Below are 55,216 nucleotides of genomic sequence, written 5' to 3'. Positions count from 1 at the left end.
CCCCCCCCCCCCCCCCCCCCCCCCCCCCCCCCCCCCCCCCCCCCCCCCCCCCCCCCCCCCCCCCCCCCCCCCCCCCCCCGCGTCGGTGCGGCGGATGCCGCCCTCCAGCGTCCGGATCACGTGCGCCGGCACGCTGTGCGGCGGCAGCATGCCCTGCTGGGCGGCCTCCGCCCCCGTGTAGACCATCGCCCACAGCGTGTTCATGATCCACTCCGGCGGCACCGTCGGGTCGAACTCCCCTTCCGCCTGCCCGCGTTTGATGAGATCGAGTACCAGGCGCTCGGACCGGTCGTCGTACTCCGGCAGTTCCTCGACCAGGTTCATGTCCCCGAAGGCGAACAGCAGCCGGTCGCCCGTGGCCACCACCGCCGTCACCAGCCGCCGCATCGCGTCCACGACCGGGCCGTCGTCGACCGCCGCGCCCAGCACGGCCTGTTCGATCTTTTCGAGGGAGTCGAGCACCGCGGCCCGGACCAGCTCGTCGCGATCCGCGAAGTACCGGTGCAGGGTGCTGCGTCCCACTTCGGCGGCCTGCGCGATCTCGGCCAGGGTGGCCGAACGGTCGCGCGCGAGGACCGAGCCGGCGGCGCTGACGATCGCGCGGCGCGTGCGGCCGCGGGTGCCGGACTCGGATGACGTCGTGCTCACGCTCCGCAACATAGCAGCCAGAATCCGAAAAGGGACTTGCATATCCAAAAATGGGACTCTACTGTCTCAAAAAGTTGCACTGATGTATCACCGAGAGGGCGGCCGTGCCGAATCTGCGCATCCTCTGGTCCTTCGTCCGACCCCACCGGCGCACGCTGCTGCTCGGGCTGGTCCTCGGGTTCTTCGTCACCGCGACCACCCTCGCGAGCCCGATGGCCACCAAGTGGGTCCTCGACGCCCTCGCCGACTCCCGCTCGATCGCCCCCGCTGTCGCGGTGCTCGCCGTGCTGCTGGTGGTCGGCTCGGCGGTCCAGGCCTTCCAGTGGATCATGCTCGGGCGCATGGGCGAGTACGTCGTCCGCGACGCCCGCGTGTCGATGGTCCGACGCCTGCTCCGCCTGCGCCTCGGCGAACTCGGCGGCCGCTCCGGCGGCGAGCTGGTCACGCGCGTCACGTCCGACACCGTGCTGATCCGCGAGGCCGCCGCGTCCAGCCTGACCCGGCTGGTCAACGGCGCGGTCGGCCTGATCGGCGCGCTCGCGCTGATGGCCTTCCTGGACTGGGTGCTGTTCGCCGTCACCGTGGGCAGCCTGGCCGTCGTCGCCGTGATCGTCGCGGTGCTGATGCCGCGCATGGCCAAGGCCGAGGCCGCCGCCCAGGAGTCGGTCGGACGCCTCGGCGCGGCGCTCGACGGCGCGCTCCGCGCCATCCGCACCGTCAAGTCCGCCCGCGCCGAGGAACGCGAATCGCTCCGCATCGAGGCCGAGGCGGAGGACTCCGCACGGCACAGCATCCGCGCCGTCCGCATCGCAGCCGTCGTCTGGACCGTCACGATGGCCGGCGTCGAGCTCGCGATCCTGCTCATCCTGGCGATCGGCGCCTACCGCGTCGACTCCGGCGCGCTCCCGGTGTCCAGCCTGATCGCCTTTCTGCTGTACGCCTTCCAGCTCCTCGAACCGGCCACCGAACTCGCCAACGTGGTCACGCAGTTGCAGTCCGGCATCGCCGCCGCGTCACGCATCGCGCAACTCGACGAGCTCGAACTGGAAGGCCCGGACCCGCGCGCCGCGACGGCCGCCCCGACCCAGGTCTACGCGCACGCCGACACCACCGCCGCCATCGCCTTCCACGACGTGACCGCCCGTTACGCGCCCGACGCCGAACCCGCCCTCGACGGGGTCTCGTTCGACATCCCGCGTGTCGGTCACACCGCCATCGTCGGCCCCTCCGGCGCGGGCAAGACCACGGTCTTCTCCCTCATGCTCGAATTCCTGCACCCCGAGGAAGGACACCTCAGCCTCGACGGCCGCCCCGCACACCTGTGGCCGCTGCACGAGTCGCGGCGGCGCATCGCGTACGTCGAACAGGACACTCCGCTCCTCCCCGGCACGCTCGCCGACAACCTCCGCTACCTGCGCCCCACCGCCACGGAGGACGAACTCTGGGACGCACTGCGGGCGGTGCGCCTGGACGAACGCGCCAAGGCGTTCCCCGACGGCCTCGACACCGTCCTCGCCGACACCACCGTCTCCGGCGGGGAACGCCAACGCATCGCCCTCGCCCGGGCGTTCGTCGCCGACCCGGAGATCCTGCTGCTGGACGAGGCGACCGCGCAGCTCGACGGCCTGACCGAGGCGGCCGTCCAGTCCTTCGTCCGCGAACGGGCACGTCACGCCGCGGTCGTCACCATCGCGCACCGGCTGTCCACCGTGGTCGAGGCGCACCGCATCGTGGTCCTGGAGCAGGGCCGCCTGCGCGCCATCGGGACCCATCACGAACTCCTCGACACGGACACCCTCTACCGCGACATGGTCACCGCCCTCCGCGTCACCACGGCCATCGGCGACGTCTCCCGGCCGCGGTGCCATGCCGTCGCGAAGTCGACCGCGGCGGCCAGGGGTACGACCGTCGCCCGGGCCGACCCCACGTAGCCCGTCCGCGGCGGCCCGACCGAAGTCTCGGACGCGGCACAGTAGTCGGTACCGATGTCCGCGAACCGACGGTCGTCCAGCACCAGATCGCTGTGGCTCCACCAGGAGCCGCGCCGCTCTGGGCCGCCGCCCGTCACGCAGCGGTAGATCCGCCGGCGGCGGCCCGGCAGGCGGTACTCGGCCAAGTGGAAGGCCACGCACGCGGAGAACCCGGTGCCGAGCAGCACGATCTTGGCCCCCGGCGTCTCGTACAGCCGCCCGAGCGGGGAGCGTTCGCCGAAGCGACAGGTCGGGTCGTGGTGCCGGGTGATCTCCGCGGCACGGTGGCCGAGGGCAGCGAACGACCCCATCGGGTGCGCGCTGCGCCGGCTGCCGGGCGACCGGCGCACCACCTCGGCCAAAACCCCGACTTCGAGGGATGCGGGAGTCGTCGCCGCGTCGAAACCGGGCAACGTGGCACGGTACGAGGCCACCTCGTCCGCGCTCATCCCCGCGGTCGCCTTCCGGTAGGCGTCCGACGAGTCGGACGTCTCCGGGGTGAACGCCGGTACGACGACGGTCCCTTGCTCATGGCCGACCGTGGTGCGCAGCGCGTCCAGTACGCCCGCGGCTCCGTCGCGCACCGCCCCCACGCGGCGCAGCGAACTGTGCACCAGGACCGTGTCGCCTTCCACGAGCCCCAGCGCGCGCAACTGATCGGTGATCCGGGCGACTTCATGCATGGGGCAGGCCGATCGCGTCGGAGGCGGTCATGGTGCTCCCTTGTGAGGAATGCGGCCACGCACGGTTGTACGTCGGTGACGCCACGGTAGAACGGAACACGCATGACGACCCGGCACTCCGGCGAACTGCCGCGCGAAATGGCCGGCGTGCGACGTACGGGGACACAACCGACGTGCCCGAGAGCCGAGAGCCGAGACCCGCTGAACCGCGACCGACTGAACCGAGACCCGCGATCCTGGGCCCCGAGATCACCAAGACACCGAGACGCCGAGAGCCCACGGCCCCGAGAGCCCGCGACCCGGCGACCCGGTGAAAGGTCAGCGCGTCCCGGTCACCAACGTCGACGCGAACGGAATCAACACGCTCTGGTCCGCCCCCACATAGGGATTGAGCAGATCCGCCAACATGTCGGCGTACGCCGCCGGAGCGGTCGGTCCCGCGTCCGCGACGGCCCGGCCCCACGGGAGCGCCGCGAGTTGCAGCGGCGCGAAGGAGTCGAGCCGCGGCAGGCGTACCTCCGCCGTCACGTCCCGCGACTCCAGGCCGCTGAACCCGGCGCGGCGCACCGCCGACACCAGCACCCGCGCCGGGCAGGCGAACGCCGCGTCGAACGAACGCGCGGCCTCCGCACCGGCGATCGCCTCGATGGCCAGGCGCTGCGCGACGAAGAACGGTGAACCCTCAAGCGAAGCCCAGACCGTGGCGCCGAACCGCCCGCCCCGCCGGGTGACGCGCGCGGCCTCCGCGAGGGCCGCGTCCAGGTCGGCGAAGAACTGCGCGCTCTGCTGGCAGAGCACCACGTCGAACTCCCCGTCCTCGAACGGCAGAGCCTCGGCGGAGGCTTGCGACCACCCCACCTCCGGGGCCTGTTCGGCGGCGACGGCCAGCATGCCGGAGTTCAGGTCGACGCCCTCGACCCGCCCGTCCGCGCCGACCCGGCGGGCGGCCTCGCGCGCCGCGAACCCGGTGCCGCAGCCGACATCCAACACCGCCTCACCGGGCGCGAGCCGCACCGCGTCGACCAGGGCGCCGACGAACGGCGCCATGATCGGCGACACATGGCGCTCGTACCGCACCGGTGCGTCGCCGACCACCTGAAACCCGGATTCGCCGTCCATGGACCGCACCCTACGCCCGTGCGCCGCGTCAGCGGGCGACTTCGTCCGCCAGGTACTGCTCCCACGTGCGGACGCCGTCGGCGTGCCGCGGCGTGGTCAGGTACCCGGCGCGGAAGGCGGCGCCGGCCTTGCCGGGGATGCGCACCTTGAGGACGTACCGCCGCTTGCCCGCGGCCGCCAGCCACGTACGGGCGAGCTCGGGTGCGTCGTAGACCTTGGGCCCGCCGATTTCGGCCGCCTGCCCGGCCGGCGCCGCCTGGGCCAGCTCGACCAGGCGCTCCGCCACCTCGCCCGGGTCGACCGGCTGGCACGCGGTCTTCGACGGCATCAGGACCACCGGCAGCTTCGACAGCACGCGCAGCGCCTTGTTCAGCAGGTCGGGGAACTGCGTGGCCCGCAGGTTGGTCCACGGGATGCCGGACTCCCGGAGCAGGCGTTCCCCCTCCAGCTTGATCTTGTAGTAGAAGTACGGGATCCGGTCGACGCCGACGATCGAGATGTTGACGATGTGCCCGACGCCCGCCCGCTTCGCCGCGTCCAGCAGGTGGCGCCAGCCGGGGATGTCGTTCTTGGGACGCCTCGTGTCGGACGCGCAGTGGATCACCGTGCCGACGCCGTCCAGCGCCGCGTCCAGGCCCTCGCCCGTGCCGAGGTCGCCGGTCACCCACTGGACGCCCGGGTCCTCGGGGAGCGTCGTCCTGCGGGTCATCGCGCGCACCGGCAGGCCCAGGGCCCGCAGCCGGTCCAGCACCTCGCGGCCGAGCACACCCGTCGCACCGGTCACCAGGATCACGTTCGCAGTCATCGGTCTCAGTACTCCTCGCGTCGAGGCCGCCGCACCCCGCGGCCGCCCTCGTCAGCTAGGAACCGGACGGCGGCGCGTTCTGTGACAGCTCCCGGGACTGCATTTCCAGGAGTTTCAGCTTGTCCGGATTCCGCACCATGTGCAGCTCGGAGATGCCGTCCGCGCCGAACGCGAACGTCGCGGCCGTCGACAGTTCCCCGGACTCCCACGCCAGCAGCGCGATGTCCCCGTTGACCTCGACGAACGCGAACGTCATGTCCGCCCCGAAGCGCTGCATCAGCCCGAGCAGGAAGCGTGCCACCTTGTCCCGGCCGGTCACCGGGCGCATTCCCGCCGACACCTTGCCGCCGCCGTCCGACCACGCCGTCACGTCGTGCGCGAGCAGCGCCTCCAACTGGTCGAGCGCCCCCTCGGCCGCGGCGGCCAGAAACCGCGTCAGCAGGTCGGTGCGCACTGCCGCGGACGCCTCGAAGCGCGGCCGCCCGTCCGCCAGACGCTGCTTCGCACGCCGGTACGTCTGCCGCGCGTTGGCCTCCGACCAGTCCAGCACCTCGGCGATCTCGCGGTGCGAGTACTCGAACGCGTCGCGCAGTACCACGACCGCCCGCTCCGGCGGCGACAACCGCTCCAGCATCACGAGCATCGCCATCGACACCGCGTCCCGCTGCTCGGCCGTCTCCAGCGGCCCGAGCGCCCCCGCGTCGGTGCGCACCGGTTCGGGCAGCCACGGCCCGACGTACTCCTCGCGCCGCACGCGGGCCGAGGTCAGCCGGTTCAGGCACAGATTGGTGAGCACTTTGGCGAGCCACGCCCCGGGCGCCTCGACGCGCTCCCGGTCCGCGCCGTGCCAGCGCAGGTACGCGTCCTGTACCGCGTCCTCGGCCTCCGACGCCGACCCCAGCATCCGGTACGCGATCCCGAACAACCGCCCCCGCTCCGCCTCGAACGCGGACACCGGGTCCACCACGACATCACCACTCACCAGGCCACCGTACCGACCCGCCTGCCCGGGCTCGGCGCCACATGCGCCTGGAGCCACACGCACCTGAAGCCACCCGCGCTGGAGCAACGCACCACGGCGCCGTCGGCCCGCTCGCCTCGCGCCCTCGGAGCCCTCACCTCGCCCGCCCCGCCGCGCGCCCGGCTCACCCGCTCCCGAAAACGCCGAGGGCGGCACCGTCGCAAAACGGTGCCGCCCTCGAAGCCCGCGAAGTCAGAGCCAGTGCAGCCGGAGCCGCCGAAGTCAGAGCCCGCCAAGCCAGAGCCCGCGCAGTCAAAGCCGCCGAAGTCAGAGCCCGCGAAGCCAGAGCCCGCGCAGTCAAAGCCGCCGAAGTCAGAGCCCGCGAAGACAGACCCTCAGACGTTGAACCCCAGCGCCCGAAGCTGCTCGCGGCCGTCGTCGGTGATCTTGTCCGGGCCCCACGGCGGCATCCAGACCCAGTTGATGCGCAGATCGCTCACCAGATTCTCGGTCGCCGTCTTCGCCTGGTCCTCGATGACGTCCGTCAACGGGCAGGCCGCCGACGTCAGGGTCATGTCGACGGTCGCGATGTTCGCGTCGTCGACGGTGACCCCGTAGACCAGGCCGAGGTCGACGACGTTGATCCCGAGCTCGGGGTCGACCACGTCGTAGAGCGCCTCGGTGACCTCGTCGGCGCTTGCGGGGCTCATCTTGGTGTCGCTCACTTCTGACCCTCCATCACCTGAGTGGTCGCGTCGCGCCAGGCCATCCAGCCGAGCAGCGCGCATTTCACGCGCGCCGGGAACTTCGAGACGCCGGCGAACGCCACCGCGTCCTCCAGCACCTCCTCGTCCGGCTCCGCCTGGCCCTTCGACTGCATAAGGTGCAGGAACTCCTCCTGCACCTTGAGGGCGTCCGCGACCGTCCGGCCGATGACGAGGTCGGTCATGACCGACGCGCTGGCCTGGCTGATCGAACAGCCCTGGCCCTCGTATGACACGTCGACCACCTTGGCGTCCTCGCCGGTGCCCTCCAGCTTGACCCGCAGCGTCACCTCGTCGCCGCACGTCGGGTTGACGTGGTGCACCTCGGTGTCGAACGGGTCCCGCAACCCTTTGTGATGCGGGTTGCGGTAGTGGTCCAGGATGATCTCCTGGTACATCGAGTCGAGTTTCATCGCCGGGTTCGCTCCCTGCCCACGCTTCTCACGGCCACGCTTCGTACGCAGTCAGCACGTTCAGCCGAAAAACCGGCGTACGTGTTCCAGGCCCGCCACCAGGGCGTCGACCTCGGCCGGTGTCGAGTAGAGGTAGAACGACGCGCGCGTGGTCGCCGGGACCCCGTAGCGCAGGCACACCGGCCGCGCGCAGTGGTGGCCGACCCGGACCGCGATGCCCTGCTCGTCCAGCACCTGGCCCACGTCGTGCGGGTGCAGGTCGCCGAACTGGAAGGAGATCGCCGCACCGCGCATCTCCGCGGTCCTCGGGCCGATGATCTCCAGCCCCTCGACCGCGGTGAGCGCGTCGATCGCGTACGACGTCAGCGCGTGCTCGTGCGCCGCGATGTTCTCCATACCGAGCGCGTTCAGGTAGTCGATCGCAGCACCGAGCCCGACCGCCTGCGCGATCGGCGGGGTGCCGGCCTCGAACTTGTGCGGCGCGGGCGCGTACGTCGACGCGCTCATCGTCACGGTCTCGATCATCTCGCCGCCGCCCAGGAACGGCGGCAGCTCCTCCAGCAGCCCGAGCCGCCCCCACAGCACGCCGATGCCGGTCGGGGCCAGCATCTTGTGCCCGGTGAAGGCGACGAAGTCCGCCTCCAGCGCCTGCACGTCCAGCGGTACGTGCGGCGCCGCCTGCGACGCGTCCACGACCACCAGCGCGCCGACGTCGTGCGCACGGCGCACGATCGCGTCCAGCGGGTTGACCGTGCCGAGGATGTTGGACGTGTGCACCACCGAGACGACCTTGGTGTTCTCGGTGATGACGCGCTCGATGTCCGACAGGTCCAGGCGCCCGTCGTCGGTCAGGCCGAACCACTTGAGCGTCGCGCCGGTGCGTTGGCACAGGAGCTGCCACGGCACGATGTTCGAGTGGTGCTCCATCTCGGTGATGACGACCTCGGCGCCCGGGCCGACGCGGAACGGCTCGTCCGCCCAGGTCAGCATGTTCGCCACGAGGTTCAGCGCCTCGGAGGAGTTCTTGGTGAAGACGACCTCGTCGCGCGACGGCGCGTTGACGAACGCGGCGACCTTGTCGCGCGCGCCCTCGTACAGCGCCGTGGCCTCCTCGGCGAGCACGTGGACGCCGCGGTGCACGTTTGCGTTGTGCAGCTCGTAGTAGGCGTTCAGCGCGTCGAGGACCTGCTTGGGCTTCTGCGAGGTCGCCGCGTTGTCCAGGTAGACCAGCGGCTTGTCGCCGTGCAGCACGCGCGACAGGACCGGGAAGTCCTTGCGGATGGTCTCGGTGTCCAGGAGCCCCTGAAGGGTCGTTGTCATGCCGTCTCCTTGACTCCGGTGTACGCCTCGTAGCCCTCCGCCTCAAGCTTGTCGGCCAGCTCGGCCCCGCCGGACTCGACGATCCGGCCGCCCGCGAAGACGTGCACGTGGTCGGGCTTGATGTAGCGCAGGATGCGCGTGTAGTGCGTGATCAGCAGCGTGCCGATCTCCCCGGTGTCGCGCACCCGGTTGACGCCCTCCGAGACGACCCGCAGCGCGTCGACGTCCAGGCCCGAGTCGGTCTCGTCCAGCACCGCGATCTTGGGCTTGAGCAGTTCGAGCTGGAGGATCTCGTGGCGCTTCTTCTCGCCGCCTGAGAAGCCCTCGTTGACGTTGCGCTCGGCGAAGGACGGGTCCATCTGGAGGCGCTCCATGGCCTCCTTGACCTCCTTGACCCACAGCCGCAGCTTGGGGGCCTCGCCGCGGACCGCGGTCGCGGCCGTGCGCAGGAAGTTGGAGACGGACACCCCGGCCACCTCGACCGGGTACTGCATCGCGAGGAACAGCCCCGCGCGGGCCCGCTCGTCGACCGACATGGACAGCACGTCCTCGCCGTCGAGGGTCACGGTGCCGCCGGTGACGGTGTACTTCGGGTGCCCGGCGATCGAGTACGCCAGCGTCGACTTGCCGGAGCCGTTCGGGCCCATGATGGCGTGGGTCTCGCCCTGCTTCACGGTCAGGTCGACGCCGCGCAGGATCTCGCGGGGGCCGTTCTCGGCCTCCACGCTGACGTGCAGGTCGCGGATCTCAAGCGTTGCCATACGGACTCAGGACTCCTGGTTCAGGTCGACGTAGACCGCGTCGGCCTCGATCTTCACGGGGTAGACGGGCACCGGCTGGGTCGCCGGGGGGCCGGAGGGGCGGCCGGTACGCAGGTCGAAGCGCGAGCCGTGCAGCCAGCACTCGATCGCGCAGTCCTCGACCTCGCCCTCGGACAGCGACACGTTGGCGTGGCTGCACACGTCGTTGATCGCGTACACCTCGCCCTCGGTGCGCACCAGCGTCACGGGGACGTCGCCGAGCACCACGCGCAGCGGCGTGTCCTCCGTCAACTCGGCCTCGGCGCAAGCGCGTTCGTACGCCATCAGACGCTCGCCCCCAGCTCCGCCTCGATGCGCTCCATCAGCCGCTCCTGCAACTCGGGCAGGCCGATCTGGGCGATGACCTCGGCGAAGAAGCCGCGCACCACCAGCCGGCGGGCCTCGTCCGCGGGGATGCCGCGGGACTGGAGGTAGAAGAGCTGCTCGTCGTCGAAGCGGCCGGTGGCGCTGGCGTGCCCGGCCCCGGCGATCTCGCCGGTCTCGATCTCCAGGTTGGGGACCGAGTCGGCGCGTGCGCCCTCGGTGAGCAGCAGGTTGCGGTTCAGCTCGTACGTGTCGGTGCCCTCCGCCGCGGCCCGGATCAGCACGTCGCCGATCCACACCGTGCGGGCGTCGGCGCCCTGGAGCGCACCCTTGTACGTCACCAGGCTGCGGCAGCGCGGCACGTCGTGGTCGACGAACAGGCGGTGCTCCAGGTGCTGGCCCGAGTCCGCGAAGTACACGCCGTACAGCGCAGCGTCACCGCCCGGGGCGTCGTAGACGACGCGCGGGTACAGCCGCACGACGTCGCCGCCGAGCGTGACGGCCACCGACTTGAAGGCCGCGTCGCGGCCGAGGCGCGCGACGTGGTGGGCCAGGTGCACCGAGCCGGCGTCCCAGTCCTGCACCGAGATGACGGTCAGGCGGGCGCCGTCGGCGACGAGGTACTCGACGTTGTCCGCGTACGACGCCTTGCCCGCGTGGTCGAGCACCAGCACGGCCTCGGCGAACGCTTCGACCACGACGGTCAGGTGGCCGAACCCGGTAGTGCCGGTGCCGCGCGTCCGCACGACCACCGGCTCGCCCGGGGCCAGCTCGCGCGGGAACGTCACCACGGTGGCCTTCTCGAAGGCCGAGTACGCCTGCGCCGCCACGCGGTCGACGGGCGCGCCCGCCTTGCCGACGCGGGCGTCGTCGCGGCCGACGGTCTCCACGACCACGCCGCTCGGAGCCTCGACCTCGACGGACAGCTCGCCCGTGTCGCCGAAGGTGCCGTCGTGCAGCCCGCGCAGCCGGCCCAGCGGGGTGAACCGCCAGTCCTCCTCGCGCCCGGTGGGCACCGGGAAGTCGGCCACGTCGTACGACGCGACCGCGACCTGCCGCGCGTCGGCCGGCTGGCTGACCATGCGCCCCGTGCCGGGACCCGCGAGCTCGCCGGGGGCCCCGGCTTCGCGCACGGCGATGGAACCGGCCGTGGTGCTACCGGAGTTGTTAGCGCTTGCCATAGGTATTTGCGGGCTCAGCCCACAGCCCCTTCCATCTGAAGCTCGATCAGGCGGTTCAGCTCAAGGGCGTACTCCATGGGCAGCTCGCGCGCGATGGGCTCGACGAACCCGCGCACGATCATCGCCATGGCTTCGTCCTCGGTCATGCCGCGGCTCATGAGGTAGAACAACTGGTCCTCGGAGACCTTGGACACGGTCGCCTCGTGGCCCATCGACACGTCGTCCTCGCGCACGTCCACGTAGGGGTACGTGTCGGACCGCGAGACCGTGTCGACCAGCAGTGCGTCGCACTTGACCGACGAGGTCGAGCCCTTCGCGCCGTCCTCGATCTGGACCAGGCCGCGGTACGAGGTGCGCCCGCCGCCGCGCGCGACCGACTTGGACACGATGTTCGAGGACGTGTTCGGTGCGCAGTGCACCATCTTCGAGCCCGCGTCCTGGTGCTGGCCCTCGCCCGCGAAGGCGATCGACAGCGTCTCGCCCTTGGCGTGCTCGCCGAGCAGCCAGACGGCCGGGTACTTCATGGTCACCTTGGAGCCGATGTTGCCGTCGATCCACTCCATGGTGGCGCCCTCGTGGGCGACGGCGCGCTTGGTGACCAGGTTGTAGACGTTGTTCGACCAGTTCTGGATGGTCGTGTACCGCACCCGTGCGTTCTTCTTGACGACGATCTCGACGACCGCGGAGTGCAGCGAGTCGGACGAGTAGATCGGCGCGGTGCAGCCCTCGACGTAGTGCACGTACGAGTCCTCGTCCGCGATGATCAGCGTCCGCTCGAACTGGCCCATGTTCTCGGTGTTGATCCGGAAGTACGCCTGGAGCGGGATCTCCACGTGCACGCCCTTAGGCACGTAGATGAACGATCCGCCCGACCACACGGCGGTGTTCAGCGCGGCGAACTTGTTGTCGCCGACCGGGATCACCGAGCCGAAGTACTCCTGGAAGATCTCCGGGTGCTCGCGCAGCCCGGTGTCGGTGTCCAGGAAGATGACGCCCTGCTCCTCCAGGTCCTCGCGGATCTGGTGGTAGACGACCTCGGACTCGTACTGCGCGGCGACACCGGCGACGAGGCGCTGCTTCTCCGCCTCGGGGATGCCGAGCTTGTCGTACGTGTTCTTGATGTCCTCGGGCAGGTCCTCCCAGGAGGCGGCCTGCTTCTCCGTGGAGCGCACGAAGTACTTGATGTTGTCGAAGTCGATTCCGGACAGGTCCGAGCCCCAGGTCGGCATCGGCTTCTTGTCGAAGAGCCGCAGGCCCTTGAGGCGGAGCTTGAGCATCCACTCGGGCTCGTTCTTCTTCGCCGAGATGTCCCGGACGACCTCTTCGGACAGGCCGCGGCGCGCGTTGGCACCGGCCACGTCCGTGTCGGCCCAGCCGTACTCGTACGTGCCCAGTCCCTCAAGCTCGGGGCGAGCTTCGGTGGTCATGCGGGGTTCCTCCCGGTGACGTTCTTCGGTACGTGCGTGGTGCAGACGCCGTCGCCGTGGGCGAGCGTCGCCAACCGCTGGACGTGGGTCCCGAGGAGGCGCGCGAACACCTCGGCCTCGGCCTCGCACAGCTGCGGGAACCGCTCGGCGACATGCGCCACCGGGCAGTGGTGCTGGCAAAGCTGCTCTCCGCCGGGAGTCTGCCGCGCGTTCGCGGCGTATCCGTCGGCGGACAGCGCCTCTGCCAGCGCCTCGGCCCGTTTGCCCTCCGGCGCGCTCTCGACGACCGGAAGGTACTTGATCTCCAGGGCCGCTACCCGGGTGCGGGCGAACTCCATGACCGCGTCCTCGCCCGCGACTTCCGCGAGGAAGTGCAGGGCGTCGGCGGCCAGGACGTCGTACTCCTGGTGGAACGCTCCGCGGCCGGTGTCCGTGAGCGCGAACACCTTCGCGGGGCGCCCTCGCCCGCGGTGACCGTACACCCGCTGCTGCCGCGCCTCGACGACCCCTTCGCCGAGCAGGGCGTCAAGGTGCCGACGCACGGCCGCGGCGGTCAGGTCCAGCCGCTCCGCAAGATCCGCCGCGGTGGACGGACCATGTTCCAGAATCGACCGCGCGACCTTGTTGCGAGTGCCGGCATGCGCATCGCTCTCGGGCGCGCTCGACCCCTGGACGGCGGACCGCCCCGGACCTCCCGCATCCTCGCGCATGTATTTCACAACGCCATTGTTGCGTTAATGGTTCCCGAAGGCGAATCCACCCCGCGTGCGGTCGATCACTTAGGGCTGCCTAATGCGCCCCTGGCCTCTGCGGATAACGCAAAGTATGTGCACCGTCACCCTTGCGGGCGCAGCATCGGCAGCAGCACGTCATCGACGACCTCGACGACGAATTCGTCCGTCAGCTCCATCGGTGCCGTGAGGTTCCGGTACGTCACCACCGCAGGGCCCACGTGCGCGAGCAGAGGTGTGGCGGCCCCCTGGCGGATCTCGCCGCGTGCCTCGGCGTCCCGCAGGATCTCCAGCAGCATGCGGCGCGTCGGTACCGAGACGCGCTCGCGCATCATCGCGTGGGTCTCCTGGGACTCGCTCTTGGCGACCTGGAGCGCCGGGTCCTTGGTCAGCGCGCAGGCGGCGGACAGAAAGCGCAGCACGGCGAGCAGGTCGGCGCGCAGCTCGCCGACGAGCTCGATGTCGTCGGCGGCGGGGAGTCGGTCCATGAGGGCGTCGCGGAGCAGCGCGTCCTTGTCGGGCCATCGGCGGTAGAGGGGGGCTTTGCCGGTGCGTGCGGCGGCGGCGACGCCGTCCATGGTGAGTCCCGCGTAACCGACGCGCCGGAGCTCGTCGAACACCGCCTGGTAGATGGCCTGTTCGAGGGCGCGGCCGCGCCTGCGGGTGGCGGTGCCGCCGCTGGGGGGCGGTGCGTCGGCGCGGGCTGACACCTCGGGTCACCTCTCTCGCGTGCCTCAAGTCCCCGGGGGTCCTCGGGCGAATCCCTCGCGGTCCGCCCCCAAGTATTGCCGGTCGCTTGTAAGAGACCCGGAAGTCTCCTGAGGTGGACGTGATAAGAGACTTGAAAGTCTCCTATTTTCACGCCTTCCTTCCGCCTGCCCGCACTTCGGGGGTACACCCATGCCCGCATCCGCGTCAGCCTCCGCACGTCCCGCATCCGCCGTGCCCACGGCCAAGTCCCCGGCGCACCGGCCGGGGCTCGCCCTCGCCGTCATCACCGGGTCGATGCTGCTCATCGGCATCGACGTCACCGTCGTCAACCTCGCGCTCCCGGACATGCGGGCGGCCCTCGACCTGTCCCCGGCCGCGTCGTCGTGGGTCCTCAACGCGTACACGCTGGCCTTCGGCGGACTGCTGCTGCTCGGCGGCCGCCTCGGCGACGTGTTCGGCCGCCTGCGCATGTTCGTCGGGGGAGTCGGGCTGTTCACCACCGCCTCGCTCCTCGCCGGACTCGCGCCATGGGCGTGGTGGCTGATCGCCGCGCGCGTCCTCCAGGGCGTCGGCGGTGCGCTGGTCGGACCCAGCACCATGGCTCTCATCGTCAGCACCTTCGACGGCCACGCCCGGGCGCGCGCCATCTCCTGGTACTCGGCGGTACTCGGTGGCGGCGCCACCGTGGGCCTCGTGCTGGGCGGCGTGCTCACCGAACTGGCCTCGTGGCGCTGGGTCTTCCTCGTCAACGTGCCGCTCGGCGCGGCTCTGATGGTGCTCGCCCGGAGGGTGGTGCGCGAACCGGTGCGCCCCGCGTCCGCCGCCCCACGTCCGAAGTTCGACATCGCGGGCGCGCTCACCGGGACGACCGGCGTGGCCGCGCTGGTCTACGCCTGCATCAGGGCGGGCGACACCGCCTGGAGCGACACGCGTACCGTCGCCGCTCTGGTCGCCGCCGCCGTCCTCCTCCCCGCGTTCCTCATCGTCGAGCGCCGGGCGGCCCAGCCGATCACGCCGCTGCGGCTCGCGGCACGCGGCACCCTCGCGCGTGTCCTGCCGCCCGTCGGGTTGTACGCCGCCGCCATGTTCAGCGTGCTGTTCTTCCTCGGCCAGTACTTCCAGGAGGCCCGCGGCTACAGCCCGGTCAAGGCCGGTCTCGCCTTCCTGCCGCTGATGGTCTGCCAGTTCACCCTGGCCCGACTGTCCCCCTGGCTGGTCCGCCGGGTCGGGACCGCATGGCCCGCCGCGGTCGGCGCGGTTCTCGCCGCGGCCGGGCTGACCGTCCTGTCCCGGCTCGACGCCTCGGACCCGTACACGACCGCCGTCCTCCCGGCCCTGCTGCTCATCGGCATCGGAGCCGGATCGGCGATGTCGCCGCTGACCGCGTACGGCATGTCCGGCATCGCGCTGGACGAGTCGGGTGCGGCGTCCGGACTGTTGCAGACCACCCAATGGCTGGCCGGCACGATCGGCCTCGCCCTGTGGGTGACGGTGTTCGGCCACGCCACCCGCGACATGGCACCAGACGCCACACCCGAACACGTCCTGACCCACGGCGTCGCCACCGCATTTGCGGGCGCCGCCATCTGCGCGGCCCTCGCGGCCGTCGCCGCCGTCCCGCTGTTCCGCCGCACCCGATAGCGCCGCCGGCGGCGTCCCGGGATCGGAGGTGCCCTCGTTGCTTTCTAGACTGTTCCGTCATGGACTCCCCGCTGCCCGCCGTCGAGATCTCCGGGCTCGTCAAGAGGTACGGCGACAAGACCGCCGTCGACGGGCTCGACCTCGTCGTCGAGGCCGGGACGGTGACGGCCGTGCTGGGGCCCAACGGGGCCGGCAAGACGTCGACCGTCGAGATCTGCGAGGGCTACCGGCGCGCGGACGCCGGGACGGTGCGGGTCCTCGGGCTCGACCCCGCTGCCGACGGGGAGCGGTTGCGGCCGCGCGTCGGTGTGATGCTCCAGTCCGGCGGGGTCTACGCGGGCGCGCGCGCCGAGGAGATGCTGCGGCACGTGGCCAAATTGCACGCGCATCCGCTCGACGTCCCGATGCTGGTCGAACGCCTCGGCCTGGAGTCCTGCGGCCGCACCACCTACCGCCGCCTGTCCGGCGGCCAGCAGCAGCGCCTCGCCCTCGCGCTCGCCGTCGTCGGGCGCCCTGAACTCGTCTTCCTCGACGAGCCCACCGCCGGCCTCGACCCGCAGGCGCGCCGGGCCACCTGGGACCTCGTACGCGACCTGCGCGACGACGGGGCGACCGTCGTCCTCACGACCCACTTCATGGACGAGGCCGAGCAACTGGCCGACGACGTGCACATCATCGACCGCGGCCGGGTCATCGCGTCCGGCTCGCCGGAGGCGCTGTGCCGGGACGGCGCGGAGAACTCGCTGCGGTTCTCCGGTCCGCCCGGGCTCGACCTGGCGAACATGATCGCCGCGCTGCCCGAGGGGGCGAAGGCGTTCGAGGTCGCGCGCGGCACGTACCGTGTCGAGGGCGACATCGACCCGCAGTTGCTCGCGACCGTCACCTCGTGGTGCGCGCAACACGGCGTCATGCCGGAGAAGTTGACCGTCGAGCGGCGTTCGCTCGAAGACGTGTTCCTGGAACTGACCGGGCGGGAGCTGCGGCCGTGACCACGACGGGGACGTTCACCCCCAAGCCCGGAGCCGCCCCGCTCGGCCGCATGATCGCCGCGCAGACCGCGCTCGAAACAAAGATGCTGCTGCGCAACGGCGAGCAACTGCTGCTCACCATCGTCATCCCCACCCTCCTCCTGGTGCTGTTCAGCGCCGTCGACGTGGTCGACGTCGGCGACCTGGCACCGGGCGAGGAACGCGTCGACTTCCTCGCCCCCGGCCTGCTGGCCCTCGCGGTTCTGTCCACCGCCTTCACCGGCCAGGCCATCGCGACCGGCTTCGAGCGGCGGTACGGAGTCCTCAAGCGCCTCGGCGCGACGCCGCTCCCGCGCTGGGGCCTCATGGTCGCCAAGACCGGCTGCGTCCTGGCCGTCGAGCTCCTCCAGATCGCCCTACTCACCGCGATCGCCTTCGCCCTCGGCTGGGACCCGCACGGCAACCCGCTCGGCGTCGTGGTCCTCCTGGTCCTCGGCACCGCCGCGTTCTCCGGCCTCGGCCTGCTCATGGCCGGCACCCTCCGGGCCGAAGCCACCCTCGCCGCCGCCAACCTCGTCTTCATCCTCCTGCTGGTCTGCGGCGGCGTGATCATCCCCCTCGACAAGTTCCCCGGCGGCGTCGAGGCGGTCCTGCAAGTCACCCCCATCGCCGCCCTCTCCGACGGCCTGCGCGACGTACTGCGCGACGGCGCATCCATGCCCTGGGCCGACGCGGGCATCCTCGCCGTCTGGTCCCTGCTGGCCCTCACCGCCGCCGCCCGGTACTTCCGCTGGGAGTGACACGAGCCCCGGGTACTTCGTGAATGTGTTCACAACGTAGGCTGTGCGCATGAATTCGCCGTCCGCCGTGTCCCCTTTTGCGCGCCGGGTCTTTCTGGCCAACCTGTGCGCCCAGATCGGCATCGTCATCACAGGTGGGCTGGTGCGGCTCACCGGGTCCGGGCTCGGGTGCGACACCTGGCCGCGGTGCAACGACGAGCAGTGGACGCCGCACGGTGAGAGCGACATCTACACGTTCATCGAGTTCGGCAACCGCATGCTGGCGTATGTCGTCGGGGCCATCGCGGTCGCGGCGATCGTGGTGGCGTGGAAGCACCGCCCGGTGCGGAAGGAGATCCGCTACCTGGCGGCCTTCCAACTGTTCGCGGTGGTCGGGCAGGCCATCCTCGGCGGCATCACGGTGCTGACGGACCTTCACCCGGCGGCGGTGGCCAGTCACTTGCTGCTGTCGATGTTCATGATCGGCTCGGCCGTGGTGCTCTACGAGCGGTCGAGGGAGGGCGACGGCCCCGTGCGACCGTTGGCGCGTCCGGAGATCCGGACGTTCGCGCTCGTCGGCGTCGGGGTGCTGTCGGCCCTGCTGGTGGTCGGCACGATCGTCACGGGCTCGGGGCCGCACGCGGGCGACGAGGAGGCGCGGCGCTTCGACGTCAACGTGGACCAGATGGCGTGGCTGCACGCCGACTTGGCGTTCCTGCTGCTGGGCGCGGCTCTCGCGCTCGCCCTCGCGCTGCGCGTGACGGACGCGCCCGCGGCGGCGCAGCGGCGGGTGTGGTGGCTGCTCGGCGTACTCGTCCCGCAGGGCCTCATCGGGTACACGCAGTACTTCAACGGTCTGCCCGAGTGGCAGGTCTCGCTGCACATGTTCGGGGCCTGCCTGGTTGTCGTCACCACCACGCGCATCCTGTTCGGGCTGCGGGAGCGGGGCGAGGTCGGGGAGGCGGAAAACGAGGCGGGGGACGGGCTGCCGGCCGCCGCCGCGGTTCCCGGGCCGTCGGAGGAGGCGGTTGCGGCGACGCGTTACTGACGCGCGCCGGGCCCCGGGCGGGCGTACCGCCAAGATCTCGGTTTGCCACCCCGGCAAACTGCCGTTCACTGCCACGGTCTAATGTGCGGCCATGACCGACGCCCTGCCGGACGCTCCGACAGGCCGGGGGACCGGCCGCCTGGAGCGGATCATCGCCCTTCGAGTCCGTGAGTACCGCCGCGCCGCCGGGCTCTCGATCGCCGAGATGGCGAACCGGGTCGGCGTGTCCAAGGCGATGCTGTCGAAGATCGAGAACGCGCAGACGTCGTGCAGCCTGTCCACGCTCGAACGCATCGCCGACGGTCTCAAGGTGCCGGTGACCGCGCTGTTCCGCGGCATCGACTCGGACCGCGAGGCGGTGTACGTCCCGGCCGGTCACGGCGCGCAGATCGTCCGCCGCGGCACGCGCGTCGGGCACCACTACCAGTTGCTCGGCGAACTGCGCGGCCCGCGCAAGCGCCTGGAGGCCGTACTGGTGACGCTGACGGAGTCCAGCGAGATCTTCCCGCTCTTCCAGCACCCCGGTGTCGAGGTGCTCTACATGCTGGAGGGGGAGATGGTGTACGGCCACGGGGACGCCCGCTACGAGATGCGCCCCGGCGACACCCTCCAGTTCGACGGCGAGGGCCCGCACGGCCCGGGCGAACTCGTGGAACTGCCCATCAGGTTCCTGTCGGTCACCGTCCTGGACGCGCCGCCGGAGGGCTGACGGCCACTACGCGTTCGCCGGGCCGCCGATCTGGATGCCGGCCATGCGGGTCCACTCGTACTGCCCGGTCTTGACGCGCAGTGCGACCTCGTTGGGGAACTCGTCGTGCAGCCGCAGGCCCGCCGCCTCGATGGCCTTGCGGGCGGTCTCCGGGTCGCGCGCGACCTGGTCGCCCCACTGGCCGTCGGCGCCGACGATCACGATGCGGGTCGAGTCGCGCCCGATGTACTCCACGACGGCGTCGGCCGAGGTGTCGCCGCCCGCGGCGTGGCGGCCCGCGAAGCGGGTGAGGTTGCGCGCGAGGCGGCGCACCTGGCGGTCGGTCTTCGGGGCGGCGTCCGCCGACGGGGCCGGGGAGGTCGCCGCGGTCTCTGTCTCGCTCATGCGCAGGATGCTACCGACGGGTCGTCGGACCGGCGCCGTGGGGATCGTCACAGCGCGTCGCGCCGTACCGGACGGCGTCGCGGCTCAGCCGAAGATGAGCGGGTCGACCGCGACGGCCACGAACAGCAGCGTCAGGTACGTGATCGACCAGTGGAACAGGCGCATTTCCCGCAGCTTCGTGCCCGTCGCCTCGGCCTTCGCCCGGCGGTGCAGCGCGTGCGCCTCGTACAGCCACGCCGCGCCCAGCACCAGCGCGGCGGCCGGGTACAGCCAGCCGGTGTCGGCGGCCGGCCACAGCAGCAGCGAGGTGGCGACCATGACCCAGCTGTAGAGCACGATCTGCTTGGCCACGACCTTGTTGCCGACCAGCACGGGCAGCATCGGCACGCCCGCGTTCGCGTAGTCGTCGGCGCACTTCATCGACAGCGGCCAGTAGTGCGGCGGCGTCCAGAAGAAGATGACCATGAAGAGCACGAACGGCGCCCAGGCAAGGGAGTTCGTGACCGCGGTCCAGCCGATGAGCACCTGCATGCAGCCCGCGATACCGCCCCAGACGATGTTCTGCGGGGTCCGGCGCTTGAGCATCATCGTGTAGACGACGACGTAGTAGAAGATCGCGAGCACCGACAGGCCCGCCGACAGCGGGTTCACCAGCACCCAGAACCACACGGTCGAGACCACCCCGAGGGTGGCGGCGAACGCCAGGCACTCGCGCGGCGACACCATGCCGGTCACCAGCGGGCGGCGCTCGGTGCGGTGCATCAGCCGGTCGATGTCCCGGTCGAGGTACATGTTGAAGGCGTTGGCGCTGCCCGCCGACAAGTACCCGCCGAAGCAGACGACCAGCACGAGGCTCAGGTCCGGCAGCCCCTTGGCGGCCAGGAACATCACCGGAATCGTGCTGATCAGCAGCAGTTCGATGATGCGCGGTTTCGTGAGGGCCACGAACGCGAGGACCCGGGCCGCCGGCGGACGACTGCCGCGGGTAGGCCCCGCGAGCCCGGCCGGTCGGGATTCGACGGCTGTCACGAACACCCCATCAGCAGCGGATTAGAACTAACGGGAAACTGTAGTCCCTCGCCCGCTTGTGAATTGTGCGGGGGGCACGTCCGCGCGGCGTCGGCCACCCGCGCGGACTCCTCCACCGCGTGACGTCCCCACTGCCCCGGTAGGCTCGGCCATGTGCCGTATACGCCGCGCGGGCGGTAGACCCGCGATTTCGGCGATCAACCGGAGAAACCGGAAGGAGCCCTGACAAGGGTGAGCACCATGCCGACCAACGACAGCAGCGCGCTGGAGTGGACCGACCTCGACAAGCGCGCGGTGGACACGGCTCGTGTCCTCGCGATGGACGCCGTGCAGAAGGTCGGCAACGGCCACCCGGGTACGGCCATGAGCCTCGCACCCGCGGCCTACCTCATCTGGCAGAAGCTCCTCCGGCACGACCCGGTGGACCCCGACTGGGCCGGCCGCGACCGCTTCGTGCTGTCCCCGGGGCACACCAGCCTGACCCTCTACACGCAGCTCTACCTGTCCGGCTACGGCCTGACGCTGGACGACCTGAAGGCGTTCCGCACCTGGGGCAGCCGCACCCCCGGCCACCCCGAGCACGGCCACACCTCGGGCGTCGAGACCACCACCGGCCCGCTCGGCCAGGGCCTCGCCAACGCGGTCGGCATGGCGATGGCGGCCCGCTACGAGCGCGGCCTGTTCGACCCCGAAGCGCCCGCCGGCGCCTCGCCGTTCGACCACACCATCTGGGCGATCGTCTCCGACGGCGACCTGGAGGAGGGCATCTCCGCCGAGGCCAGCTCGCTCGCCGGGCACCAGAAGCTCGGCAACCTCGTCGCGCTCTACGACGACAACCACATCTCGATCGAGGGCGACACCGAGACCGCGTTCAGCGAGGACGTCCTCAAGCGCTACGAGGCGTACGGCTGGCACACCCTGCGCATCGAGCCGCTGCCCAACGGCGACATCGACGTCGACGCGCTGCACGCCGCGCTGCTCGCCGGCCGCGCCGAGACCGAGCGTCCGACGATGATCGCGATGCGCACCACCATCGCGTGGCCCGCGCCCAACGCGCAGAACACCGCCAAGGCGCACGGCTCCGCCCTCGGCGCCGACGAGGTCGCCGCGACGAAGAAGATCCTCGGCTTCGACCCCGAGCAGAGCTTCGAGGTCGCCGACGAGGTCCTGGCGCACGCCCGCAAGGTCGTCGACCGCGGCCGCGCCACCCGCGCCGCGTGGGACAAGGCGCTCGACACGTGGCGCACCGCCAACCCCGAGCGCGCCGCGACCCTCGCGCGCGTGGCGAAGCGGCAGCTCCCCGACGGCTGGGAGAAGGCGATCCCGGCGTTCGACGGCGGCAAGGCGATGGCCACCCGCAAGGCGTCCGGCAAGGTGCTGGAGGCGCTGGGCGGCGTCGTCCCCGAGCTGTGGGGCGGCAGCGCCGACCTCGCCGAGTCGAACAACACCACGATCGACGAGTCCAGCTCGTTCCTGCCGGCCGGCAACCCGCTGAAGTCCGCGGACCCGTACGGCCGCACGATCCACTTCGGCATCCGCGAGCACGCCATGGGCTCGACCATGAACGGCATCGCGCTGCACGGCGGCACCCGCGTCTACGGCGGCACCTTCCTGGTGTTCTCCGACTACATGCGTCCGGCCGTGCGCCTGGCCGCGCTCATGAAGCTGCCGGTCACCTACGTCTGGACGCACGACTCGATCGGCCTGGGCGAGGACGGCCCGACCCACCAGCCGATCGAGCACATCGCCGCCCTGCGCGCGATCCCCGGCCTCGACGTCGTCCGCCCGGCGGACGCCAACGAGGTGGCGGTCGCGTGGCGCACGATCCTGTCGCACACCGACCGTCCGGCCGGCATCCTGCTCACCCGCCAGGACGTCCCGACCTTCGAGCGCGACGACCACAACTCCGCCGAGGGCACCGCCAAGGGCGGCTACATCCTCGCCGAGGCGTCGAAGGGCCTGCCGCAGGTCGTCCTGATCGGCACCGGCTCCGAGGTGCAGCTCGCGATGCAGGCGCGCGAGACACTGGAGGCCGAGGGCATCGCGACGCGCGTCGTGTCGATGCCGTCCGTCGAGTGGTTCAACGCGCAGGACCAGTCCTACCGCGAGCACGTCATCCCGCCGAACGTGAAGGCGCGCGTCTCGGTCGAGGCCGGCATCGCGCTGGGCTGGCGCGAGATCGTCGGCGACGCCGGAAAGATCGTGTCGTTGGAGCACTTCGGGGCATCCGCAGACTTCAAGACCCTGTTCGCGGAGTTCGGCATCACCGCCGCGGCGGTCGTGACGGCCGCGCGGGAATCCCTGCGCGCCGCGGGCGCTTGAGCCGAACGAGACCGGCCCAAGAGATTCAGCGACCACTCGATCGGTCACTCACCGACCACTGAGGAGCGAAAGTCATGACGGACAACCTCCGTCGCCTCTCCGCCGAGGGTGTGGCGATCTGGCTCGACGACCTGAGCCGCGCGCGCCTGGACTCCGGCAACCTCGCCGAACTCGTGCGCGACAAGGAGATCGTCGGCGTCACCACGAACCCGGCGATCTTCCAGAAGGCCATCTCCGGCAAGGACGACTACAACGCCCAGCTCCGTGACCTCGCGGTGCGCGAGGTCACGGTCGAAGAGGCCGTGCGCATGATCACCGTGGCGGACGTGCGCCGCGCGTGCGACGTGCTCAAGCCGGTGTACGTGGCGAGCAACCACGTGGACGGCCGCGTGTCGATCGAGGTCGACCCGCGCCTCGCGCACAAGACCGAGCCGACGGTCGCCGAGGCCCGCCAGCTCTGGTGGCTCGTCGACCGCCGCAACCTGTTCATCAAGATCCCGGCGACGAAGGCGGGCCTGCCCGCCATCTCGCAGGCGATCTCCGAGGGCATCAGCGTCAACGTCACGCTGATCTTCTCGCTGGAGCGCTACAAGGCCGTCATGGACGCGTACCTGACCGGTCTGGAGCGCGCCAAGGAGGCCGGCCGCAACCTCGCCGAGATCGAGTCGGTGGCGTCCTTCTTCGTGTCCCGCGTGGACACCGAGATCGACGGGCGCCTCGACAAGCTCGGCACGGACGAGGCGAAGGCGCTGCGCGGCAAGGCCGGACTGGCCAACGCGCGCCTGGCGTTCGAGGCGTACGAGGAGGTCGTCGCCTCCGACCGCTGGAAGGCGCTGGCCGACGCGGGCGCCAACCCGCAGCGGCCGCTGTGGGCGTCGACCGGGGTCAAGGACCCGGCGTACAAGGACACGCTGTACGTGGACGAGCTCGTCGTGCGCGGCACCGTGAACACCATGCCGGAGGCCACGCTCGAGGCCGTCGCCGACCACGGCGACATCCACGGCGACGCGGTGCGCGGGACGTACGACGCGTCCCGTGCCGAGCTGGCGGCGCTGGAGGGGCTGGGCGTCTCGTACGACGAGGTCGTGCAGCTGCTGGAGGACGAGGGCGTCGAGAAGTTCGAGACCTCGTGGAACGAACTCCTGGACTCCGTGCAGAAGGAGCTCGACCGCCTGCGCCCGTGAACCGGCGCACCCCGGGGCGCCGATCCCTCGTCGGAGCCCCATAGCAGCATCCTCCGGTTGTCACGGCCGAACGTCACCCGTTCGGCCGTGACAACCGGGGAAATCCACGCAATCAGGGCATGATTTCAGCAGACTCCACAACACAGGAGGGCTGACCGCCCGTGCAACACGCATTCGACGAACGCGTGGCCGCCGGCGGCGTGGACGTCACCGTCACCGGTGGCCTGGTCCGTGCCGCGGCTGTCCACGACGCCGTCGCGACGTCGATCACCGACAAGGTCCCCGCGCGGCTCGCCGCCTCGGACCCGACCCTGTGGGGACCGGACGCCGAATCCGAGGCCGCGGTCCGGCTCGGCTGGGTCGACCTCCCCGCCTCCTCCCGGGCGCTGCTGCCGCAGCTCGCCGAACTCCGCGAACAGGTCCGCGCCGAAGGGCTCGACCACGTCGTCCTGGCCGGAATGGGCGGCTCCTCGCTCGCCCCCGAGGTCATCGCCGCGGTCCACGGAGTCCCCCTGACCGTCGTCGACACCACCGACGCCGACCAGGTGCGCCGCGCCCTCCGCGACCGCACCGAGCGCACCGTCGTGGTCGTCGCCAGCAAGTCCGGCGGCACCATCGAGACCGACAGCCACCGCCGCGCCTTCGAGGGCGCCTTCCGCGACGCGGGCCTGACGCCGAGTCAGGTCGCGGCGCGCATCGTGGTCGTCACCGATCCCGGAACGCCGCTGGAGAAGTCCGCGCGCGAGGCCGGTTACACCGTCGTCCTGGCCGACCCCAATGTGGGCGGACGCTACTCCGCGCTCACCGCGTTCGGCCTCGTGCCCAGCGCGCTCGCCGGGGCCGACGTCGCCCGGCTGCTCGACGAGGCGGCGGCCCTCGCCCCCGCGCTCGGCACCGCGACCGACAACCCGGGGCTGCTGCTCGGCGCCGCGCTCGGCGCGGCGGCGGCGTCCGGACGCGACAAGCTGGTTCTCTTCGACGGGGCCGGTGGCGTTCCCGGCGGTCCCGTCGGCGCCGGCCTGTCCGGATTCGGGGACTGGGCCGAGCAGTTGATCGCCGAGTCCACCGGGAAGCAGGGGCGGGGGATCCTGCCGGTTGTGGTTGAGGGGTTCGACGCACCGGGCATCACCGGGCGGGGGGCGGACGCGGTGGTCGCGTTCGTCGGCGCGGCGGGCGGCGGCGTGCAAGGCGCGGACGCGGGGGACACCTCGGGTACCTCGAACACAGCAGACGCAGCAGACGCAGCAGACGCAGCAGACACAGCAGACACAGCGGACGCGGTGGACACCGCGGGCGCCCCGGCGGGTGACGGCACATCCGCCGCACCCTTCGACATCGCCGTCACCGGCCCCCTCGGCGCGCAGTTCCTGCTCTGGGAGTACGCCACCGCCGTCGCCGGCCGCGTGCTCGGCATCGATCCCTTCGACCAGCCCAACGTCCAGGAGTCGAAGGACAACACCGCGAAGCTGCTCGGCACGCTCGCCGACGAGGGGACGCTGCCCGAGGGTACCGCCGCGTTCGTCGACGGCGGGACCGCGGTCCACGCCGACGCCGACCTGCTCGGCGGGGCCGCGACCGTGCAGGACGCCCTGCGGGCGCTGCTCGCGGCAGTACCGGAACGCGGGTACCTCGCGGTCATGGCGTACCTCGACCGCGGCGGCGACACCGAGGCGCCGGACCTGCGCCCGCTGCTCGCGCGGGCGCTCGGCGACCGGCAGGCCACCTTCGGCTGGGCGCCGCGGTTCCTGCACTCGACCGGGCAGTTCCACAAGGGCGGGCCGCAGGTCGGGGCGTTCCTTCAGATCACCAGCGAGGTCACCGAGGACCTGCCGGTGCCCGGCCGCCCGTACACCTTCGCGCAGCTCCAAAAGGCGCAGGCGCTCGGCGACCTCGGCGCGCTCGCCGCGCGCGGCCGCCCGGTGCTGCGCCTGCACCTCCTGGACCCCGCCGAAGCCCTGGCAGGTCTGCTGTCCGACGCACGCGCACTGGAGGGTGCCGCATGACACGCTCGCCGGCTGTTTGGCCCGCGAACCCGCTTCGTGACCCGCAGGACCGCCGCCTGCCGCGTATCGCGGGGCCGTCCGGCCTGGTGATCTTCGGGGTTACCGGCGACCTGAGTCGCAAGAAGCTGATGCCCGCGATCTACGACCTGGCCAACCGCGGCCTGCTGCCGCCGGGCTTCGCGCTCACCGGGTTCGCCCGCCGCGACTGGGCCGACGAGGACTTCGGCCAGGTGGTGTACGACGCGGTCAAGGCACACGCCCGCACCCCCTTCCGCGAGGAGGTGTGGCGCCAGCTCTCCGAGGGATTCCGCTTCGTGCAGGGCGACTTCGACGACGACGAGGCGTTCGACCACCTGCGGCAGACCATCACCGAGCTGGACCGGAAGCAGGGCACGCACGGCAACCACGCCTTCTACCTGTCCGTGCCGCCGAAGTTCTTCCCGCTCGTCGTCGCGCAGCTCAAGAAGCACGGCCTCGCCGACCCGCCGCACGACGACTCGTGGCGGCGCGCGGTGATCGAGAAGCCGTTCGGGCGCGACCTGGAGACGGCGATCGAGCTCAACAACGTCGTCGACGACGTCTTCCCGCCCGAGTCGGTGTTCCGCATCGACCACTACCTGGGCAAGGAGACCGTCCAGAACATCCTGGCGCTGCGCTTCGCCAACACGATGTTCGAGCCGCTGTGGAACCGGTCGTACGTCGACCACGTGCAGATCACCATGGCCGAGGACATCGGCATCGGCGGCCGGGCCGGCTACTACGACGGCATCGGCGCGGCGCGCGACGTCATCCAGAACCACCTGCTGCAACTCCTCGCGCTGACCGCGATGGAGGAGCCGCAGTCGTTCGAGGCGGACGCCCTGGTCGCCGAGAAGCTCAAAGTGCTCAACTCCATCAAGCTGCCGGACGACCTGGGCAAGCACACCGTGCGCGCGCAGTACACCGCGGGCTGGCAGGGCGGCGAGCAGGTCTGCGGCTACCTGGAGGAGGACGGCATCTCGGCGTCCTCGCGCACCGACACCTACGCGGCCATAAAGCTGGAGATCGAGAACCGCCGCTGGGCGGGCGTGCCGTTCTACCTGCGCACCGGCAAGCGCCTCGGCCGCCGCGTCACCGAGATCGCCGTCGTGTTCCAGCGCGCCCCGCACCTGCCGTTCGACGAGACCGCCACCGAGGAGCTGGGGCAGAACGCCCTGGTGATCCGGGTGCAGCCGGACGAGGGCATGACGCTGCGGTTCGGCTCGAAGGTGCCCGGGACGGCGATGGAGGTCCGGGACGTCAACATGGACTTCGCGTACGGCGAGTCCTTCACCGAGTCCAGCCCGGAGGCGTACGAGCGCCTGCTGCTCGACGTGCTGTTGGGCGACGCCCCGCTGTTCCCGCGTTGGGAGGAGGTCGAGGCGTCCTGGAAGATCCTCGACCCGATCGAGAAGTACTGGGACAAGCACGGCAAGCCCGATACCTACGTCTCCGGGACGTGGGGCCCCGAGGCCGCCGACCAAATGCTCGCACGTGACGGACGGAGCTGGCGCCGCCCATGATGATCGACCTGACCGACACGAAGTCCAGTGCCGTCAACGCCGCACTGGTCGACGCGCGGCACGCCATCGGCTCGCCCGCGCTGGGCATGGTGCTCACGCTGGTCATCGTCACCGACGAGAGCAACCAGTACGACGCCATGAAGGCCGCGGTCGAGGCCGCGCGCGAGCACCCCTCGCGCATCCTCGTGGTGATCGGCCGCCCCGGGCCGGACATCCCGCCGCGCCTGGACGCCGAGGTGCGCGTCGGCGACGCCGGGGCGGGCGAGACGGTCGTCCTGCGGCTGCACGGCGAACTGGCCGAGCACGCCGAGTCGGTGTGCCTGCCGCTGCTGCTGCCGGACGCCCCGGTGGTGGTGTGGTGGCCGGGCAAGGCGCCCGAGACGGCCAGCAAGGACCCGCTCGGCGTCCTCGCGCAGCGCAGGATCACGGACGCGGTGGCCGCGCCCCGGCGCCAGGACTGGCTGGAGATCCGCGCGTCCGGCTACGTGCCGGGCGACACGGACCTGGCCTGGACGCGTACGACGACCTGGCGCAGCCTGCTGGCCGCGGCGCTCGACCAGCGCTACGACCGCATCACCGGGGCCGCGGTCGAGGCCAAGGCGGGCAACCCGAGTGCGGAACTGATGGCGCTGTGGCTCTCCGACCGCCTCAAGGTCCCGGTCGAACGGGTGATCTCGGCGGGCCCGGGCATCACCGCGGTCCGGCTGAACACCGTCAAGGGCGACATCGCGATCACGCGTCCGGACGGCGTCCTGGCGACGCTCTCGACGCCCGGCCAGCCGGACCGCCACGTCGCCCTCAAGCGGCGTGACGCGGCCGAGCTGATCGCGGAGGAGCTGCGGCGCCTCGACCCGGACGACGTCTACGCCACGACCCTCGCGCACGCGGCGCAGGAGGCCAAGGCGTCCGGCGCGGCGTCGGCCGGTGCTTCGGACGAGGCGGTGGAGGCGGCCGAGAACGAGGCGTCCTCGGTGGCGCTCGCGGCGCTGCCCGGGGGGCCGACGATGGCGGACACCGCCGATGTCGCCAAGCCGGCGGCGAAGCGGGCGGCGTCGCGTACGTCCGGGGGCGGCTCGAACGCGCCGAACGCGTCGGGGACTTCGCGGGCTTCCGGGTCGTCCGGGTCGTCCGGGGCGTCGGGGTCGTCGGGGTCGTCGGGTGCGGCGAAGAAGTCGGCGAAGCCTTCTGGATCGTCCTCGTCGTCCTCCGGTTCGCGGTCGGCGCGCAAGCGCACGGGCGGGGGGTCGTCGTGACCGCGACTCCCGCGGTCCGGATCCACGCGGATGCGACCCTCCTGGCCCGTGCGGCGGCGGCCCGGCTCATCACCCGGCTCGTCGACGCGCAGGCCGCCCGCGGGGTGGCGCACATCGTGCTCACCGGCGGCCGCAACGGCAACGCGCTGATGCGCGAACTGGCCGCGTCCCCGGCGCGGGACGCGGTCGACTGGGCGCACGTCCATGTGTGGTGGGGCGACGAGCGGTTCCTGCCGAGCGGGGACCCGGAGCGCAACGAGACGCAGGCGCGCGCCGAACTTCTCGACAAGCTGCCGCTGGCCCCCGGGTTCGTGCATCCTATGCCGGCCTCGGACGGGCCGGACGGCGGCGACCCGGAGGCCGCGGCGGTCCGCTACGCGGCCGAACTGGCGGTCGCGGCACGGGCGGAGACGGCGGGGGAGCGGGGCGGGGTGGACGTCCCGTCCTTCGACATCGCGATGTTCGGCGTCGGCCCGGACACCCATGTCGCCTCGCTGTTCCCGGAGTTGCCCGCGGTCCTGGAGATCGAGCGCACGGTGGTCGCGGTACGTGGCGCTCCGAAGCCCCCGCCGACTCGGATCACCTTGACGTTCCCGGCGATCCGTACCGCCAAGGACGTGTGGCTGCTGGCGGCCGGCGAGGACAAGGCGGCCGCCGTCCGCATCGCCCTCGCGGGCGGCGGCGACAAGCAGGTACCCGCAGCGGGAGCGTACGGCCGCCGCAACACCCTGTGGCTGCTGGACCGTTCGGCCGCGGCACAGCTCCCACCCGGCCTGAACCGCATCGCGTCTCCGTAGCCGAAGCAGACGAACAGACGGGGCGGCTCCCGAAGTCCCGGGGGCCGCCCCATCCACGTCACGTCAGCGCCTTATGCAGGACGGAAGTTCGGACGTATCGAGATCGAACGCACTGTCTCTGTCCCTGTCTCTGTCCCTGTCTCTGTCCTTTGGTTCTCGGGGGCGTCATGGGAGGTGTCGGCGGGGGCGGTGGGGCTTGGCGGGGAACTGGTCGGTCTCCAGGCGCAGGGCGAAGGGGGCCGGGATGGTGATCGGATCGCCGAAGGCGACGGTGTGGTGGGCCAGGTAGTCGCCGTGCTGGGGGTCGGTGTAGAGGGTGACGAGGGCCAGCAGGGGGTCGACGAGTAGGTAGAGCGGGATGCCTTGGCTCGCGTACAGGAGGCGTTTGGGCTCGCGGTCGTTCCTGATGCTGGATTCGGAGCCGACCTCGACGACGAGTTCGACGATGTCGAGGGCGTGGAAGCGCAGGTCCTCGTCCAGGGCCTGGTCGGGGACGACGGTCAGGTCCGGGATCGGTTCGTCGCCGGTCGCGGGGCAGCGGTAGCGGATGCCGCCGATGGGGCGGTGGCCGGGCGGGCAAGCGCGCTGGAGCTGGCAGCGCACCAGGTCGACGGTGAGCGCGTGTCGTCCGCGCGTGAGTGGTGACATGACGATGAGTCCCCCGAGGATCTCCGCCCGGAGCGAGTCCGGGACATCGAATGCATGCAGCAGCTCCGAAAGGGATCTGCTGGAAGCGCGGACAGCGATCATCGAAACCTCCGGTCGAGTGATCGGAATGTGATCGTCCGACGACAGAAGGTAGTGGCGAAAGGGTGGCGCGTCCGCATGTTCGAGTGACGTCACCCGTTTGGCCTAATAGGGGTGACGGAGTGGGGGCATCTACCGGTGGTGACGGTCAGGCTCGGGGGGATGGGCCGGTGTCAGTCCAGGTTGCGGAGGACGGCCAGGGTGGGGATCGGGTACGGGCCGTGGTTGAGGTCCACGCCCGCCCGCACCTTGGTCTCCGCGACGCCGCCCTCGGACCAGATGTGGCATGTGCCGCGGATCGGGGCGACCACGCGGTCGACGACGTCGGAGGGAAGCGGGTGGAGCCCCGGGCGGGGCTCGGGGTTCGCCTCAAGGCGGGCCCGGGCGTGGCAGGACATGACGCTCTGGAACACCGCCGACCCGAGCGCACGGGACAGCTCGAACAGGTGCGAGCAGCCCGAGACGCCGCGGAAGCCCTCCTGGAGCCGGGCGTTGAAACCGGAGCCCACGCGCATGCCGACCAACTCGCCGAACTTCGGCGCGATCAGCGGGCATTCCGCGTGCGGAAAACTGTGCATGGCGGCATCGGCCGCGGTGATGACCATGTCGGACTTGCGTACGCGTACGTCCAACTGCATGTGGTGCAGCACCGCCCGTGCGTCGGTCTGCCACGGCCGCTCGTCGCGCAGGTACGCGGTGACGAGCAGGTCGCCGCCCTCCTCGAACGCGTCGAAGTTCAGCGTGCGGCGGTGGACCGGCAGCGGTACGCGCTCCACGTCGTGGCCGTCGTGCGTCCCGTGTGCGTTCGCGCCCGTGGTCCCGCTCATGCCCGTCCCCTCCTGCGCCCCGACAATCCGGTGGCGCGGCTCCGGCTCCTCACCGCAGTTTGCCTGACTCATACAACTATCCGCGCACCGGGGTGTCGGGCACGCACCCGCGGGGCCGGAGTCAGCGGCTGGGAGCGACTCCCAGGAGCTCCAGGACGTCGGTGTCGCCGCGGTCCTGGAGGCGCTTGAGGACGGCCTTCAGGTCGCAGTTCTCGTCGAGCCCGAGCCGGGCGCCCAGCAGGGCCGGCAGGTTGACCTGGTCCGGGACCGGGTCGACGCCGGTGTGGCGCAGGGCGCGGGCCCAGCGCGGAAGGCGGAGTTTGCCGTCCCCGGCCAGCAGGCGCGTCTCCAGGCGTCCGGGGCGCACCGAGCCGATGAACACCATGTCGCCGTCCTCGGCGCCGAGTCCGGCCAGGACGGCCCGCAGGGAGACGCAGTACGGCTCGTGCTCCCACCGCAGCGCAGCCGGTCCCGCCGCGTGGTGCAGGCGCAGGCTCCGGTCCGGGCGCAGGCCGAGGGAGAGCACGAACTGCGGGGGCAGCGGCAGGCGTTCGCCGTCGATCAGCGGCATGTCGACGTCCACCCGGTACCACCACACGCCCTGGTCGTCGCGGAAGCAGCGGGCCGCCTCGCCGGGGTCGGCCGGGGTCTCCGGGGACGCGGCGACCGCACCGGGCGGGGGCCAGGACGGCATCGCGGCCTCCGGACCGGGCGCGGGCTCCTCCGGGGCGTCGGGAGCGGCCGCCGGAGCCATCGGGGCCGACGCGGCGAACGCGGCCGGGCGTTCGGCCTCCATCGTCGCCGCCATCGCCGGGTTCCCGCCGGTCTCCGGTACGGCCGAGGCCTCGCCCGACTCGTCGCGCGGCCACGGGCGTACGACGCCGTCCGCAACCTCGAAGCCGTCGAGCCGGGCGATCCACGCCTCGCGCACCTTGGGGCGGATGCCCAGTGCGGACAGCGGCGGTTCGAGCGCGGAGAGCGGGACGGCGCCCTCGCGTTCGCACACCGCGCCGACGATCTCCGAGGTGCGCGACTCCAGTTCGCCCGGCGCACCGGCCGTGAGCCAGCCGTCGGCGGAGGTGTTGAGGTCGAGGAGGCCGCGTACGACCTGCCACAACTGCACGCCGAGGCCCGGCACCGAGGCGCTGTGCCGGTCGTCCAGGGCCCGGAGTTCGGTGACGGTCGCGACCGGGCCGAGGCTGTCGCGCACGTACGCGAGGTGCTCGCGCACCTGGGTGCCGCCCGGTTGGTCCACCTGCTCGTGCAGGTGTCGGCGCAACGTCCGTTCCAGCGCGGCGACCTCGGCCGAGTCCTTGTCGAACTCGGCGGCGATGGACGAGAGTTCGCGCGGGCTGTCGGTGAACAGCCGGTCCCGGGCGAGGGTCCGCCAGCGCGGTTCGCGACCGGTGAACCACGCGGCCAGCACCATCACGATGTTGGCGGACGCGGGAGCGGGGGTCCGGTCAGGGTCGAAGTCGTCGTCGCCGACGGAGTCCGAGGCCGGTCCGGAGTCGAAGTCCGTTGCGGCCCCGGGGGCTTCGGCCGCGTGCGCGGCGTCGGCGCCCGGCGGCGCGCTCGTCGGCCGCGGCGGGATGGGCGGCGGCTGCGTCGGCCTCGGCGGAATCACGATGTCCGGTACGGCGCCCGCCGGTTGCTGGGTCTCCGGCAGCGCGGACGACGAGCCGGGGCCCGACGCGTCCGAGCCGCACGCCGACTCCGACCGCGACGCCGCCTCGGCACGCGCGGCCTCGGCCCGGGCAGCCGCGGCGGCCTTGGTGGCGGCGGCTTCGGCACGGGGATCGCGGGGGGCGGGCGTGTCCTCGGCGGATTCGGGCGCGGCGGAGGAACGGAGGGAGTCGGAGGCGTCGGACACGTGGTCGGGCGCCGCGGACCGGGCGTCGACCTCGACCGTCACCTCGTCGTCCGGGTCCTCATCCTGGCCCTCGTGCGGGCCCTCGTCCTGGCCCGGCAGGGCCTTGGCGCCGCCGCCGCGGATCCACGACGGGCCGACGCCGAGCGAGGTCGGGTCGAGCACTTCGTCCGAGTCCCACTCGGCCTGCGTCTGCGGCGCCGCGGACGCGAACGCCGCGGGCTCGCGGGACTGCGCGGCGGCGGGCGGCACCGGGAGGTCGTCGCGCGTCGAGGGCGGAATCTCGCCGAACGCGTCGACCGACTCGTCCGCGGCGTCGCGCTCGTGGTCCCGGGGCGCGGGCTGCGCCGGCAGGTCCTCGCGGGTGGCCGGCGGGATCTCGCCGAAGGCGTCCACCGAGTCCACCGAATTCGCCGCGTCCATCGCGTCCGCCGCGGAGTGCTCCGGCGCGTCCGTGCGTACGGCCCGGTCCTCGCGTGTCGCCGGCGGCACCTCGCCGAAGGCGTCGAACGCGTCGTCGGCATGCCGCGCGTCCGCCGCGTCTGCGTCGGTGTCGTCCGGGGCGACGGCCGGCATGGCGAGCATCGTCAGGTCGTCCGCTCCGACCGGCGGTACCCCCGGAGGCGCGGGTGCGGCCGCGGGCATGGCCAGCACGGTCAGATCGTCGGCACCGAACGGCGGCCGCGCGTCGGCCCCGGGCTGGACCAGGCCCTCGGCCCAGGAATCCGACCGCGCGTCGGACGCCGTGCCCGACTCCGCCGCAGACCGGTCGTCGCCCCCGTCGCCGGTGTCGACCCAGGCGTCCCCGTCGTCCGGTTCGGCCGCGAACGCCGCGTCGTCCGGTCGGACCGCCCCCAGCATCGCGGTCATCTCGGGCGCGTCGTACGGGTCCTCCAACTCGGCTCCGGGCACCGCCAACGCGTCCTCCGACACGTCCAGCCCCTCGGGCAGCAGCGTCTCGGGGACCAGCGACGTCAGCCGCAGCAGGGCCGTGCGCACCTCGGGTGGCGCGCCCTCGATGCCCACGACGGCCACGGTCTCCAGCGTCACGCGCGCGAGTTCGGACATCAGCGGGACGTCCGGTGCCTCCTCGGCGAGCCAGCGGACGACGTCGCCGAGGTCGCCGGTGGGCGGCGCGGGCATGCTGACCGGGCGCAGTTCGTCCTCGATCGCGTCGAGGAGGTCGCTGACCGGTTCGAGACCTTCGACTTCCCGGTCCGGGGGGCCGATTTCCACGACCGGCTCCGGGACGGGTGTGACAGGAGGCCGCTTGCTGATGCGGATGCCGCGCGGCGACGGCGCCGGAACAGGCGGGGCGGCCGGAGTCGATTCCTCGGTCCGATCCTCGGCGGTGTCCTCCTCCGGCCCATCCACGTCCGTGTCCGCAGCGGACGCCTCGACGTCGCCGTCCTCGCCCGGCACGGCCGGTGTGTCCATCGTGCGCGCCTCGTCCGGCAGCAGCCCCAGGACCTCCGCGAACAACTGCGAGATGACCGGACGCACGGTCGACGTCCCGATCTGGGTCCAGTCGCCGATCTCCTGCACGGTGGCGGTCAGCAGGTCCGCCCAATCGGGTGTCCGGACCAGGACGTTCGTACGCGCCGCGTCGGGCCACTGGGACAGCCGGAAGTCGTTGCGGGCGAGCCACGCGGCCGGGAGCAGGTCGCCGAGCCGAAGGTGGCGGAGTTCGCCGTACGCCAGGTCCGCGAGCCGGTTCGGCAGCTCCGTCGCGCCGATGGCCTCGACGGCGCGCGAGATGGGCACGCTCGTCCACCACGCGGGCGGCAGGTCGGGGTGGCCCAGGTGCCGGTCGACGCGGTCGGGGGACAGGAAGCGCAGGGCCGGGACGAAGTCGGCCAAGGTGGCCTCAAGCCGTGGCTGCATGCGGATCCTCCGTGACGCGGACGCTTCAGTTGCCGCTGTTCGTGCCGACGGTAGCGCCCGCGCGGTGTGTCGGCACAGGGCGGTCGCACCGTACGCACCACCCGGCAAACGGGACGTCTCAGCGCGCCGGTTGGTTCCCGGCGCCGACCGGACCGGGGCAGGTCAGAGCGGACGCGGCAGGCCCCCGGCGACCGGAAGCGGCGGCCTCAGGAACCATCCGCGGACGGCGCCAACCCGCCCGCGGACCGACCCGAAGACCCACCGGAAGACGCAGTGGAAGTCCCACCGGACGAACTACCCGGAGCACCGCCCCCAACCCCGTCGTCGGCGACCGCCTCCGCGGCCGCGTCCTCCGAACCGCCCTCGTCCGCCGCCGGATCCGTCCCCGTGGCCGAGTCCGACGCCGCAGCCGCCGGGACCGTGCGCCGGATCACCACGACCCCCTTGTCCAGGTCGATCGGCCCGGGCCCGCCCTGCTCGTGGTCGTCGTCGCGCGCGAGCGCGAGCCGGTTGTGCTCGTCGTTGGTGTGCTTGCGCCCCGGGCTGAACAACTCCTCGAAGATGCCGCCTATCACGTGGCGCCCTCCCGCCGGTAGAGCGCCACGACGTGGCGCGGTGTCTCTCTCCCTGCCACGGTACGCGCCGTCGCCACCCCCGTGCGCCGGGCGTGCGCCCCCGGTCGCCGACCACCACCTGTGCACCTGCCGACCGTGCCTCGTCCGTGTCTGATACCGCCAACCAGGTTTCGCGCGCGGCGCACAAGTCGATCTCACATACAGGGGAACCGAGGAAACCGCCCGCGGGCACAAGGGCACGGCGAGCAGCACGATCCGGCGATCAGGGGGAGCTGTGGGCGAGACCGCACCGTTGCGGCAGCACGGGGAGTCCAGTTCCGACACACCGAAACCGGTCCACACCCAGGTCCCGTCGCCGACCTCACCACCCGCCGGCGCACCACCGATCCCCGCACCGGCCATCCCGGTCTCGCCCATACCCGCCCAGGCGACGTCCCCCGGGGACGCTTCGGGACGGCATCCGGGGCGGGCGCAGCACCCCGGCCCGCCGATGCCGCAGGGCTTCGCGGCCGTGGTCCTCTCGCTGTGCCTGCCCGCCACGGTCGAGGCGGTCCCGCGTGCGCGGCACGCCCTGCGCGGTTCGATGCGGGAGGCGATACCGGGCGAACCCCTGGACGTCCTCGAACTCCTGGTGTCCGAACTCGTCACCAACGCCGTGCAGCACTCGCCGCAGTCGACCACCGTCACCGTGGAAGTACTGCGCGGCGAGCGTACGATCCGGATCTCGGTGACCGACGCGGGGGTGCCGCTGCCGCGTCAGAGACGGGCGAAGTCGGCTGCCGAGTCCTCCGCCGACGAACACGGGCGCGGGCTTCTGCTGGTCGAGGCCCTCGCCGAGTCGTGGGGCAGCCGCTCGGTCCCGGGCGGCAAGGTCGTGTGGTGCGACGTGGACGCGCTCGGCGTCTGAACGTCGGTTGGGTGCTCCACCGGGTCCGCGTCCGGCCGGGTCCGCGTCCGGCCGGGTCCGCCGCGGTCAGATCTGCCCGAATCGGGACCGTGCTCAGATCCGCCCGCTGAACGTGTCGCACGACCCCATGTCACCCGCGCGATACCCCTGCGTGAACCACTGCTGCCGCTGCGCCGCCGAGCCGTGCGTCCAACTCTCCGGGTTCACGCGCCCCTGGAACTCCTGCTGGATCCGGTCGTCCCCGACCGCCGCGGCGGCGTCCAGGCCGTCCGCGATGTCCTGGTCGGTGAGTTGGGTGATGAGCGGCGGCGCGCCGTTCGGCTGCGGCCGGGTGGCGTTCTTCGCCCAGACGCCGGCGTAACAGTCGGCCTGGAGTTCGAGGCGTACGGCCCCGCTCTGCGGTCCCTGCCGGTCGTTGCCGACCTTGGCCATCTGGCCCGTCAGGTTCTGGATGTGGTGGCCGTACTCGTGCGCGATGACGTACGCCTCGGCGAACGGGCCGCCCCGGGCGCCGAATTCGGTGCGCAGTTCGTTGAAGAAGCCGAGGTCGATGTAGACCTTCCGGTCCGCCGGGCAGTAGAACGGCCCGACCGCCGACGTCGCGCCGCCGCACGCGGTGCCCACCGAGCCGCTGAAGAACCGGGTGGGCGCGGCCGAGTAGCGTCCGCCGCGCGCGGTGAACTCGCCGTCCCAGTAGCTCTGCGCGCTGTTGACGACGCCGACGATGCGGCAGTCGTCGCGCGCGTTGGCGTCGCGTCCGGAGCGGCAGGAGTCGGCGAGCGCCTGGTTGTCGGCCGGGAGGTCGCTGCCTCCGCCGCCGTCGCCGAGGCCCAGGTTGTCGGGGCTGATGCCGAAGATCAGCGCGACGACGGCGATGAGGATCCCGGCGCCCCCGCCGATCTTGAGGCCCGGACCGCCGCGCAGTCCGCCGCCGCCCCGGGACCCCCGCGCGTCCTCGATCTGCGACGTGTCGAGGTCGGCGTCGTCGTTGAACTGCATGGGACCACCCGTCGTCCGGCGGAGATCAATATCCCTTTTGTCGGAATTTAGGGGCGATCCCCGCGGGTGGCATGCGCAGCATCGGCGGCGGCCTGGCGACGGGCGTACGGCGGTGTCCGGCTAGACTGCCACGCATGGTCGTGAGGGTTTTCAATCCGCTGCGTGACCGCGGGGTGCATTAGGGCGAGGCGGTGCGCGCCGCCCTCTGAGGTCCCCATGCCCCTGTCCGCCGGAGCCGGCATCCGGCCCTATTTGGAGCCACGTTCCCGACATGATCACTGCCACCGCCGTCGAACTGCGCGCGGGCGCCCGCATTCTGCTCGAATCCGCCACCTTCCGAGTGGCCCCCGGCGACCGCATCGGCCTCGTCGGCCGCAACGGCGCGGGCAAGACAACGCTGACCAAGACCCTCGCGGGCGAGACGCAGCCCGCCGCCGGCGCCATCGCCCGCTCGGGCGAGGTCGGCTACCTGCCGCAGGACCCGCGGACCGGCGACCTCGACGTGCTCGCCACCGACCGCATCCTCTCCGCGCGCGGCCTCGACACGGCCATCTCGGGCATGCGGGCCGCCGAGGAGACGATGTCCAACTCGGTCGGCGAGCCCCGCGAGAAGGCGATGCGCCGGTACGCGCGCCTGGAGACCGAGTTCCTCACCAAAGGCGGGTACGCCGCCGAGGCCGAGGCCGCCACCATCGCCGCGAGCCTCGGGCTGCCGGACCGCATCCTGTCGCAGCCGCTGCACACGCTCTCCGGCGGCCAGCGCCGCCGCGTCGAGCTGGCCCGCATCCTCTTCTCGGACGCCGACACGCTGCTGCTCGACGAGCCGACGAACCACCTCGACGCCGACTCGATCGTCTGGCTACGCGACTTCCTCAAGACGTACAAGGGCGGGTTCATCGTCATCAGCCACGACGTGAACCTGGTCGAGTCGTGCGTCAACAAGGTGTTCCACCTGGACGCCAACCGCACCGCGCTGGACGTCTACAACGTGGGCTGGAAGGCGTACCTGACGCAGCGTGAGACGGACGAGCGCCGCCGCAAGCGCGAGCGCGACAACGCCGAGAAGAAGGCCGCCGCGCTCATGTCGCAGGCCGACAAGATGCGCGCGAAGGCGACCAAGACCGTGGCCGCGCAGAACATGGCCCGGCGCGCCGAGCGGCTGCTGTCCGGGCTGGAAGGCGTACGCCAGTCCGACAAGGTCGCCAAGCTGCGGTTCCCGGACCCGGCGCCGTGCGGCAAGACGCCGCTGATGGCGTCGGAGCTGTCCAAGTCGTACGGCTCGCTGGAGATCTTCACCGACGTCGACCTCGCGATCGACAAGGGCTCGCGCGTGGTCATCCTCGGCCTCAACGGCGCGGGCAAGACCACGCTGCTGCGGCTGCTGGCCGGGGTCGAGCAACCGGACACCGGGCGCGTCGAGCCGGGCCACGGCCTCAAGCTCGGCTACTACGCGCAGGAGCACGAGACGCTCGACCCGGAGCGCACCGTCCTGGAGAACATGCGTTCGGCCGCGCCCGACATGGACCTGGTCGAAGTACGCAAGGTCCTGGGCTCGTTCCTGTTCTCCGGCGACGACGTCGACAAACCGGCCGCGGTGCTGTCCGGCGGTGAGAAGACCCGTCTCGCGCTCGCGACGCTGGTGGTGTCGGCGGCCAATGTGCTGCTGCTCGACGAGCCGACCAACAACCTGGACCCGGCGAGCCGCGAGGAAGTGCTGTCCGCGCTGCGCTCGTACGCCGGTGCGGTCGTGCTGGTGACGCACGACGAGGGCGCGGTCGAGGCGTTGCAGCCCGAGCGCATCATCCTGCTGCCGGACGGCGTCGAGGACCTGTGGAGCGCGGACTACGCCGACCTCGTCGCCCTCGCCTGAGCGCGCGTCCGGGCCTGTCCGAGCCGGGTGTTCGTCACCCTGGGGGCGTTGCGGTGGGTTTTCCCGTGCCGCCCGCCGAGCCCGGGTGCGCTGCCGCGACGGCCCGTAGGACCTGCTGACGCCGGGGTTTCCCGGTCCGTGCGGGATTCCCACACGAAATCCTCACAAGAGGAATCCCAAATTCCGGATCTTCCGGTTGCGGGCCCAACCAGGTGATCAATGACGCTCAGCAAGGTCGCAGACCTTGTGGGTGACCAGCGGCTTTATGGACCAACAGCGGACACGGTCAAGGAATTCCCTCCGGAACCGCGGGTTCCGGACGGTGGATCTTGCCCGCCGAGCGGCCGATCAAGGCCTGTCGGCGGGCCGACGGGCTCCGCGGAATCACTGGCCTTGCCGCCCGCGAGGGGTGATCATGGGAACCCAGAGCGCACTTCCCATGAGGAGGCACGTGTGGCCGAGACTCTGAAGAAGGGCAGCCGGGTGACCGGTGCCGCGCGCGAAAAGCTCGCGGCGGACCTCAAGAAACAGTACGACTCCGGCGCCAGCATCCGCGCACTCGCGGAGGCGACGGGCCGTTCCTACGGCTTCGTGCACCGGATGCTGAGCGAATCGGGTGTGACCCTGCGCGGAAGGGGCGGGGCCACGCGCGGCAAGACCAGGGCTACATCTTCCTGAGCCCTCCCGAGCTCCACCTTGTACTGCCTGCACAACTCTTGCACTGACATCGCACCAGCCGACGGCTCGTGAAGTTACCAGCCGGTATCATCTCTCGCGTGCGGCCACCCGTCTCCTGCCGGAACGGGTGGCCGATCTCGGCGCACCCGGTCCGCCGTCCGGCCCGGGCCCCGCACCTCACGTGGAGGCAGAGCATGTCGGAGTACGTCCGTCTGGAACAGACGGGTCCGCTCGCCGTGGTGACCCTGGCCAATCCGGACCGGCGCAACGCGCAGACGCCCGCCATGTGGCGGGAGCTTGCCGGGATCGGGCGCTCGCTGCCCGGAGACGTCCGCGCGGTTGTGCTCCGGGGAGAGGGCACCTCCTTCTCGGCGGGCCTCGACCGCCGTCTGTTCCCGGGCGGAGGGGGAGTCCCCGGCGAGGCCGCGCTCGCCGACCTGGCGGACCAGGACGACGCCGGTCTCGACGCGGCCATCTCCGGTTTCCAGGAGGCGTTCACCTGGTGGCGGCGCCCGGACCTGGTCTCCATCGCGGCGGTGCAGGGCCACGCGGTGGGGGCCGGGTTCCAGCTCGCGCTGGCCTGCGACGTCCGGGTGTGCGCCGAGGACGTGCAGTTCTCGATGGCGGAGACCTCGCTCGGCCTGGTCCCCGACCTGGCCGGCACCAAGCCGCTGGTCGACCTGGTCGGCTATTCGCGCGCCCTGGAGATCTGCGTGACCGGCCGCCGCATCGGCGCCGACGAGGCCGCCGCGCTCGGCATCGCCACCAACGTCGTCCCCCGTGACGCCCTCGACGACGCGGCCCTGGACCTCGCCAAGGCCCTCACCCGGGCCCCCCGCAACGCCGTCGTCGAGACCAAGGCCCTCCTCCGAGGCGCCGCCGCCCGCTCCTACGACGAACAGCGCGCCGCCGAACGAGGGGCCCAGGCCCGCCGCCTCCGCGACCTCCTCGGCAAGGGCGAGTAGTCGCAAGGGAGTTGGTCCCACCTCGGAGGTGATCGGTCGCGGGTCGGGTAGCGTCACCCCGTGACCGACCAAGGCATAGCGCTGCCCGCCTACCGACTTCACGTCGTGGCGGCGGTCGAAGCCCTGCCGAGCACGCGGCGGCAGCGCGAGGTGTGGCTCGACCCGGATCAGTTCGAGGACCTCGACCACGTCGTGCACGTCCTCTTCGACGACTTCGACGACTTCGACGACTTCGACGACTTCGACGACTTCGGCGATGCGGACGATCCCCGCCCCTGGGCGGGGCGGTCCTTGCGCACCGAGGAGGAGGCCGAGCTGATGGGGCGCCTCGGCGCCGCCTACAGTGCCGTGCAGGATGCGGTCGGCGCCGACGCCGCCGACGAGGTCTATCTGGACGCGCCGGGACGGCCCGGCGTGGTTGCCGCGGCGGCTCGGACGGCCCGCGTGCTCGCGGTCGACGACCGGAACACCGCGGTGCGGGGTGAGGGGCTGGAAGGATTTTTCCCGGGCGGGCGTTGAGTGGGGCGACTTGGTGGGGGAGATGCTCTCGCCGTGGACCCGCTAGGGGGAATGACAACGCATGATGCCCGGCGGCTCTCTGGGGGTTTCCCCGCGTTCGTGGTCCCGTGACGGTTCGGTGGTCAAGCAGAAGCTGGCGCCCGGGACCGTGCGGCGGGTGGGGGCCTTCGCGCGGCCGTTCGGCGGGCAGATCGCGGCGTACCTGGTGCTCGTCGTCGTCGACGCGGTGCTGATGATCGTGCCGCCGCTGCTCGCGCAGCGGATCGTCGACGACGGGGTGCTCGGGCATGACGCGGGGCTGGTGACGACGCTCGCGCTGGTGGTGGCGGGGATCGCCGTCGTGGCCGCGGGGGTCGGCCTGGTGGAGCGCTGGTACTCCGCGCGGATCGGCGAGGGCTCGATCTACGCACTGCGGACCCAGGTGTTCGCCCACGTGCAGCGCATGCCCGTCGCGTTCTTCACCCGTACGCAGACCGGCGCGCTCATCTCGCGCCTCAACAACGACGTGCTCGCCGCGCAGCGCGCCTTCACCTCGACCCTCGCCGGCACCGTCTCCAACGTGGTCAGCCTGGTCCTGGTCGCCGGCACGATGTTCTACCTGGCCTGGGAGATCACGCTGATCTCGCTGGTGCTGCTGCCGCTGTTCGTCATCCCGGCGAAGTGGATAGGACGCCGCCTCCAGGCACTCACGCGCGAGCAGATGCAGCTCAACGCCGAGATGTCCACGGTGATGACCGAGCGCTTCAACGTCTCCGGCGCGATGCTCGCCAAGATCTTCGGGCGTCCCGAGGAGGAGGACCGCGTCTTCGCCGCCCGCGCGGGCCGGGTGCGGGACATCGGCATCCGCATCGCCCTGGTCAACCGCGTCTTCGCCACCGCCCTCACGCTGGTGGCGGCGCTCGCCACCGCGCTGGTGTACCTCGTCGGCGGGCACCTCGCCGTCGACGGCAAGCTCAGCGTCGGAACGCTCGTCGCGCTCACCGTCCTGCTCGGCCGCCTGTACGGACCGCTCACCGCACTGGCCAACGTCCGCGTCGACATCATGACCGCGCTCGTCAGCTTCGAGCGCGTCTTCGAGGTGCTCGACCTCGACCCGATGGTCGCGGACAAGGACGGCGCGGCCCCGCTGCCCGCCGACGCCGCCCGCGTCGAGTTCGACCACGTCGGCTTCCGCTACCCGGCGGCCGACGAAGTCTCCCTCGCCTCCCTCGAATCCGTGGCCGTCCTCGACCGCGCCCGCGGCGGACAGGTGCTGCACGACGTTTCCTTCACCGCCGAGCCAGGCCAGATGATCGCGCTCGTCGGGCCGTCCGGGGCCGGCAAGACGACCATCACCAGCCTGGTCGGACGGCTGTACGACACGACCGAGGGCGCCGTGCGCATCGGCGGCCACGACGTCCGCGACGTGACCCTGGAGTCGCTGCGTGACGCGGTCGGGGTCGTGACGCAGGACTCGCACATGTTCCACGACACGATCCGCGGCAACCTGCTCTACGCGCGGCCCGACGCCGAGGAGCACGAGCTGTGGCAGGCGCTGCGCGACGCGAACATCCTCGAACTCGTGGCCAATCTGCCGGACGGCCTGGACACCGTCGTCGGCGAGCGCGGACACCGCCTTTCCGGCGGCGAGAAGCAGCGGCTCGCCATCGCACGGCTGCTGCTCAAGGCACCGCGCGTGGTGGTGCTGGACGAGGCGACCGCGCACCTGGACTCCGAGTCGGAGGCGGCCGTGCAGCGCGCGCTCGGCAACGCGCTGCGGGGGCGTACCGCGCTGGTCATCGCGCACCGGTTGTCGACGGTCCGGGACGCCGACGAGATCCTGGTGATCGACGACGGGCGCGTGGCCGAGCGCGGGCGGCACGAGGAGTTGCTGGCGCGCGGTGGGACGTACGCCGACCTGTACCACCGGCAGTTCCGCGACGGCGACGTCCGCGCGGATGGCGAGGGGAGCGGGGTCGGTACGGACGGGCCCGCCGACGGGCGACCTGTGCGTGGTCAGGACGACGAGGAACCGGCGGCGCTGGCGGGGTGATTCGGGTGGGCCCCCGTCGCGCGGCGTGCCGCGCGCTGTCGCTCGGAAGTGTGACGGGAGTCAGCCGTTCGGGTCGGGTTCGTCGAGCCAGACGACCTTGACGTCGACGCGCAGGGTGCCGCCGCGCTTCGCGGTCGTCTTCTTTGCGCCGGCGGCCTGGGACTTCGCCGCGGCCGCGGTCTTCTTCGTCGCCTTGGCGCCGGTGCGCTTCGTGGCGGGGGGTGCGACGCCGAGCACGTCGACCGCGGCGGCGGCGACGCGTTCGCGCACCCGTTCGGCGACCGCGTGCAGGGCGAGGCCGTACGCGATCGCCACCGAAATCGTCACCGTGGTCTCGCCGGTGGCGTCGTCGGTGCGGATCAGGCAGCTGCGGGAGCGTACGCCCGGCTCCGCGTCGGCGGCCTCGCGCAGGGCGCGTGCGTCGGGTGCCTCGGTCAGGCCGACCGCGGCGCCGAGGGCCGCGAGTCCGCCGCCCTGCGCCTGGTCGTCGTGGCCGCCCTGCCCCCGGCCGCTCCGGCCGCCCCGCGCCCGAGCTGCGGCGCCGTTCGCCGCCGGGTGTACGGCCGTCGGCGCGTCGCCGCCCGTCGCCGCCAGGAGTTCCGCCGCGGTCGGCATCCGGGCCGCCGCCGCGCTGTCTTCTCGCTTGTTCATTCGCCCGCCGCTTCGTCCACACCGCATGGCCGGTCGCCTGTCCACGCCGCGCGGGACAGTCGTCTGAATCCCCGTGTCAGGGGCCTTGTGCTCATACCCTGTTACAGGTGTGGCGATCCCGAGACAGGGCATGTGCAGGATCGAACACCGGGGGAGAATCCTATGGCGAAGGGAAGTGCGTCTATGCCGGACACGACGGCCCAGCGGAGTGGTTCGCAGGCGGTGGAGAAGGAGGGGGCAGAGCGCGTGCCGGGACAGCAGCGCTCCAGCGGCACCGAAGTGGCACGTCTGAGTTCGGACCGGGGGCGCACCTCGATCGCGGACGGCGTGGTCGCCAAGATCGCCGGCATTGCCGCACGTGACATTTCCGGTGTGTACGCGCTCGGCAGCGGTGCGGCGCGCGCGTTCGCGGCCGTACGCCAGCGCGTTCCCGGCGGCAAGCCGAACGTCGCGCAGGGCGTCAGCGTCGAGGTCGGCGAGAAGCAGTGCGCCGTGGATCTCGCGATCGTCGTCGAATACGGTGTCCCGATCGCCGAACTCGCCGCGGCGGTGCGCGAGAACGTCATCTCGTCGGTCGAACGCATGACCGCGCTGGAGGTCGTCGAGGTGAACATCGCCGTCGACGACATCCACATCGAGCACGAAGACGACAGGGAGCGCCAGCTTCAGTGAATCGGGCGGCCCGGCGATGAACACGGATCCGAGTGACCTGGAGCGACGCGAACTGCTGCGCGAATACCGGGAGTTCGTCAAGACTCGGCATCCGGACCGGGGCGGCGACCCCGCGGAGTTCGCCGCCGGGCTGGTGCGCTACCGGGCCCTGCTCTCCCCCGGGGGAGCAGGGCCTGACGGCGGCAAACAGCCGCCGCGCGCATCCGAGACGACCGTCTACCGGCGTGGGTCCCTGCCCGCGCAGATGTGGCGGGCCATCATGGACCGGCACCGGCGGAAGCAGAATCCGCGGGTGCAGTGACGCGGCGACCGACGTGACCGAAGGTGAACCGAAGGCGAACCGAGGACGACCGAACGCGGTCCCTTCACCTGCGAGGAGTAGGTAGTCATGAGCACACCCATCGTGGGCCTGCTGGTCGGCATGGCCCTCGGCCTCGCCGCCGCCATCGGCGGCTTCGGGGCGTTCCTGCTCGTCGCCGCCCTGGGCGCGGTCGGCTTCCTGGCCGGGCGCTACTTCGACGGCGACCTCGACCTGAGCGAGCTGTTCTCGTCGCGCGGCCGGCGCCGCTGATGGGGCATTCGCGCATCGACGGCCCCTCGCACCTGGAGCCGCCCGCACCGCCCGCCGAACGCGGCTCGCTGCGCATCGGCGAGCGCGTGGTCGAGAAGATCGCCGCCCGCGCCGCGCGCGAGGCGACCGGCGTCGCCGCGCCGGAGACCAAGCTCCGCGATCCCAAGGCGGGCGTGAAGCTGCGCAACGACCACGCGACGGTACGCCTCGACCTGGACGTGCCGTACCCCGGACAGGTGAAGGAGATGGCGGGCACCGTGCGGCAGCGCGTACGGTCCGACGTCGAACGCCTCACCGGGATGCCCGTGGTGCGCATCGACGTCGTGGTGGCCCGCATGACCCGGATCGGCAAGGGCAGGAGGCGCGTGCAGTGAGCGTGCTCGACGCACCGCCGGAGAAGCCGGGCGAGCCGGGCGAGCCGGGCGGACCGGCCGAGCCGTCCGGGCCGGACACCGGTCCCGGCGGGTTCGGGCCCGACTCCGAGGACTACCGCAAGCCGCGCCGCGCGTGGTCGCCGCGCGGGTTCGTGGCGGCGCTGACCGCGCTCGGCATCGGCGGCGTCGCCGGGGTGCTGCTGTTCTTCGGCATCGCGGCGCGCCTTGAGCGCACGCCGCAGTGGGCGTACGACGTCCTGAAGTGGGTGCAGACCCACGACTGGACCGAGCAGTGGGTGTGGGTCGGCGGCGTCGTGGCCGCGGTGGTCGGGTTGTGGCTGCTGCTCCTGGCCTGGACGCCGGGCCGCCGCCACCTGCTGCCGCTGGAACCGGTCGGGCCGGACATCACCGCGTACATGACCCGACGTACGGCGTCCAATCTGCTGCGGCACACGGCCCTGCTGTCCACCGGGGTGCTGGACGCGCGCGTGCGCGTCACCCGGCGCAAGGCCGTGCTGCGGGTGGACTACCACTTCCGCGACCCCGACGAACTGCACGACGAGCTGGAGACGGCGCTGCGCGAGCGCTCCGAGGCGCTGCTGCTCGCGCGCGTCCCGCGTGTCGACGTCAGACTCCAGCCCGCCAGTGGGAGGTGACGGACGCTCATGCGCCGTGTCGCGAACCGGTCCCTGCTGACCGTCGTGGGCCTCGGCCTGCTGGTCGGCGGCCTGGCGGTCACCGCGCGCTCGCGCGGGTGGTTCCAGGACTCGCTGGGCGATGTGCTGCACACCCCGCACAAGCCGCTGATCACCGAGAGCCAGACCGCGCGCCTGGTCGACCACGACTGGTGGTGGTGGGTGGCCTTCGGAGTGCCGGGCGTGGTGCTGGCGATCTGTCTGTGGTGGTTCTTCGCGCAGTTCCGGCGGCGCCCGGTCAAGGTGATCCGGGTGACGGACTCGTCCGAGGACGCGGGCGGGGGCCCGTCCGGGCTCGGCACCGGCTTCGGTCTGGTCGGCGACGACGCGGACACCATCACGGTGAACGGGTACGCGCTCGCCGACGCGATGGCCGACGACCTCGCGCGCGAGCGGGACATCGAGGGCGTGCACGCCCGGCTGGTACGCCGCCGCCACGGTCCGGTGCTGAAGCTCGCGGTGCGCACCGAGGCGGGCGCCGAACCGCGCGCCGTGCTCGACGCCGTCCACGAGGACGTCATCGAACACGGCCGCGACGCGGTCGAGTTGCACCGGCTGCCGGTTGTGGTGGAGCTGCGCAGTGCGAAGGGTCTGCCCAAGCGCCGCCTGGACTGAGTGTGCGGTCCTGTGTGGATGCGGGGCCGGCTTGGGTGCCGCCCTGCGCGCGGTTGCCCTTGACCGACGGCCGCCCTGGCCGAACGAGCTGCCGGGCGAGTGCTGTTCCCCAGGTCGTGTCTTCAGGTCGTGTCTTCTGGTCGTGTGTTCAGGTCGTGTTTTCCTAGAGGCCGCGCAGCGCGCCGCCGTCCAGGGGGACCATCGTGCCGGTGACGTACGACGCCGCCGGTGACAGCAGGAACGCGGCGACGCGGCCGAACTCCTCGGGCGTGCCGTAGCGGCCGAGCGGGATGGACTCCTCGTGCCGGGCGCGGGCGCCCGCGGCGTCACCGGACAGGGCGTCCAGCTCGCGCACCCGGTCGGTGTCGATGCGGGCCGGGAGCAGGCCGACGACGCGGATTCCGCGCGGGCCGAGCTCGTCGGCGAGGGTTTTTGCGGTCATCGCGAGCCCGGGGCGCAGGCCGTTGGACACCGCGAGTCCGCCGATCGGCTGGTGGACGGACGTCGACAGCACGAACCCGATGACGCCCTCGCCGTCCGGGCCCCGGCCGCCGCGGTCGCCCATCGCGTTGGCCGCGGCACGGGCGAGGCGTACCGCGCCGAGGAAGACCGACTCGAACCCGTCGCGCCACTGGTCGTCGTCGGTGTCCATGACGGTGCCGGCGGGCGGGCCTCCGACGCTCACCAGGACACCGTCGATCCGCCCGAAGCGGCTGACGGTGGCGGCGACCAGGCGCTCGGCGGTGCCCGAGTCGGCGTTGTCGGCCGCGACGCCGATGGCGTTCGGGGCGCCGCCGAGCTCGGCGGCGGTCTTCGCCACGCTCTCCTCGCCGCGGCCGGTGACGACCACCCGGGCACCGTCGCCGACGAGGGCCCGGGCGGTGGCGAGGCCGAGGCCGCGGGTGGCGCCGGTGACGAGGTACACGCGATCACGAAGTCCAAGATCCATGCGGCCATCCTCCCGCCCCGGGCCGGGGCGCGTCACTGCCCCGAGCCGGTGAGGCCGAGGCGTGCCGATCCGATGATCCGACCGGATGTGCGGCCCCCCTGCCTGGGGGTTTAACGGAACGGGTCCGGTCGGCGTGCCCGGTCGTCCACAGGCGTGCGCAAAAGTCGTACGGGCAAGGGCGCAGGTCGGCCGCGCGTCTTCGCCCCCACGTCGCCCCTCACGTCAGCCCGGGATCACCAGCGCCCTCGCCCCGCGTCCCGCGCGCATCGCGGCGAACGCGTCGTTGATGCCGTCGAGTCCGATGCGGTCCGTGACCAACGCCCCCAGGTCGACCCGTCCGGCCGCCACGTGTTCGACGAGCCTGGGGACGTCCCGGACCGGGTCGGTCGACCCGTACACGCAACCCGTCATCGTCCGGGCGAAGTGGAACAGTTCGAGCGCGCTGAACTCGACCGTCTCGTCCTTCGACCCGACGCCGACGATCGTCGTCATGCCGCCGCGCCGCGTCAGCCCCCAGGCGCTGCGGATCGTCGCCGCGCGGCCGACGCACTCGAACGCGTGGTCCACGCCCCGCCCGCCGGTCAGCGCGCGCACCCGCTTGGCGAGGTCCGGCGCGGGCTCCAGGGCCTCGGTCGCGCCCATCGACAGCGCGAGCTTGCGCTTGCCCTCGTCCGGGTCGACCGCGATCACCGCCGACGCCCCGGCCACGCGCGCCCCCTGCACCGCGGACAAGCCCACGCCGCCGAGGCCGATCACCGCGACCGTGCTGCCGTCCGCGACCCGCGCGGTGTTCCACACCGCCCCGGTTCCGGTGGTGACCGCGCAGCCGAGCAGCGCCGCCTCCTCAAGCCCCGCGCCGGGACGCGTGCCCTCCGGCAGCCTCACCACACCCGCCGCCGGGACGACCGTCTCCTCGGCGAACGTCGCCGTCCCCAGCCCCGGCAGCACGTCGCGGCCGTCGGAGGAGAGCGTCGCGTACGGCACGCGCGCGGCGTCCAGCGCCTTCGCGCACAGGTGCGGCTCGGCGTGCTCGCACCACCAGCACTCGCCGCACGCGGGCGCCCAGATCAGCAGCACCGGATCGCCCTCGGCGACGTGCGTCACGCCCTCGCCGACCGCGAGCACCGTGCCCGCCCCCTCGTGTCCGAGGACGACCGGGAACGCCTGGTCGAGCGTGCCGTCCGCGAGGGACAGGTCGGAGTGGCAGACCCCCGACGCGGCCACCCGCACCCGAACCTGGCCCGGCCCGGGGGCGGGCAGGTCGATCTCCTCGACGCGGACCGGTTCCCCGACCCCGTGCAGTACCGCTGCCAGCACCATGGCCCCTCCGTTAATGACGTGTCGTCAGATCCGCGCGGTGGCTACGCTCGATGCCATGAACGCCGCCGTCCGGGACTGGATCCGGGCCTCCGATTCCATCACGGTGCTGACCGGTGCCGGTATCTCCACCGAGTCGGGGATTCCCGACTACCGCGGTCCGCAGGGCGTGTGGACCAAGGACCCCGATGCCGAGAAGCTGGTGCAGTACGACACGTACATGGCCGATCCGGACATCCGGCGCCGCTCATGGCAGCTCCGCCGGGACAACCCGGCCAGGCACGCCAGGCCCAACGCGGGCCACCAGGCGCTCGTGGCCATCGAACGCGCCGGACGGCTGCGCGGCCTGATCACGCAGAACGTGGACGGCCTGCACGTACGGGCGGGCAACAGCGAGGACAAGGTCATCGAGCTGCACGGCTCGATGTTCTCGGTGCTGTGCACCCGGTGCAACGCGCGGACGACGCTGGAGGAGAACCTGGCCCGGATCGAGGCCGGCGAGTCGGACCCGGCCTGCGACGTCTGCGGCGGCATCCAGAAGACCGCGACGATCATGTTCGGCCAGGCGCTGGAGCGGCGGGTCCTGGAGCGTGCGGCGATCGCCGCCCAGGTCTGCGACGTGTTCCTGGCGGTCGGGACGTCGCTCCAGGTCGAGCCCGCGGCCTCGCTGTGCCGGGTCGCGGTCGAGGCGGGGGCGAAGCTGGTCGTGGTGAACGCGGAGGAGACGCCGTACGACGCGGTCGCGGACGCGGTGCTGCGCGAGCCGATCGGGGAGGTCCTGCCGGAGTTGGTGGCGGGGCTCGGGTAGCTCGGGCGGGCGGCGGGCGCCGCGTCGCGGGGCAGGGGCGCAGCGCTCGAACCCGGCTTGGGGACGCTCGCGTCTGTGTGCGTGCGTGCGTGTGCGCGGGAGCTGCGGATCAGTGGGCCTTCGGGCCGACGTGCAGGTCTCGGGTCGCTTCCGCTGCCCGGGCCTCGGAGTCGGCGCCAGGGTCTGCGTCCGGCCCGCCGTCGGCCTCCGCGGCCGGTTCGGCTTCGGGTTCGGCTTGGAGTTCGGCTTCGAGTTCCGCGGCCTCGCGGCGGATGATCTTGATCCACATGGCGACCAGCGCCACCACGAAGATCCACCACTGCACGGCGTACGCGAGGTTCAGCCCGGTGTCCTCGGCGTCCGGCAGCGGCAGCACCGTCGGAGCCTCGGCGGGCGCCGGGGTCTGCTCGGCGAGCTGGCCGTACCCGCCGTAGACCGGGTACCCGAGCTGCTTCGCCAGCGCCTCCGAGTCGATCCGCATGATCTGCCCCTCGGGCAGCCCGTCGCGGTCGCGGATGCCCGAGCGGTCGCGCGTCTCGGACGGCCGGGCGCGTACCGTCACCGTCACCTGCCCGCCCGGCGCGGGCGGGACGTCGGGGCGCGCGGTCGCGCTGTCGGGGTTTTCCACCCAGCCGCGGTTGACCAGCAGCGCCGTGCCGTCCGCGGTGATCAGCGGGGTCACCACGAAGAAGCCCAGCTCCTTGTCGAGCTGCCGGTGCCGGACCAGGAACTCGTGCGCCTGGTCGTAGCGCCCGGTCGCGGTCGCGCGGCGCCACTGGTCCTCGCCGGTGAGGTCGCGGTCGACGGCGAACAGGTCACCGACCGGCACCGTTTCGCGCCCCTTGTTGGCGCTGACTCTGTCGTTGCGGTCGGCCTTCGCCTCGTACCGGTGCAACTGCCAGAACCCCAGCTTGACCATGACCGGGATGAGCAGCACGACCAGCAGGTTGAGGGCCAGCCAGCGAGGCGTCAGCAGGAAGCGGTACACGGTACAAGACGGTACTCCGCGCTGCGGGGTGCCTCGGCCCCGGACCCCCGTCGGTCGCAAAGTCGGGTCTGGCCGCTGCCGCGGCTGCGGGACCTGGCTCGGCGCCGCTCGAACTACACCGGCTCGCCGTCCGCGGTCCGGACGCCGTCGAGGGCCAGGTTCGCGACGGTCGGGCCGTCCGCCCTCATCGTCACCAGCGTGACGTGGTGGACGTTGCCGGGCGTGCCGTCGGGGAACACCCACACGCCGCCGGTCGGACCGAGGCGGATGTACTGGTTCCCGTCCTGTTCCGTCGCCCGGTAGTTGTGCACGTGCCCGGCGAACATGGTGTGCGGGCGCGTGCCGAGCGCCGCGCGGATGCGGTGGTACGTCGGATGCCCCGCGCCCTGCCAGAGCGGCATGTGCATGAGGACGAACGTCCAGCGCACGTCCGCGTTCGCGCGCAGCACCTGCTCGGCGTAGTCGAGTTGCCCGTCCGAGACCCCGGCTCCGGCCGGCACGCCGTTCCAGTCGAAGGCCTCTTCGTACGCCTGGCGCGTCAGCTCCGCGTCACCGCCCGCGGCGTCGAGGCGGGTTCGCAGGCGGGCCTCGTCGTCCGGCGGCATCGGCTGCTCGGGGTCCTGCGTGTTGAGGACCAGGAAGAGCACGTCCCGGAAGGTGAAGTGGTAGTGGAGTGCGCCGTACCGCCGCAGCCAGCGGGCCCGCATCGCCTCGTTGGCCACGTCGTGGTTGCCCGGTACGTGGAACAGCGGCACGCGCAGCTGCGCCAGCATCGCGTCGATCTCGGCCCACTCGGCATCGAGGACCGCCTCGTCGCGTGTGTAGCCCTCGACCAGGTCCCCGAGCTGGATCGCGAAGTCGGGCGCGAGCGCGTTGACCGCCGCGATGCCGCGTTCGAACACGCCCGGTTGCGCGTCGCCGGTCCGGTCCGAGACGAGGGCGAAGGTGAACCTGCCGGGGTCGGGCACCGCCGCCGGACCCGAGAACGGCGCGGGCGCGCCGACGTCGATCGCCAGGCCGTCGGGCAGGAGGTGTGGCTCGCGCTCGTGCACGGTGTCTCCGAGTGTCTCCGAGTGCACCCCGGGCGCGACCGCCCGGTGGCGGGGTAGGGATGCGCCGAGGGGGAAGGCTTTCGGCGAAGTGGGGATTTCCGCTCATCCTCACGATAAATGCCCGGTACGCTGCCCTGCCCGCATGTATCCGTCGTACGCAAGTTCCGTGGCACCCACGATCCATCGCATCTCGACTCCGCTGCACCCCAAGTCCGCTGTACCCAGTCCCGCGGTACCCCGGTTCCGCTGTACTCCAGTTCTGCTGTACTCCAGTTCCGTCGCACGCAAATCCCCTCGCGCCAAGATCCGTCGCACGCAAGGCCGCCCGGCCCGGAGCCGTCCCCTCCGCCGCGCCCCGGTCCGCCCGTGCGCGGAACCGCACGCCCGTCTCCCGCCCAGGAGCAGCACCCATGTCAGGCACAACGCCCCCGCCGGGCTACGCCCAGGCGCCGCCCGGCGCGGCCTACCTCGTCGCGCACCCGGGCCCGTTCCCCGGCGCGAACAGCGGCCGGGGCAAGGCCGTGGCCATCCGCATCGCGTGGTCCCTGGTGCCGATCCTGTCGGTGGGCTTCCTGGCGTGGGTCCCGCTGCTGGTCCTGGGGCTGCACCGGCGGACCCGGCAGGCATGGACGGTGTTCACGGCGTCCGTGGTGCTCGCCGTCACCGCCGTGGTGCTGCTCATGGTCAACGGTTCGGAGGGGGAGAAGGCCGAGCGCGCCCGGGGCGAGGGCGCCGAGGTCGAGGGCATCGCGTCGGTGCCGGGCAACATCGGCGCCGGCGTGATGATCGCGCTGTGGGTGGGCGGGCCCGTCTACTGGTTCGTCACGACGCGGCGCGGTTCGCGCGCCGAGATCCGCGGCATTCCGGTGCAGCCCGTCCCGATGACCGGGCCCGGTATGCCGATTGCGGCGTACGGGTGGCACGGCGCGCCCGGCGTACCGCATGGGGGTGGGGTGCCCTCGGGGCATGCGGTGCCGGGGATGCCCGGGGTGCCCGCGCAGTCGGTACCGCCCGCGTACCGTGGCGACGCGTCCGTTCCTGCGCCCGGTCCGGCTCCCGTTCCGCCTGCCGCGCCGCCGCCGGTTGCCGCGCGGCCGGACGCCGTCCGGGTCGAGCGCGCCCGCGCACGGCTCGAAGGTCTGAGCGAGCGGCTGCGCGAACGCGAGGGCGGCGCCGACCCGGGAGCGGCGAGGCCCGGGGCACCGGACTGAGCCGAACACCCGGGCAAAAAGACTGGGGCAGACGGGTACACGGTTGGCGACAGCGTCCCTTGCTCTCGATACGGTACCGACGTGACGGCACCAGGGCGCATCATCGCCGACCGATACGAGCTGTCCGTGGCCGTCGGCCGGGGCGGCATGGGCCAGGTCTGGAAGGCGTACGACCGCACGCTGCAACGCCGGGTCGCGGTCAAGCTGCTGCGCTCCGACCTGGTGGGCGGCAGCACCGACCGGGCCACGCTCGAACGCCGGTTCCTGCGCGAGTGCCGGGTCACCGCGGGTATCGACCACCCCGGGCTGGTCACCGTGTACGACGCGGGCATGGACGACGGCGACCTCTACCTCGTCATGCAACTGCTGGACGGCATGGACCTCGCCGACCTGATCGCCGAGCAGGACCCGGTGCCGTGGGAGTGGGCGGTCGCCGTCGCGGCGCAGATCTGCTCCGTTCTGGCCGCCATCCACGCGGCGCCCGTGGTGCACCGCGATCTCAAGCCGCGCAACGTGATGGTGCGGCGGGACGGCACGGTCAAGGTCCTCGACCTGGGCGTCGCGGCGGTGCTGGACCCGGACTCGACCAAGCTGACGAGCACCGGCGCGCTGCCGGGGTCGCCCGCGTACATGGCGCCCGAACAGGCGCTCACCGGCCTCGCCGAACCGCGCAGCGACCTCTACGCGCTCGGCTGCCTGATGTACGAAATGCTGGCCGGACGCGCGCCGTTCACCGCACCGACCGCCCTCGCGGTCCTCCAGCGGCACCTGACGGACCGTCCGGAGCCGATCGGCGCGCACCGCCCGGACGTCCCCGCGGGGCTCGACCGACTGGTGGCCGATCTGCTGGAGAAGCAGCCGGAGGACCGGCCCGCGACGGCACAGGACGTGTACCGGCGGCTCGTACCGCTGCTGCCGCTTGCCGAGCGTGACGCCGACGCCGCCCTCGCGCCGAACTCCGCGATGGACCCGACCCGTCCGCTCCGCCACCCGGCCGCGCCGCAGCCGTTCCCGCACACGGTGCCGGCCCAGGGGGCGGCGCCGGACGCGGACCGGCACGCCGCGGTGGAGCGCACCGAGGCCGGGGGATTGGCGGCGGTGATGACGGGCTCTGTCGGCCCTGCACCTGTCGGCACCGGTCCCGGCACGGGCTCGGCGGGTCCCGGAGTTGCCGCCCCCATGGGCTGGGCCGTCTCCGCGGGCCCCTCCGCAGCCGTCGCCCCGGCCCGCAACTCCACTCCGGTCCCCAATGCCTCTTTCACCGCCGGGAGTTCGCCTCTGGACGCCAGCGGTACCGACTGGTCCGCCGTGCCGTCGGCCGGTCCCGACCCCGGCGGCCTCGACGTGGCCGCGGCCCTGGATGCCGCCGCTCGGCTGCTCGGTGAGAGCCAACTCGCCCAGGCGGTGGACGTCCTCGGCGCGGCCCTCCCCGCCGCGGTCGCCCGCCACGGTGAACACGACCCCGTCGTCCTGGAACTGCGGCAGGCACTCGCGGACACGCTCCTCGCGGACCGCCAGTTCCGCCGGGCGCTCCCCGAACTCCGCTACCTGGCAGCTACGTTCGCCGCGAAGGCCGGCCCGCTGGACCCCGAGGCCATGGAGTACGCCCGACAGGTCGCGTCCTGCCTCGAAGAACTCGGGGAGACCCACCTGGCGCTCCAGGAGTACCGCGCCCTCCACGCCGCGTTCCAGCGCATCCCGGCCGACCGTGCGGACCTGCACTTCGGCTTCGAACTGCGGGAGCGCACCGCGCTGTTGCTGGCCGCGGTCGGTGACCCGTACCAGGCCGAATCGCTCCTCGGCCCCCTCCTCGCCGAAGAACAGCGGGCGCTGGGTCTCCACCACCCCCAGGTCATCGCTCTGGGTCAACACCTGCTCCGCATCCAGGGCATGCGAGCGGCGTGGCGCCCCTGACACACCGTCAA

52 protein-coding genes and 1 pseudogene are annotated in these 55,216 nt (G+C 72.1%); 27 read left to right on the top strand and 26 right to left on the bottom strand.

All coding sequences use genetic code 11. From position 1 onward, the window contains the following. Positions 1 to 648, bottom strand: a 648-nt coding sequence (locus tag ACRX5S_RS16905; protein WP_436773762.1) for a TetR/AcrR family transcriptional regulator, incomplete at its 3' end; no start/stop codon positions are given. Between the two features lie 104 nt (positions 649 to 752). Here ACRX5S_RS16905 and ACRX5S_RS16900 point away from each other — a divergent pair. Next, positions 753 to 2,249, top strand: a pseudogene (locus tag ACRX5S_RS16900) (ABC transporter ATP-binding protein); the annotation flags it as partial. Between the two features lie 197 nt (positions 2,250 to 2,446). Here ACRX5S_RS16900 and ACRX5S_RS16895 read toward each other — a convergent pair. The 13 genes from ACRX5S_RS16895 to ACRX5S_RS16835 form a co-directional block, all read right to left on the bottom strand. Beyond that, positions 2,447 to 3,301 carry an aminoglycoside N(3)-acetyltransferase gene (locus tag ACRX5S_RS16895; RefSeq protein WP_436773761.1) on the bottom strand — a complete coding sequence of 285 codons (855 nt, stop codon included), beginning with the start codon at positions 3,299 to 3,301 and terminating at the stop codon, positions 2,447 to 2,449. A gap of 318 nt (positions 3,302 to 3,619) precedes the next feature. After that, complete coding sequence (locus tag ACRX5S_RS16890) at positions 3,620 to 4,420, bottom strand: class I SAM-dependent methyltransferase (RefSeq protein ID WP_436773760.1); 801 nt, start codon at positions 4,418 to 4,420, stop codon at positions 3,620 to 3,622. Positions 4,421 to 4,448: 28 nt separating this feature from the next. Further along, positions 4,449 to 5,225: an SDR family oxidoreductase gene (locus tag ACRX5S_RS16885; protein WP_436773759.1), complete on the bottom strand. Its 777-nt coding sequence runs from the start codon at positions 5,223 to 5,225 to the stop codon at positions 4,449 to 4,451. Positions 5,226 to 5,280: 55 nt separating this feature from the next. Beyond that, positions 5,281 to 6,207 (bottom strand): RNA polymerase sigma-70 factor, encoded by a 927-nt coding sequence (locus tag ACRX5S_RS16880; protein WP_436773758.1) that lies wholly within the window; start codon positions 6,205 to 6,207, stop codon positions 5,281 to 5,283. A 374-nt stretch (positions 6,208 to 6,581) separates the two neighbouring features. After that, entirely contained in the window at positions 6,582 to 6,896 is a 315-nt protein-coding gene (locus ACRX5S_RS16875; RefSeq protein WP_358348861.1) for a metal-sulfur cluster assembly factor, read from the bottom strand. Between the two features lie 11 nt (positions 6,897 to 6,907). Next, positions 6,908 to 7,363 carry a Fe-S cluster assembly sulfur transfer protein SufU gene (sufU, locus tag ACRX5S_RS16870; protein ID WP_436773757.1) on the bottom strand — a complete coding sequence of 152 codons (456 nt, stop codon included), beginning with the start codon at positions 7,361 to 7,363 and terminating at the stop codon, positions 6,908 to 6,910. A 60-nt stretch (positions 7,364 to 7,423) separates the two neighbouring features. Continuing rightward, positions 7,424 to 8,683, bottom strand: coding sequence for a cysteine desulfurase (locus tag ACRX5S_RS16865; RefSeq protein WP_436773756.1), 1,260 nt, complete (start codon positions 8,681 to 8,683; stop codon positions 7,424 to 7,426). After that, entirely contained in the window at positions 8,680 to 9,444 is a 765-nt protein-coding gene (gene sufC / locus ACRX5S_RS16860) for a Fe-S cluster assembly ATPase SufC (protein ID WP_436773755.1), read from the bottom strand. Before sufC ends, ACRX5S_RS16865 begins: the two co-directional genes overlap by 4 nt. A gap of 6 nt (positions 9,445 to 9,450) precedes the next feature. Next, positions 9,451 to 9,768, bottom strand: a complete 318-nt coding sequence (locus ACRX5S_RS16855) for a non-heme iron oxygenase ferredoxin subunit (RefSeq protein ID WP_436773754.1) — start codon at positions 9,766 to 9,768, stop codon at positions 9,451 to 9,453. Continuing rightward, positions 9,768 to 10,988, bottom strand: a complete 1,221-nt coding sequence (gene sufD, locus ACRX5S_RS16850; protein ID WP_436773753.1) for a Fe-S cluster assembly protein SufD — start codon at positions 10,986 to 10,988, stop codon at positions 9,768 to 9,770. Before sufD ends, ACRX5S_RS16855 begins: the two co-directional genes overlap by 1 nt. Positions 10,989 to 11,002: 14 nt before the next feature. Continuing rightward, the gene (sufB, locus tag ACRX5S_RS16845) at positions 11,003 to 12,415 is read right to left on the bottom strand and encodes a Fe-S cluster assembly protein SufB (protein WP_436773752.1); all 1,413 of its coding nucleotides are present in this window, start codon (positions 12,413 to 12,415) and stop codon (positions 11,003 to 11,005) included. Then, positions 12,412 to 13,125, bottom strand: coding sequence for a helix-turn-helix transcriptional regulator (locus ACRX5S_RS16840; RefSeq protein ID WP_436774045.1), 714 nt, complete (start codon positions 13,123 to 13,125; stop codon positions 12,412 to 12,414). The genes sufB and ACRX5S_RS16840 overlap by 4 nt, the downstream gene beginning before the upstream one ends. A 125-nt stretch (positions 13,126 to 13,250) precedes the next feature. Continuing rightward, entirely contained in the window at positions 13,251 to 13,856 is a 606-nt protein-coding gene (locus ACRX5S_RS16835; protein ID WP_436773751.1) for a TetR/AcrR family transcriptional regulator, read from the bottom strand. Positions 13,857 to 14,088: 232 nt separating this feature from the next. Between ACRX5S_RS16835 and ACRX5S_RS16830 the strand changes: the two genes are divergently transcribed. The 5 genes from ACRX5S_RS16830 to ACRX5S_RS16810 all read left to right on the top strand — a co-directional run bounded on the left by ACRX5S_RS16830 (position 14,089) and on the right by ACRX5S_RS16810 (position 19,002). Beyond that, positions 14,089 to 15,498, top strand: a complete 1,410-nt coding sequence (locus ACRX5S_RS16830; protein ID WP_436773750.1) for an MFS transporter — start codon at positions 14,089 to 14,091, stop codon at positions 15,496 to 15,498. A gap of 59 nt (positions 15,499 to 15,557) precedes the next feature. After that, positions 15,558 to 16,487, top strand: coding sequence for an ABC transporter ATP-binding protein (locus tag ACRX5S_RS16825; protein ID WP_436773749.1), 930 nt, complete (start codon positions 15,558 to 15,560; stop codon positions 16,485 to 16,487). Between the two features lie 50 nt (positions 16,488 to 16,537). Then, the gene (locus ACRX5S_RS16820) at positions 16,538 to 17,266 is read left to right on the top strand and encodes an ABC transporter permease (protein WP_436774044.1); all 729 of its coding nucleotides are present in this window, start codon (positions 16,538 to 16,540) and stop codon (positions 17,264 to 17,266) included. A 49-nt stretch (positions 17,267 to 17,315) separates the two neighbouring features. Continuing rightward, positions 17,316 to 18,293 (top strand): COX15/CtaA family protein, encoded by a 978-nt coding sequence (locus ACRX5S_RS16815; protein WP_436773748.1) that lies wholly within the window; start codon positions 17,316 to 17,318, stop codon positions 18,291 to 18,293. Positions 18,294 to 18,384: 91 nt separating this feature from the next. Further along, positions 18,385 to 19,002 (top strand): helix-turn-helix domain-containing protein, encoded by a 618-nt coding sequence (locus tag ACRX5S_RS16810; RefSeq protein ID WP_436773747.1) that lies wholly within the window; start codon positions 18,385 to 18,387, stop codon positions 19,000 to 19,002. Positions 19,003 to 19,008: 6 nt separating this feature from the next. On the opposite strand, the gene ACRX5S_RS16805 is transcribed toward ACRX5S_RS16810, so the two are convergent. Continuing rightward, the gene (locus tag ACRX5S_RS16805; RefSeq protein ID WP_436773746.1) at positions 19,009 to 19,386 is read right to left on the bottom strand and encodes a hypothetical protein; all 378 of its coding nucleotides are present in this window, start codon (positions 19,384 to 19,386) and stop codon (positions 19,009 to 19,011) included. 84 nt (positions 19,387 to 19,470) lie between these two features. Continuing rightward, positions 19,471 to 20,415, bottom strand: coding sequence for a heme o synthase (locus tag ACRX5S_RS16800; protein WP_436773745.1), 945 nt, complete (start codon positions 20,413 to 20,415; stop codon positions 19,471 to 19,473). Positions 20,416 to 20,655: 240 nt separating this feature from the next. On the opposite strand from ACRX5S_RS16800, the gene tkt reads away from it, so the two are divergent. The 6 genes from tkt to pgl all read left to right on the top strand — a co-directional run bounded on the left by tkt (position 20,656) and on the right by pgl (position 29,515). Next, positions 20,656 to 22,737, top strand: coding sequence for a transketolase (gene tkt, locus ACRX5S_RS16795; protein ID WP_436774043.1), 2,082 nt, complete (start codon positions 20,656 to 20,658; stop codon positions 22,735 to 22,737). A 74-nt stretch (positions 22,738 to 22,811) separates the two neighbouring features. Beyond that, entirely contained in the window at positions 22,812 to 23,921 is a 1,110-nt protein-coding gene (gene tal, locus ACRX5S_RS16790) for a transaldolase (protein ID WP_436773744.1), read from the top strand. A gap of 161 nt (positions 23,922 to 24,082) precedes the next feature. Further along, positions 24,083 to 25,924 (top strand): glucose-6-phosphate isomerase, encoded by a 1,842-nt coding sequence (locus tag ACRX5S_RS16785; RefSeq protein WP_436773743.1) that lies wholly within the window; start codon positions 24,083 to 24,085, stop codon positions 25,922 to 25,924. Beyond that, positions 25,921 to 27,465 carry a glucose-6-phosphate dehydrogenase gene (zwf, locus tag ACRX5S_RS16780; RefSeq protein WP_436773742.1) on the top strand — a complete coding sequence of 515 codons (1,545 nt, stop codon included), beginning with the start codon at positions 25,921 to 25,923 and terminating at the stop codon, positions 27,463 to 27,465. The genes ACRX5S_RS16785 and zwf overlap by 4 nt, the downstream gene beginning before the upstream one ends. Continuing rightward, the gene (opcA, locus tag ACRX5S_RS16775; protein ID WP_436773741.1) at positions 27,462 to 28,718 is read left to right on the top strand and encodes a glucose-6-phosphate dehydrogenase assembly protein OpcA; all 1,257 of its coding nucleotides are present in this window, start codon (positions 27,462 to 27,464) and stop codon (positions 28,716 to 28,718) included. The genes zwf and opcA overlap by 4 nt, the downstream gene beginning before the upstream one ends. Continuing rightward, complete coding sequence (pgl, locus tag ACRX5S_RS16770; protein ID WP_436773740.1) at positions 28,715 to 29,515, top strand: 6-phosphogluconolactonase; 801 nt, start codon at positions 28,715 to 28,717, stop codon at positions 29,513 to 29,515. Before opcA ends, pgl begins: the two co-directional genes overlap by 4 nt. Before the next feature lie 165 nt (positions 29,516 to 29,680). On the opposite strand, the gene ACRX5S_RS16765 is transcribed toward pgl, so the two are convergent. From ACRX5S_RS16765 to ACRX5S_RS16750, 4 genes are all read right to left on the bottom strand, one after another. Beyond that, positions 29,681 to 30,265, bottom strand: a complete 585-nt coding sequence (locus tag ACRX5S_RS16765) for a Uma2 family endonuclease (protein ID WP_436773739.1) — start codon at positions 30,263 to 30,265, stop codon at positions 29,681 to 29,683. A 170-nt stretch (positions 30,266 to 30,435) separates the two neighbouring features. Beyond that, the gene (locus ACRX5S_RS16760; protein WP_436773738.1) at positions 30,436 to 31,089 is read right to left on the bottom strand and encodes a DUF2889 domain-containing protein; all 654 of its coding nucleotides are present in this window, start codon (positions 31,087 to 31,089) and stop codon (positions 30,436 to 30,438) included. Between the two features lie 121 nt (positions 31,090 to 31,210). After that, positions 31,211 to 34,843 carry a hypothetical protein gene (locus ACRX5S_RS16755; RefSeq protein WP_436773737.1) on the bottom strand — a complete coding sequence of 1,211 codons (3,633 nt, stop codon included), beginning with the start codon at positions 34,841 to 34,843 and terminating at the stop codon, positions 31,211 to 31,213. Positions 34,844 to 35,049: 206 nt separating this feature from the next. Next, positions 35,050 to 35,418 (bottom strand): DUF6191 domain-containing protein, encoded by a 369-nt coding sequence (locus ACRX5S_RS16750; RefSeq protein WP_436773736.1) that lies wholly within the window; start codon positions 35,416 to 35,418, stop codon positions 35,050 to 35,052. 274 nt (positions 35,419 to 35,692) lie between these two features. Here ACRX5S_RS16750 and ACRX5S_RS16745 point away from each other — a divergent pair, with 274 nt between their 5' ends. Beyond that, on the top strand, positions 35,693 to 36,325 hold the full coding sequence (locus ACRX5S_RS16745; RefSeq protein ID WP_436773735.1) for an ATP-binding protein: 633 nt from the start codon (positions 35,693 to 35,695) through the stop codon (positions 36,323 to 36,325). A gap of 93 nt (positions 36,326 to 36,418) precedes the next feature. Here the strand turns inward: ACRX5S_RS16745 and ypfJ are convergent, their stop codons facing one another. Next, a complete protein-coding gene (gene ypfJ, locus ACRX5S_RS16740; RefSeq protein ID WP_436773734.1) occupies positions 36,419 to 37,324 on the bottom strand; it encodes a KPN_02809 family neutral zinc metallopeptidase in 906 nt (301 codons plus the stop codon). A gap of 271 nt (positions 37,325 to 37,595) precedes the next feature. On the opposite strand from ypfJ, the gene ACRX5S_RS16735 reads away from it, so the two are divergent. The 5 genes from ACRX5S_RS16735 to ACRX5S_RS16715 all read left to right on the top strand — a co-directional run bounded on the left by ACRX5S_RS16735 (position 37,596) and on the right by ACRX5S_RS16715 (position 43,388). Further along, positions 37,596 to 39,194, top strand: a complete 1,599-nt coding sequence (locus ACRX5S_RS16735) for an ABC-F family ATP-binding cassette domain-containing protein (protein WP_436773733.1) — start codon at positions 37,596 to 37,598, stop codon at positions 39,192 to 39,194. A 453-nt stretch (positions 39,195 to 39,647) separates the two neighbouring features. Beyond that, the gene (locus tag ACRX5S_RS16730; protein WP_235057814.1) at positions 39,648 to 39,872 is read left to right on the top strand and encodes a helix-turn-helix domain-containing protein; all 225 of its coding nucleotides are present in this window, start codon (positions 39,648 to 39,650) and stop codon (positions 39,870 to 39,872) included. Positions 39,873 to 40,066: 194 nt separating this feature from the next. Next, entirely contained in the window at positions 40,067 to 40,837 is a 771-nt protein-coding gene (locus ACRX5S_RS16725; RefSeq protein WP_436773732.1) for an enoyl-CoA hydratase/isomerase family protein, read from the top strand. Between the two features lie 60 nt (positions 40,838 to 40,897). Beyond that, positions 40,898 to 41,356, top strand: a complete 459-nt coding sequence (locus ACRX5S_RS16720; protein WP_436773731.1) for an SCO4402 family protein — start codon at positions 40,898 to 40,900, stop codon at positions 41,354 to 41,356. Positions 41,357 to 41,420: 64 nt separating this feature from the next. Then, the gene (locus ACRX5S_RS16715) at positions 41,421 to 43,388 is read left to right on the top strand and encodes an ABC transporter ATP-binding protein (RefSeq protein WP_436774042.1); all 1,968 of its coding nucleotides are present in this window, start codon (positions 41,421 to 41,423) and stop codon (positions 43,386 to 43,388) included. Positions 43,389 to 43,448: 60 nt separating this feature from the next. Here the strand turns inward: ACRX5S_RS16715 and ACRX5S_RS16710 are convergent, their stop codons facing one another. Further along, entirely contained in the window at positions 43,449 to 44,039 is a 591-nt protein-coding gene (locus ACRX5S_RS16710; protein ID WP_436773730.1) for a hypothetical protein, read from the bottom strand. Positions 44,040 to 44,222: 183 nt separating this feature from the next. Between ACRX5S_RS16710 and ACRX5S_RS16705 the strand changes: the two genes are divergently transcribed. The 6 genes from ACRX5S_RS16705 to ACRX5S_RS16680 all read left to right on the top strand — a co-directional run bounded on the left by ACRX5S_RS16705 (position 44,223) and on the right by ACRX5S_RS16680 (position 46,966). Next, positions 44,223 to 44,711, top strand: a complete 489-nt coding sequence (locus tag ACRX5S_RS16705) for an Asp23/Gls24 family envelope stress response protein (protein WP_436773729.1) — start codon at positions 44,223 to 44,225, stop codon at positions 44,709 to 44,711. A 16-nt stretch (positions 44,712 to 44,727) separates the two neighbouring features. Then, the gene (locus tag ACRX5S_RS16700; protein ID WP_436773728.1) at positions 44,728 to 45,012 is read left to right on the top strand and encodes a hypothetical protein; all 285 of its coding nucleotides are present in this window, start codon (positions 44,728 to 44,730) and stop codon (positions 45,010 to 45,012) included. 87 nt (positions 45,013 to 45,099) lie between these two features. After that, positions 45,100 to 45,282, top strand: a complete 183-nt coding sequence (locus ACRX5S_RS16695) for a DUF2273 domain-containing protein (RefSeq protein WP_358348687.1) — start codon at positions 45,100 to 45,102, stop codon at positions 45,280 to 45,282. Then, positions 45,282 to 45,656, top strand: a complete 375-nt coding sequence (locus ACRX5S_RS16690; RefSeq protein ID WP_436773727.1) for an Asp23/Gls24 family envelope stress response protein — start codon at positions 45,282 to 45,284, stop codon at positions 45,654 to 45,656. Before ACRX5S_RS16695 ends, ACRX5S_RS16690 begins: the two co-directional genes overlap by 1 nt. After that, positions 45,653 to 46,312, top strand: coding sequence for a DUF6286 domain-containing protein (locus tag ACRX5S_RS16685; RefSeq protein WP_436773726.1), 660 nt, complete (start codon positions 45,653 to 45,655; stop codon positions 46,310 to 46,312). The genes ACRX5S_RS16690 and ACRX5S_RS16685 overlap by 4 nt, the downstream gene beginning before the upstream one ends. Positions 46,313 to 46,321: 9 nt before the next feature. Beyond that, positions 46,322 to 46,966 (top strand): hypothetical protein, encoded by a 645-nt coding sequence (locus tag ACRX5S_RS16680; RefSeq protein WP_436773725.1) that lies wholly within the window; start codon positions 46,322 to 46,324, stop codon positions 46,964 to 46,966. 163 nt (positions 46,967 to 47,129) lie between these two features. Here the strand turns inward: ACRX5S_RS16680 and ACRX5S_RS16675 are convergent, their stop codons facing one another. Next, on the bottom strand, positions 47,130 to 47,915 hold the full coding sequence (locus ACRX5S_RS16675; RefSeq protein ID WP_436773724.1) for an SDR family oxidoreductase: 786 nt from the start codon (positions 47,913 to 47,915) through the stop codon (positions 47,130 to 47,132). Positions 47,916 to 48,137: 222 nt separating this feature from the next. Further along, the gene (locus tag ACRX5S_RS16670) at positions 48,138 to 49,235 is read right to left on the bottom strand and encodes a Zn-dependent alcohol dehydrogenase (RefSeq protein ID WP_436773723.1); all 1,098 of its coding nucleotides are present in this window, start codon (positions 49,233 to 49,235) and stop codon (positions 48,138 to 48,140) included. A gap of 55 nt (positions 49,236 to 49,290) precedes the next feature. Between ACRX5S_RS16670 and ACRX5S_RS16665 the strand changes: the two genes are divergently transcribed. Further along, positions 49,291 to 50,040 carry an SIR2 family NAD-dependent protein deacylase gene (locus ACRX5S_RS16665; protein ID WP_436773722.1) on the top strand — a complete coding sequence of 250 codons (750 nt, stop codon included), beginning with the start codon at positions 49,291 to 49,293 and terminating at the stop codon, positions 50,038 to 50,040. Between the two features lie 109 nt (positions 50,041 to 50,149). Here the strand turns inward: ACRX5S_RS16665 and ACRX5S_RS16660 are convergent, their stop codons facing one another. Next, positions 50,150 to 51,028, bottom strand: coding sequence for an SURF1 family cytochrome oxidase biogenesis protein (locus ACRX5S_RS16660; protein WP_436773721.1), 879 nt, complete (start codon positions 51,026 to 51,028; stop codon positions 50,150 to 50,152). A 113-nt stretch (positions 51,029 to 51,141) separates the two neighbouring features. After that, on the bottom strand, positions 51,142 to 52,080 hold the full coding sequence (locus ACRX5S_RS16655; protein WP_436773720.1) for a metallophosphoesterase family protein: 939 nt from the start codon (positions 52,078 to 52,080) through the stop codon (positions 51,142 to 51,144). Between the two features lie 410 nt (positions 52,081 to 52,490). Between ACRX5S_RS16655 and ACRX5S_RS16650 the strand changes: the two genes are divergently transcribed. Continuing rightward, positions 52,491 to 53,291 (top strand): hypothetical protein, encoded by an 801-nt coding sequence (locus ACRX5S_RS16650; RefSeq protein ID WP_436773719.1) that lies wholly within the window; start codon positions 52,491 to 52,493, stop codon positions 53,289 to 53,291. An 81-nt stretch (positions 53,292 to 53,372) separates the two neighbouring features. Continuing rightward, on the top strand, positions 53,373 to 55,205 hold the full coding sequence (locus ACRX5S_RS16645) for a protein kinase domain-containing protein (RefSeq protein WP_436773718.1): 1,833 nt from the start codon (positions 53,373 to 53,375) through the stop codon (positions 55,203 to 55,205). The last annotated feature ends 11 nt before the right edge of the window (positions 55,206 to 55,216 follow it).

Origin of the sequence: Yinghuangia sp. YIM S09857, assembly GCF_051388915.1 — a bacterium.
GTDB lineage: Bacteria > Actinomycetota > Actinomycetes > Streptomycetales > Streptomycetaceae > Yinghuangia.
Note: the sequence above shows the minus strand (reverse complement) of the source record. Positions and strands in the feature narration are given on the sequence as shown.

Excerpts from the sequence above, each read along its gene's own strand:
- ACRX5S_RS16650 (WP_436773719.1), top strand. The coding sequence starts at position 52,491 with ATGTCAGGCACAACGCCCCCGCCGGGCTACGCCCAGGCGCCGCCCGGC.
- ACRX5S_RS16705 (WP_436773729.1), top strand. The coding sequence starts at position 44,223 with ATGCCGGACACGACGGCCCAGCGGAGTGGTTCGCAGGCGGTGGAGAAG.
- ACRX5S_RS16885 (WP_436773759.1), bottom strand. The coding sequence starts at position 5,225 with ATGACTGCGAACGTGATCCTGGTGACCGGTGCGACGGGTGTGCTCGGC.
- ACRX5S_RS16700 (WP_436773728.1), top strand. The coding sequence starts at position 44,728 with ATGAACACGGATCCGAGTGACCTGGAGCGACGCGAACTGCTGCGCGAA.
- ypfJ (WP_436773734.1), bottom strand. The coding sequence starts at position 37,324 with ATGCAGTTCAACGACGACGCCGACCTCGACACGTCGCAGATCGAGGAC.
- ACRX5S_RS16825 (WP_436773749.1), top strand. The coding sequence starts at position 15,558 with ATGGACTCCCCGCTGCCCGCCGTCGAGATCTCCGGGCTCGTCAAGAGG.
- ACRX5S_RS16725 (WP_436773732.1), top strand. The coding sequence starts at position 40,067 with ATGTCGGAGTACGTCCGTCTGGAACAGACGGGTCCGCTCGCCGTGGTG.
- ACRX5S_RS16670 (WP_436773723.1), bottom strand. The coding sequence starts at position 49,235 with ATGGTGCTGGCAGCGGTACTGCACGGGGTCGGGGAACCGGTCCGCGTC.
- tkt (WP_436774043.1), top strand. The coding sequence starts at position 20,656 with ATGCCGACCAACGACAGCAGCGCGCTGGAGTGGACCGACCTCGACAAG.
- ACRX5S_RS16715 (WP_436774042.1), top strand. The coding sequence starts at position 41,421 with ATGCCCGGCGGCTCTCTGGGGGTTTCCCCGCGTTCGTGGTCCCGTGAC.
- ACRX5S_RS16735 (WP_436773733.1), top strand. The coding sequence starts at position 37,596 with ATGATCACTGCCACCGCCGTCGAACTGCGCGCGGGCGCCCGCATTCTG.
- zwf (WP_436773742.1), top strand. The coding sequence starts at position 25,921 with ATGACACGCTCGCCGGCTGTTTGGCCCGCGAACCCGCTTCGTGACCCG.
- ACRX5S_RS16665 (WP_436773722.1), top strand. The coding sequence starts at position 49,291 with ATGAACGCCGCCGTCCGGGACTGGATCCGGGCCTCCGATTCCATCACG.
- tal (WP_436773744.1), top strand. The coding sequence starts at position 22,812 with ATGACGGACAACCTCCGTCGCCTCTCCGCCGAGGGTGTGGCGATCTGG.
- ACRX5S_RS16680 (WP_436773725.1), top strand. The coding sequence starts at position 46,322 with ATGCGCCGTGTCGCGAACCGGTCCCTGCTGACCGTCGTGGGCCTCGGC.
- ACRX5S_RS16710 (WP_436773730.1), bottom strand. The coding sequence starts at position 44,039 with ATGAACAAGCGAGAAGACAGCGCGGCGGCGGCCCGGATGCCGACCGCG.
- ACRX5S_RS16895 (WP_436773761.1), bottom strand. The coding sequence starts at position 3,301 with ATGCATGAAGTCGCCCGGATCACCGATCAGTTGCGCGCGCTGGGGCTC.
- ACRX5S_RS16855 (WP_436773754.1), bottom strand. The coding sequence starts at position 9,768 with ATGGCGTACGAACGCGCTTGCGCCGAGGCCGAGTTGACGGAGGACACG.
- ACRX5S_RS16675 (WP_436773724.1), bottom strand. The coding sequence starts at position 47,915 with ATGGATCTTGGACTTCGTGATCGCGTGTACCTCGTCACCGGCGCCACC.
- ACRX5S_RS16695 (WP_358348687.1), top strand. The coding sequence starts at position 45,100 with ATGAGCACACCCATCGTGGGCCTGCTGGTCGGCATGGCCCTCGGCCTC.
- ACRX5S_RS16840 (WP_436774045.1), bottom strand. The coding sequence starts at position 13,125 with ATGCGCGAGGATGCGGGAGGTCCGGGGCGGTCCGCCGTCCAGGGGTCG.
- ACRX5S_RS16890 (WP_436773760.1), bottom strand. The coding sequence starts at position 4,420 with ATGGACGGCGAATCCGGGTTTCAGGTGGTCGGCGACGCACCGGTGCGG.
- ACRX5S_RS16810 (WP_436773747.1), top strand. The coding sequence starts at position 18,385 with ATGACCGACGCCCTGCCGGACGCTCCGACAGGCCGGGGGACCGGCCGC.
- ACRX5S_RS16755 (WP_436773737.1), bottom strand. The coding sequence starts at position 34,843 with ATGCAGCCACGGCTTGAGGCCACCTTGGCCGACTTCGTCCCGGCCCTG.
- sufC (WP_436773755.1), bottom strand. The coding sequence starts at position 9,444 with ATGGCAACGCTTGAGATCCGCGACCTGCACGTCAGCGTGGAGGCCGAG.
- ACRX5S_RS16760 (WP_436773738.1), bottom strand. The coding sequence starts at position 31,089 with ATGAGCGGGACCACGGGCGCGAACGCACACGGGACGCACGACGGCCAC.
- ACRX5S_RS16765 (WP_436773739.1), bottom strand. The coding sequence starts at position 30,265 with ATGATCGCTGTCCGCGCTTCCAGCAGATCCCTTTCGGAGCTGCTGCAT.
- sufD (WP_436773753.1), bottom strand. The coding sequence starts at position 10,988 with ATGGCAAGCGCTAACAACTCCGGTAGCACCACGGCCGGTTCCATCGCC.
- ACRX5S_RS16820 (WP_436774044.1), top strand. The coding sequence starts at position 16,538 with ATGATCGCCGCGCAGACCGCGCTCGAAACAAAGATGCTGCTGCGCAAC.
- sufB (WP_436773752.1), bottom strand. The coding sequence starts at position 12,415 with ATGACCACCGAAGCTCGCCCCGAGCTTGAGGGACTGGGCACGTACGAG.
- ACRX5S_RS16865 (WP_436773756.1), bottom strand. The coding sequence starts at position 8,683 with ATGACAACGACCCTTCAGGGGCTCCTGGACACCGAGACCATCCGCAAG.
- ACRX5S_RS16690 (WP_436773727.1), top strand. The coding sequence starts at position 45,282 with ATGGGGCATTCGCGCATCGACGGCCCCTCGCACCTGGAGCCGCCCGCA.
- ACRX5S_RS16815 (WP_436773748.1), top strand. The coding sequence starts at position 17,316 with ATGAATTCGCCGTCCGCCGTGTCCCCTTTTGCGCGCCGGGTCTTTCTG.
- sufU (WP_436773757.1), bottom strand. The coding sequence starts at position 7,363 with ATGAAACTCGACTCGATGTACCAGGAGATCATCCTGGACCACTACCGC.
- ACRX5S_RS16875 (WP_358348861.1), bottom strand. The coding sequence starts at position 6,896 with ATGAGCCCCGCAAGCGCCGACGAGGTCACCGAGGCGCTCTACGACGTG.
- ACRX5S_RS16805 (WP_436773746.1), bottom strand. The coding sequence starts at position 19,386 with ATGAGCGAGACAGAGACCGCGGCGACCTCCCCGGCCCCGTCGGCGGAC.
- opcA (WP_436773741.1), top strand. The coding sequence starts at position 27,462 with ATGATGATCGACCTGACCGACACGAAGTCCAGTGCCGTCAACGCCGCA.